The organism is Amycolatopsis sp. NPDC104819 (genome assembly GCF_055583145.1).
Genome location: NZ_JBVJON010000001.1, coordinates 1 through 55,947 on the forward strand (window position 1 = coordinate 1; position 55,947 = coordinate 55,947).

Genomic DNA, 55,947 nt, shown 5'->3' on the forward strand with positions numbered 1-55,947 from the left:
AAAAGTACGCTGGGTGGGGCAGAGGAACTGCGGGGTGGAAGGGGGGGGCCTGTCGTGGGGGGGGGCGGACAACCCCCCCCCCCCCCCCCCACCCCACCCCCCCCCCCCCCCGGCCGGGTCAGTGCGTGACGGCCTTCTCGGCGCCCGCGCCGGTCAGCGCGCGGACCTCCATCTCCGCGTACTTCTTCGGGTTCCGCTCCTTCGACAGGACCGTGCCGAGCCAGCCGAGCAGGAACGCCGCCGGGATCGAGACCAGGCCCGGGTTGTCGAGCGGGAACCAGTGGAAGTCGACACCCTGGATCATCGACGCGCTCTTGCCCGTCTTCGCGTCGATCGGCTTGCCCGAGACCGCCGGTGAGAAGACGATCAGCACGATCGTGACGACCAGGCCGCCGTAGATCGACCAGAGCGCGCCCTGGGTGTTGAACCGCTTCCAGAACAGCGAATACAGGATCGTCGGCAGGTTCGCCGACGCCGCGACCGCGAACGCCAGCGCGACCAGGAACGCCACGTTCTGGCTCTTCGCCAGGATGCCGCCCGCGATGGCCACCGCGCCGATCACCAGCGCCGTGACGCGGGCGACGCGGACTTCGCCGCCGGTGGAGACCTTGCCCTTCTTGATCACGTTGGCGTAGACGTCGTGCGCGAACGACGCCGACGCCGTGATCGTCAGGCCGGCCACCACCGCGAGGATCGTCGCGAACGCGACCGCCGAGATGAACCCGAGCAGCACCGGGCCGCCGAGCTCGAGCGCCAGCAGCGGGGCCGCCGAGTTCGTCGTGCCCGGCGCCTTCGCGATCTTGTCCGGCCCGACGATCGCGCCCGCGCCGTACCCGAGCACCAGCGTGAACAGGTAGAACACGCCGATCAGGACGATGGCCCAGACCACCGAGCGGCGCGCGTCCTTCGCCGTCGGGACCGTGTAGAAGCGCATCAGGACGTGCGGCAGGCCGGCCGTGCCGAGGACCAGCGCGACGCCCAGCGACAGGAAGTCGAGCTTCGTCGTGCCGGTCTTGCCGTACTGCTTGCCCGGGTCGAGCAGCGCCGCGCCGCCCTTGCCGCCCTTGTCGACGGCGGCCTGGAGCAGGTCGGACAGGTTGAAGCCGTACTTCCCCAGCACCCACAGCGTCATCGCGAACGCGCCGACGATCAGCAGCGCCGCCTTGATGATCTGCACCCAGGTGGTGCCCTTCATGCCGCCGATCAGCACGTACAGGATCATGATCACGCCGACCACGGCGATCACGACGTCCTGCCCCACCTCGCCTTCGATGCCGAGCAGCAGGTTGACCAGACCACCGGCGCCGGCCATCTGCGCCAGCAGGTAGAAGAACGAAACAGCCAGCGTCGAAACGGCGGCGGCCGCGCGCACCGGGCGCTGTTTCATCCGGAACGCCAGCACGTCGCCCATCGTGAACTTGCCGGTGTTGCGCAGCAGTTCCGCGACCAGCAGCAGCGCGACGAGCCACGCGACCAGGAACCCGATCGAATAGAGGAACCCGTCGTAACCGTTGACGGCGATGGCGCCCGCGATGCCGAGGAACGACGCCGCCGAGAGGTAGTCACCGGAAATCGCGATGCCGTTCTGCGGACCGGTGAACGCACGCCCGGCGGCGTAGTAGTCCGACGCCGTCTTCGTGTTGCGGCTGGCCCGGAACACGATCACCAGCGTGATCGCGACGAAGACCAGGAAGATGATGATGTTCAGGGCGGAGTTGCTGCCCTCCACCCCCGCGGCGAGGCTCATTTGCCGGACTCCCCTTCGATCCGGGCGCGGATCTCGTCGGCCACCGGGTCGAGCTTCCGGTTGGCGTAGCGCACGTACAGCCCGGTGATGACGAACGTCGAGACGAACTGCAGCAGCCCGAAGACCAGGCCGACGGTGATGTTCCCGAACAGCTTCGTGCTCATGAAGCCGTGCGCGTAGTCGGCGAGCAGGACGTACAGCAGGTACCAGAGCAGGAACAGCGCGGTCATCGGGAACACGAACGACCGCAACCGACGGCGGAGGTCCGCGAATTCGGGGCTCTCCTGGACCCTCTCCCAGTCGGTCTGCGGCTCCGCGCCACCGACGTCTTGTTCGGTGCTGCTCACGGCGGATCTCCACCTTCCCGTTGTTCGTGCTGGTAGAAACCAACGGAACTTATGGGTCGAAGGTGTAATTCGTAATCCCTCGATCGGGTATCACTTTCTTACGGACTGTCAGCGCATTACTTGCGGTGCCGACCCCGGCCGGCGATTCGCGTCTTTTCTTCGGCTTGTCCGAATCGCGCGACCGCCCTGTCTCGCATGAACCCGAGCGGATCGGGCGCGTGCAGCCGCAGCATGATGTCGTGCACGTGCTCCGGCCGGCCGTAGCCGGTCACGCGGCTGACCAAGTACGTCGTCACGAACGCGGCCGGCACGGTGATCAGCGCCGGCTGGTTGACGAACCAGGGCGCCCAGCCGCCGGTGTAGCCGCTCACGACGTTGACCACCAGCGCCGCCAGCACCAGCGCGCCGCCGACGAACATCCCCGCCAGCGCCCCCGGCCAGGACAGCTTCCGCCACCAGATGCCCAGCACCAGCAACGGGCTGAACGTCGACGCCGCGAGCGCGAACGTCATCCCGATCGACAGCGAGATGTCCTCCGGCCGCAGCACCACCGCCAACGCGATCGGGAACAGCGCGACCAGCCCGGTCGCCACGCGGAAGTCCCGCACCCGGCCGGGCAGCAGGTCGGTCGACACGACCCCGGCGACGCTCACCAGCAGCCCGGACGTGCTCGACAGGAACGCGGCGAACGCGCCCGCGGCGGTCACCGCGCCGAGCAGCTGCCCGCCGATCCCCGGCAGGATCGCCGAGGGCAGCCGCAGGATCGCCGCGTCCGTCTTGCCGGTGACCAGCAGCTCCGGGACGTACATCCGGGACAGCGCGCCCAGCAGCGTCGGGAAGAGGTAGAACAACCCCAGTAGCAGCAGGACGTGCACGGTGGTGCGGCGCGCGGCCTTGCCGTCGGGGTTGGTGTAGAAGCGGACCAGCACGTGCGGCAGGCCCATCGTTCCGAGGAACGTCGCGAACATCAGCGAGTACGTCTGGAGCAGGTCGGTGAGGCTGCCCGACCCCGGGTGCAGCCAGCTGTCGTTGTTCGCGATCGCGTCGCTGACCACCGGCACCGGCGTCCCCGCCGGGAACTTCAGCTTCGTGCCTTCGGAAACCGTGTGCGGCGCCAGCGGGGTCCAGTGCGTCGGCCCGGCCGCCGGGCCGTTGTCCGTGCGGCCGTAGGCGTACAGGAAGGTGTCCGAAGTGACGTGCAGGGTGACGTCGGTCTGGACGTCCACCGTGGTGTCGGTGGTGAACACCGGCGGCGCGGCCACGCCGAGCGGGCGGAAGCCGTCCGGGCCGCCGCCGGCGAAGAAGACCATGCACAGCGCGAAAGCGGGCACCGAGATCGCGAACAGCTTGAGCCAGTACTGGAAGGCCTGGACGACGGTGATCGCGCGCATGCCGCCGGCGATCACGTTGAACGCCACCACGACCATCACCGCGATCGCGCCGGCCCACACCGGCACCGGCAGGATCGTCGCCAGGGTCAGGCCGGCGCCCTGCAGCTGCGGGACCATGTAGAGGATCCCGATGAACACGACGAACGCCGTCGAGAACCGACGCAGGCCGATGGAGCCGAGCCGCATCTCCAGGAAGTCCGGGAGCGTGTACGCGCCGGAGCGGCGCAGCGGCGCGGCGACGAAGAGCATCAGCGCGAGGTAACCCGCGGTGAAGCCGATCGGGAACCACAGCGCGTCGGCGCCGTCCTTGAGCACGATCCCGGCGATGCCGAGGAACGACGCCGCGGACAGGTACTCACCGGAGATCGCGGCGGCGTTGCGCCGGGACCGGACCGTGCGCCGCGCGACCAGGAAGTCGTGGGTGCTCGTGGCCGAACGCGAGGAGCGGTGACCGAGGTAGAAGGTCACCACGGCGACCAGCACGATGCCGGTCAACGCCCACGGGTTCAGCTGCACGGGAGGAATCCTCGCACGAGTCGTGCGGAGCTAGTTTTCGATCATGTCCACGAACGCGCGTTCGTTGCGCTCGGCCAGCCGGTTGTACCAGATGCCGACGCCGAACAGGAACGGGAACGGCAGCACGCCGAGGATCAGCCACGCCACCGGGATGCCGGCCAGGCTCAGCGCGGAGAACCCGGGCACCAGGTAGAACAGCACCGGCAGCGAGCCGAACACGACGACGACGAGCAGCGACAGCAGCAACGCCGTCCGCAGCTGCACCTTCACCAGGTGGTCGCGCACCAGCAGTTTTCCCCAGCTGGTCTGCTCTTCCAGCTCGACGCGGGCGCGCAGGGTGCCGGCGCCGCGCCGCGGGTCGTTGAGGATCACTCGTTCCCGCTTGGGCCGGGCGTGGTGCTCCGGTTTCGGCGCCTCTTCGTCCGGCGCCGGCGGGAGCGACTCGACGACGGCCCGGTCGGCCGGCTGCGGCAGCCGTTCGCGGGCGCGCCTGCCGAGCGTGGGATCCGGTTCGCGCACGCCGTTCGCGCGGCGCTCGTAGAAGTCGTCGGTCATGACCGGGCCCGGCTCAGCCGTTCCGGCCCGAACCGACCAGCCGGTCCTTCAGCGCACGGGTGTGCCGCCGGCTCACCGGCAGCACCTTCTCCTCGTTGCCGATCACGACCTGGTAGCCGCCCTGGCCCATCCGCAGCTCGGTGATCAGCGGCAGCGCGACCAGGAACGACCGGTGGATCCGGACGAACCCGGCCTTCTCCCAGCGTTCCTCGAGCTGCGCCAGCGGGATCCGGACCAGGTGGCTGCCTTCGGTGGTGAACAGCCGTGCGTAGTCACCCTGCGCCTCGACCCAGCGGACCGACGAGCGCGGGATGAGCTTGGTGGTGCCGGCCAGCTCGACCGGGATGACCTCGTCGTCGTTCTTCACGCCCAGCTCGCCGCCCAGCGCGCCGGGCGGGGGTGCCGAGGCGGAGGCCAGCTTGTCGATCACGCGGGTGATCGCGCGGTCGAGGCGGTCCTGCTGGTACGGCTTGAGGACGTAGTCGAGCGCGCCGAGGTCGAAGGCGTTGACCGCCTCTTCGGCGTGCCCGGTGACGAACACCAGGGCGGGCGACGGGCGCAGCGCGGCGAAGACGCGGGACATCTCCATGCCGGACAGGCCGGGCATGTCGATGTCGGCGAAGACGGCGTCGACGATCGGCAGGCCGCGGTCCTTGCGCTCGCGCAGCCTCGGGTCGTCGGTCGAGAGGATGCGCAGCGCTTCCGACGCGTCGATCGCCGGGAACACCTTCGCCACGTGCGGGCTGTGTGTCAGGCAGTGGACGAGTTCGTCAAGCCCTTTCGGCTCGTCGTCCACAGCCAGGACCACGAGCTTCCGGGTGTCATCGTGAGCACTCACAGTGAAACGCATCCTGCCCATTGCCGAGTGCAATGTCCAGCCCCCGTCCGCCTGAAGTGGGGAGACCCGCGGCCGGGGGCCGCGGGTCCCTCGTCTCAATGCACGAAGGTGAACCAGTTGAGGTTCACGAAGTCGGCGGGCTGGCCGCTCGTGAAGGTCAGGTACACATTGTGCACGCCGGTGACGCCGCTGATGTTCGCGGGCACGGTCCGCCAGCTCTGCCAGCCACCGGTGTTCCCGACGGCAAAACTGCCGATCGGGGCGTTGGACAGGCTGTCGAGCCGCACTTCGACCAGCCCGCTGACCCCGCCGGCCGCGCCGGACGCCACGCGCGCCTGGAAGTTGGTCGCCGCGGAGCCGCCGAAGTCGACACCCGGGTAGAGCGCCCAGTCGCCGTTGCCCGCCGGCCCGATGTTCTGGCCGCCGCCGGTGTCGCTGGTCGTCTGCTTGGTCAGGCCGTTCTGCTGCGAGTACGACTCGGCCTGGATGGTGCTGTACGCGCTGCCGCCGCTCCCGGGCGGCGTGGTCGTCGTGGTCGGCGGCGGTGTGGTGGTGCCGCCACCGGAGCCGCGCGTGGACACCGTGACGTAGTCGACGACCATCGGGCGGCCCGGCACGATCCCCGGCCCCGGCGTGGTCGTGCCGGAGTTGTTGTTGGGGAACGCGCCGCCGATCGCGACGTTCAGCAGCACGAAGTAACCCTGGTGGCTGGTCATGTTCGCCCACGTGGTCGCATCGACCTGGTTCTGGCTCACCGAGTGGAACTGCTGGCCGTCGACGAACCAGCGGAACACCTGCGGGCTGACGCTCGCGTCCCATTCGAAGCGGTAGGTGTGGAAGGCCGACTGGCAGCTGCTGCCGGGGCAGGCGCGGTTGGCCACGATGCCGGTGGTCTCGTTGCACGGGCCGCCCGGGTTGACGCCGCAGTGCATGACGCCCCAGACGGAGTTGATCCCGTTGACGTTCTCCATGATGTCGAACTCGCCGATGGCGGGCCAGTTCCACCAGTTGCCGCGGTAGGGGCCGCCGAGCGCCCAGAACGCCGGCCAGTAGCCGAGCGCGGCGGCGCCGGTGACGTTCGGCATCTGGATCCGGCTTTCGATCCGCATGACCCCGCCCGCCGGCGGCTTGAAGTCGGTGCGCTGGGTTTCGACCCGCGCCGACGTCCAGTTGCCCGCGCCGTCGCGCAACGGCGTGATGCGGAGGTTGCCGGCGCCGTCCTGGGAGAGGTTCGACGTGCTCGACGTGTAGTTCTGGATCTCGCCGGTGCCCCAGTTGCCGGGGCCGCCGGGGTAGGCGTGGCCGGTGTCGATGATCCAGTTCGAGCCGGACGGCAGGCTGCCCGCGCCGCCGGTGAAGTCGTCGGCGAAGACCGTGGTCCAGCCCGAGTCGGGCGGCGGGATGGACGCGGCGGCGGGCAGGGTCAGCGGAACCGCGATGAGCGCGGCGCCGAGCACCGCGCCGATGGCGAATCTTCGGGAGTGGGGCATCGGGTACGACCTCCTCGTCGTCCGGATTTGTTGCCGATCGCAACAAAGCCCGTCGACAAGGGGACCTCCCGACCCGGGAAGATCGCCAGACCCGTTACCGGGGAAGAGTGATCCGGGTCACAAAACCTGCCCGGAACTACCCGAACCGGACAGACCGAGCAGGGCCGACCCGATGGCGAGCAGCGCGTCTTCGATGCCCGGCAGCGTACGCAGGTGCGGGGTCCGGGCGACGTCGTTGACCACCGTGAGGACGGCCTGGACACGCACCCGCGCCGGGCCCGCGTCGAGGTCCGGAAGCCGGCTGACCCACGCTTCGACGTACTCGCGCTGGGTGCGGCGCAGGGCGTGCCGCTCGGGTTCCGGCAGCAGCCCGACCTCGGTGATCAGCAGGTCGACCACGTGCCGATGGGCCAGCGAATACCTCGTGTACGACCGCAGCAGCCCGGGCAGCGACGCCGTCCGCAGGCCTTCGCCGAGCGCGTCGGCCCCGGCGCGCAGGGCCGTCATCAGCAGCTCGGACTTGCTCTCGAAGTGGTGGTAGACGCTCGGCCCCGCGATCCCGGCGGCCGCGCCCACCTCTTCGATGCCGACACTGTGGAAACCGCGCTCGGCGAACAGCCGGGTCGCGGTCGCCAGCAGCAGCTCCCGCCGGTTCGCGGGCTCGGCGACCGGTTCCGCGGTGCGCTCGCCCAGGTCCGGAAGGGCGACCGAGGCGACCGTGGCCGCCAGCGACGTCATCAGCTCGTCGTAGGCCGGGCGCGGCAGCCCGACCCGCTGGAACGAGACGCTGACCAGCACCGCGAGCACCGCCCAGGCCAGCAACCCGGCCTGGTCCGCGGTCAGCTCCGGACGCCGGTCCCGGAGCCGGCCGGCGAGCTGCCGCGCCAGCCGCCGCAGCGGTTCGCCGACGCGGTGGCGTTCGGCCGGGTCGAGGTGCCGGGACTCGCGCTGCCACAGGACCCCGGCGTCGCGCCGGTCGAGCACCCCGGTCGCCAGCTCGGCGAGGTCGCCGACGTCGAGCGCGCGCAAGGCGTCTCCGACGACCTCGGCGAGCAGCTCCTGCTTGCCGCGGAAGTGCCGGTACAGCGCGGACGGCCCGATCGCGACGGCCTCGGCGATGTCGCCCATCAGGACGTGCGGGTACCCGCGGCGGACGAACATCTCCGCGGCCGCGGCGACGATCAGCGCGCGGCGGTTGCGCGGCCGGGTGCCGCGGGCGGGTGCGGACAACTCAGTGGACCCCGCGGTCGCCGCCGGTCCAGTGCCGCTTCCGCAGCTCGCGCTTGAGGATCTTGCCCGCGCCGGACATCGGGAGCGCGTCGGTGAATTCGAAGGTGCGCGGCACCTTGTAGCCGGCGATCGCTTCGCGGCAGAAGTCGCGCAGCTCGTCTTCGGTCGCTTCGCGGTCTTCAAGCAGCACGACCACAGCGTGCACCCGCTCGCCCCAGTGCTCGTCCGGCACCCCGATCACCGCGCACGCGGCCACGGCCGGATGCTTCGCCAGGGCGTTCTCCACCTCGGCCGAATACACGTTCTCGCCGCCGGACACGATCATGTCCTTGATCCGGTCGACGACGAAGACGTACCCGCGCTCGTCCATGTACCCGCCGTCGCCGGTGTGCATCCAGCCGCCGCGCAACGCCGTCGCCGTCTCCTCCGGCCGGTTCCAGTAGCCGAGCATGACGTGGTCACCGCGGCAGACGATCTCGCCGACGGTCCCCCGTGGCACCTCGACGTCGTCCGGATCGACGATCCGGACCTCGGCGTGCGGCGCCGCGCGGCCGGCGGCCCGGCGCAGCGCGGGGTCGTCGTGGTCTTCCGACGAAAGCAGCGTCGCGACCGGCGAGAGCTCGGTCATGCCGTACGCCTGCACGAAACCCGCGCCGGGGAACACCTTCCGCGCGCGTTCCAGCACGGCCTCCGAGATCGGCGAGGCGCCGTAGACGACGTGGTTCATCGACGTCAGGTCGTGCTGCGGGACGTCCGGGTGGTCGACGAGCAGCTGGATCATGGTCGGCACCAGCAGCGTGTCGGTCGGCCGCCGGGTGCTGATCGCCTCGAGCACACCGGCCGGGGTGAACATCGGGACGATCACGTGCGTCGAGCCGACGAGCTGCCCGGCCGCCCACGCGGCACCGTCGGCCAGGTGGAACATCGGCGCGGCGTGCAGCAGCTTGCCGCGCGCGGTGAGGAAGCGGCCGGTGGCGAGGCTGCCCAGCGCCGACGTCAGCAGGTTGCGGTGGCTGAGCATGACGCCCTTGGGCGTGCCCGTGGTGCCGCCGGTGTAGTAGACGCCGAGCAGGTCGTCCCCACCGCGGCGCGCGTCCTCGACCGGATCGGCGCCGGCGACGAGGTCCTCGTACCCGAGCATGCTCGCCGGCGTCGGGGCCTCGCCGATGTGGATGACGGTGGTCAGGCCGTCGCCCAGCTTCGGGACCATCGGGACGAAGGCGTCGTCGACGAGCAGCACGCGCGTGCCGGACTCGGTGAGCGAGTAGGCGATCTCCGCCGGGCTCCAGCGGATGTTGATCGGGTTGAGCACGGCGTTCGCCCACGGCGTCGCGAGGAGGTACTCGTGGTAGCGGTCGGAGTTGAGGGCGAGGATCCCGACGCGGTCCCCGGTGCCGACGCCGAGCTCCTTGAGCGCCCCGGCGAACCGCGCGACGCGACCGGCGACCTCGCCGACGGTCCGGACGCGGTCGCCGAACTCGGTCATCGGGCGGTCGGGCCCCTGCTGCACGGCCTGGTGGAGGGTCTGCGTGAGGTGCATCCGCCGCTCCCTTGCCTAGCGCTGATTCACATAGCCTAGCGCCGGTTCACTTAGGAGGACAGACCTCGACGACGGTCACGTCGTCGAGGTCTTGGCTCAGAGGCCGAAGCGGGACCAGGCCGCCTTGTGCGTCACCGCGTCCAGCAGGGCCGATGCCGCCGCCGGGGCGCCGACGCCCAGACGGGCCAGCAGGGGGCGCTTCGGCTCGGCGACCGAGATCTCCACGTCCGGGTAGCGCTGGGTGATGATCTGCCGGAGGCTGCCGAGGCCGTCGATCAGGCCCAGCTCCTCGGCCTTCGCGCCGAGCCAGACGTCGCCGGTGAAGAGGTCCTCGGTGGCGGTCAGGCGGTCGCCGCGGCGGTCCTTCACCCAGCTCACGAACAGGTCGTGGAGCTGCGTGTGCATCTTCTTCAGCCACTCGACGTCTTCGGGCTTCTCCGGCGAGAACGGGTCGAGACGCGACTTGTTCGCGCCCGCCGTGTGGAGACGGCGCTCGATGCCGAAGCGCTCCAGCAGCCCCGTGAAGCCGAAGCCGCCGCTGATCACGCCGATCGAGCCGACCATCGACGTGCGGTGGGCGAAGATCTCGTCCGCCGCGCAGGCCAGCCAGTACCCGCCGGACGCGGCGACGTCCTCGCAGAACGCCAGGACCGGCACCTTCTTCTCGTCGGCCAGCTGCCGGATCCGCTCGGCGACCAGGCCGGACTGCGTCGGGGCGCCGCCCGGCGAGTTGATCAGCAGCGCGACCGCCTTGAGCCGATCGTGGGCGAACGCCCTGGTCAGCGCCGACTCCACCGCGGCCAGGTTGATCGCGCCCCTGGCCAGCGGGGACGGCGACGGCGTGATCACGCCGTGCAGCTTCACCACGGCGACGACGTCCTTGCGCTCGACCCGGTCGGCGAGCACCGGGATCCGCGAAGCCAGCTTGTCCGTAACGCTCATAACTCCAGGCTAGCCGGATTCAGCCCATGGGGAGGATGCCGGACCGGGTGCCGTTGACGCCGTTCACCTCGGCGCCGTTGAGCTGGGCCGGGCCGCCCTGCGACGGGACCTCGGCCTCGGCGTCCGAGCTGTAGTCCGGCATGTTCGGGCGGACGCCGGGGACGAACTTCGGCACCCGGAGCGTCACCTTCATGCCGGCGCCGGGCGCGGTCTCGACCATCACCGCGTAGTCGCCGCCGAACACCTGCTGCATGCGCTGGTTGATGTTGCCGAGCCCGACGTGCGCGCCGGTGCGGTGGGCGCTCTTGAGCTCGTTGAGCCGCCGCGGGTCCATGCCGATGCCGTCGTCCTCGACGCTGATCAGCGCCTCGGTGCCGTAGTCCTGCGCGATCACCGTGACGCAGCCGCCGCTGGGCTTGCTGGCCAGGCCGTGCTTGACCGCGTTCTCCACCAGCGGCTGGATGATCAGGAACGGCACGACGACGCTGAGCACCTCGGGCGCGATCTTCATCCGCACCTCGAGCCGGCCGCCGAAGCGGGCGTTCTCGATGGTCAGGTAGCGGTCGATGTTGCGCAGCTCCTCGGCGAGCGAGGTGAACATGCCCGACGTCCGGAACGAGTAGCGCGTGAAGTCCGCGAAGTCCTGAAGCAGCTCTCGCGCCTCTTCGGGGTCCGTGCGGATCAGCGCGGAGATCGTGTTCAGCGCGTTGTAGACGAAGTGCGGGGAGATCTGCGCGCGCAGCGCCTTGATCTCGGCCTGCTGCAGCTGCTGCTTCGACTCGTCGAGCCGGGACAGCTCGAACTGCGTGCAGACGAACTGCGCGACCGCGTCGGCCATCTGCACCAGGCGCCCGCGCGTGCGGCCGACGACGATCAGCGCCGCCTCGGTCTCGCCCTCCACCAGCAGCGGCACGATCACCGCCGTCTTCATCCGGCAGGTGCCGCGGTGGTTGCAGGGCATCCGGTCGTGCGCGACGACCTCACGCCGGTGCTTGCGGATCGAGGCGCCGATCGCGTCGACGAGGTCGACGTAGTGCTCGTTCGCCTCGCCGTCCCACGACAGCAGCGTGCCTTCGCTGTCGGTGATGCCGACCGCGACGCAGTCGAGCATCTGCAGCAGCTGCGTGGTGATCTTGTCGGCGGCGTCCTCGTCCAGGCCGGAGCGGAGGTTCGGCGCCGCCTTCGACATCCGGTGGACGGCCTGGAGCATGGCGTCCTCCACCACGCTGGCCGGCTTGCGCAGTTTGACCAGCAGCACGATCACCACGATGCCGAGCAGGACCGCGACCCCCCAGGGGACGACCTGCGCAAGCGGAAACCCGGACACGGCGTCCATGCTCTGCGCTCGATCAACCGGGTGCAAGGCCTGATCCCACTTTCTGTTCAAACGTGACGACCGAGGGTGGGAACGACCCTACTAAGCGTCGGGTGGCTGTCCGCATGGTCACCGTGCGCAACGCGCGGAAGGCTTGTGCTGTTCCACGGGCTCGGGGGAAAGGGGCAGGAAGAGTGCGGTTTCGGGGGTTCGCGGCCGGGGTGCTCGCGGTGCTGGTGACGACGGCGGGGGCGGCCGGCCCAGCACGTGCGGCCGAACGGGGGAATCCGGTGCGTGACGCCGTGACCACTCTCGTGTCCGAGGGGGGATACCCGGCCGCCGTCGCGTACCACCGCGACGGCGGCCGGGTGGCGCACTACGCGGCGGGGGTCGCGGACACGCGGACCGGGGAGCCCGCGGCGGCCGGGCAGCGGTGGCGGATCGCGAGCAACACGAAGGCGTTCACGGCGGTGGTCGTGCTGCAGCTGGCCGGGGAGGGCCGGCTGGACCTCGACGCGCCCGTCGGGCTGCCGGGCGTGCCGCCGGTGACGCCGCGGCAGCTGCTCGGCCACACGAGCGGGATCCACGACCCGGCCGACAGCACGCTGTTCGCGCCCTACTTCGCCGGTGACCGCGGGTACGTCTACACCCCCGGCGAGGTCATCCGGCTCGCCCTGCGGACGCCGCCGTCACCGCCCGGGAAGCACGAGTACTCGAACACCGGCTACCTCGTGCTGGGGCAGCTGGTTGAACGGGTCACCGGCCACGACGTCCGCGCCGAGATCGCCGCGCGGATCCTGCGGCCACTCGGGCTCGCGCACACGTCGTTCCCGCTGACCTCGCCCTACCTGACCGGCCCGCACCTGCACGGTTACGACCTCGACGGCGTCGACTGGACGACGCTGAGCCCGTCCTACGACTGGACGGCGGGCGCGATGGTCTCGACCGTCGACGACCTGGCCGCGTTCCACCGGGCGCTCTTCGCCGGCCGGCTGCTGCGGCCGGCCGAGCAGGCCGAGCTCGTCGGCCAGGAGCTGGGCGTCGAGAAGCTGACGCTGCCCTGCGGCCGGACGGTCTGGGGAAACACCGGCGCGGGCCCGGGGTACCTGAGCGTCTCGATGACCGACGGGCGGCGGCAGCTCACCCTGGTCGCCACCGCCTTCGACATCCGGGCCGAGGCCGAGGGCCGCGTGCCGGTGCCGTCGACGACCGAGCAGCCGCTGGTGGCGGTCTTCTGCTGACTACTTCAGCAGCCGCGACATCCGGCGGTCGGCCAGCGGCTTGCCGCCCGTCTGGCAGGTCGGGCAGTACTGGAACGACTTGTCGGCGAAGGAGATCTCGCGGATCGTGTCGCCGCAGACCGGGCACGGCAGGCCGGTGCGGGCGTGCACCCGCAGGCCCGAGCGCTTCTCCCCCTTCAGCCGCGCGGCTTTCTGGCCCACCGAGCGCTCGACGGCGTCGGACTCGATCTCGTGGATCGCCTCGGCGAGGGTTTCCAGCGCGCCGTCGTCGAGCTTGCCGATCGTGGCGTACGGCGAGAGCTTCGCGCGGTGCATGATCTCGTCGGAGTAGGCGTTGCCGATGCCGGCGATCAGGGATTGGTCGGTGAGCGCCCACTTCAGCCGCGTGTTCTTCCCGGCGAACAGCTCCCGCAGCTGCGCGGCGTCGACCGCCAGCGCGTCCGGGCCGAGCCGGGCCACGCTCGAGATCTCCTGCGGGTCCTTGACGATCCACACCGCGAGGCCCTTCTTCGTGCCCGCTTCGGTGAGGTCGAAGCCGGGCCCGGTGGCCGACTCGAGGTGGACGCGCAGCGAGATCGGGCCCTTGCCCGGCTTGAGCGGCGCCGGGGCCAGGCCGTCGGACCAGCGCAGCCAGCCCGCGCGGGCCAGGTGGACGACCAGGTGCAGGTCACCCGCGACGACGTCGAGGTGCTTGCCGTGCCGGGTCGCGCCGGTGATCTCGCGGCCGTGCAGGTCCGTCCACGGCGGGGTCGCCGTCTTCAGCACGCTCAGCGATGCGACATCGATGCGGAAGATCGTCTGGCCGACAGCGTTCTCACGCAGGTGGTGGGCCAGCGCTTCGACCTCGGGTAGCTCGGGCATGTCCCCAGTTTCACCCCTTCGGCCGAATTCCGGTACCGGCTACTCGACCGGGTGCAGGGGCCCGTCGAAGTCGGGCAGCGAGTGGCGCTGGATGGTCTTCGAGATCTTCTTGACCTCACCCTGCACGGTGAACATGCCGCGGATGGTGCCGACCCAGCGCTCGGACGGCCGGTCGCCGGTCACGTCACCCTCGGTCTCTGCGACCACCGTCCACGGCCGGCGCAGGATCCACCGCAACGGGAAGAACAGCATCACCAGCAACAGCGCCAGCAACACCCACGCCGGGACGTTGACCTGGTCCGGCGTCCACACCACGAGGATCACGGCCAGCAGCGCGGTGACCACGATCATCGCGATGCCGGGGCCGTAGCTGCCGGCGACGTCGTGCTCGAAGTCGTCGGCCGTGGCCGGGGCACGCCATTCCATCTGGGCACGGACCACCCAGTCGCGGCCGTCTTCGCCGCGCACCAGCCGGTTCATTCAGTAGCCTCCCGGGCCGCCCGCAGGGTGAGCAGCACAACGGTACCGTGCGCGGCCGCACCCGCGCGAGGGCGGAACCGGACATCCCACCCGGCGAAGTTGATCACCGCTGATCAGGAACCCGCGGAGCCGGACTCGGCAGAATCGGACGATTCGCTCGAACCAGTGACGGCCGACGTGCTGCTCGGGCAGGGTTTCCCCGACGTCGGCGTGACCGAGGTCGACGGCTCCGTGGTCGCGTCTTCGTCGTCCTTCGGCGCGGGTGTGCTGGTCAGGGTCGGCGTCCACTCCGGGCGGTCGCCCGGCGAGAGCTCCGGCGCGTCCGCGCTCTCCGGCGTGGGCGTGTCACCGGATTCGGTGATCGTCATGTCCGGGGTGGGCGTTTCGGAGTCCAGCCGCGGCGACGTCGAGGAGTGGCCGGGCGTGCTGAACGTCGAGGACGTGATGTCGTCGCGCGGGGTCAGCGCGTCGCCGCCGGCGCCGGGCTCCCCGGCCGGGACGTCACCACCGGGCACCCCCGGCACCTCGTTCGCCCCGAGCTGACGCTGCTCGCCACGCTGTCGGACCGGGAAAGCCCCGGTCCCGCGGCCGTTGAGCACGCCGATGCCGATCTGCGGGTCCGGCTGCGACTGGGGCGGCGGCTGGTGGTGCGTCTCGGTCGGCGGCACCACCACGAGCTCCGGAGCGCCGCCGGTCAGCCCGACGTCCTGCACGGGCGCCGAGCCGAACAGCACCGGACCGGCCGCGACGCCGACGGCGCCCACGGCGGCGGTCGACGCCAGCGCCAGCCCGATCTTGACCTTGGAGCCGACGAGGACACCCTTGAGCGCCGCACCCAGCCCGGTCAGCACACCGCTGCCGCCCGCCGCGGCCGGCACCAGCAGCACCAGCACCCCGGCGTGCGCGCGCAGCGACGAACAGACGTCACGCAGCTCGTCCTGGGTCGCCCGGCACGACGAGCAGCCGTGCAGGTGCGCCTTGATCCGCTCGGCCTCGGCCCCGGTGACGCTGCCCGCGGTGAACCCGCCGAGCTTTTCGACGACGGCGCGGCACGAGTCCGGCCCGCGGCTCACCGAGAGGTGGGCCTGCAGGTAGGCCGCGCGCAGCCCCTGGCGGGCGCGGCGGGCCAGCGCCGCGGTGGCGTTCGCGCTCAGCCCGAAGTGCGGGGCGACCATCGCGGGCTGCTCACCCTCGACCTCGGTCTGCCACAGCACGGACCGCCAGCGCTCGGGCAGGCTCGTGAACGCCGTGGTGATCAGCGTGTGCTCGGCCGTGCGGGCGTGCGTGTCGGCGCCCGCGCCGGCGCGGAAGGTCAGCTCGTCGTCCGACACGGGGACGTCGCGGCGGGCACCGTGCCACTCCCAGGAGACCCGGCGGGCGACGGTCAGCAGGTAGGCGCGGACGTAGTCCCGGGGGCCGGAGCCACGGCGAAGCGCCTGGAGCACGCGGAAGAACGTCTCCGCGGTGATGTCCTCGGCCTCGGACCGGTCGGAAGCCAGGCTCTGCGCCAGTCTCCGGACGGCGGCGGCGTGCAACTCGAACAGCTCCCCGAACGCGGCGTCCTCACCGTTTCGAAGTCGTTGCAGCAGTGCCTGCTCGTCGGATTCCGAGGCCGCTGGTGGCGGCACCGTGCCCAGCTCGGTCATCCGGCCCGGCACCTCCTCCCCGAAGGTCTCCCCGTTCGGTCGAATGGGGACACCATACGGAGGGAATCAGCCGTCGTCACCCCTTGTACGCCAGCTGTGACACCGAAGCACCGGGTCAGGGCACCGGGGGACCCGCTCATCGGAGCGGTTTCGGGAGGGTATAGAGTACGTCTCAACAGCAAGGCAGTGCGGATGTAGCGCAGCTGGTAGCGCATCACCTTGCCAAGGTGAGGGTCGCGGGTTCGAATCCCGTCATCCGCTCAAGATCAGGGCCGTACCACTGGTGCAAACCAGGGGTGCGGCCCTTGTTCGTGACTGCGGTCACAGGGGTCGCCGTTACCTTCTGGCGGGGTTTGTCGGGGTTCGGGAACTGTTTTCATCTGGTGTTCCGGCGGCGTTCGGCCGAAGCCACCTTTTCGGGTGATGCTCGGGCGTGATCGTGCTTCGCATGACCGAACTGACTCGTCGCCGTCTTCTCGGATCTGCCGCCGGGGTCGCCGCCACCGCGGCTGCGGCCACCCTCATGCCGCCGAACGTCCAGCGCGCGCTCGCCCAGGGCGCCCCGAAGCACGGCTCGCTGAAGGACATCGAGCACGTCGTGCTGCTGATGCAGGAGAACCGCTCGTTCGACCACTACTTCGGCACGCTGTCCGGTGTCCGCGGGTTCTCCGACCCACACGCGGCGCGGCTGCCGAACGGCAAGCCGGTGTTCTACCAGCCGGACGCCGAGAACCCGGCCGGGTACGCGCTGCCGTTCCACCTGGACACGCACGCCACCAACGCGCAGAAGATCCCCTCGACGTCGCACGCGTGGTCGGTCCAGCACGAGGCCTGGAACGGCGGCAAGATGGACAGCTGGCTGCCGGCGCACCGCAAGGCCGACGGCAAGAACGGCCCGTACGTGACGGGGTACCACACGCGCGCCGACCTGCCGTTCCAGTTCGCGCTCGCCGAGGCGTTCACCATCTGCGACGCCTACCACTGCTCGGTCTTCGGCCCGACCTGGCCGAACCGGATGATGTGGATGACCGGCACGGTCGACCCGGACGGCGAGAACGGCGGCCCGATCCTCGACAACAAGGCGCCCGCCGGCGGCTACACCTGGACGACGTACGCCGAGCGGCTGCAGGCGGCCGGCGTCAGCTGGAAGGTGTACGAGCAGAGCGACACCTACGGCTGCAACATGCTGGAGAACTTCGCGAACTTCAAGAACGCGCCCGCGGACTCGCCGCTCGCGGTCAACGGCCTTACGCACCGGCCCGAGGGCCAGTTCGAGTACGACGCGCGCAACGACAAGCTGCCGACGGTCTCCTGGATCATCTGCACCTCGACGGCGTCGGAGCACCCGCAGTACACGCCGGCCGAGGGCGCCGCGTTCGTCGCGTCGAAGATCGACGCGATCGCCGCCAACCCCGAGGTCTGGGCCAAGACGGTGTTCATCCTCAACTACGACGAGAACGACGGCCTGTTCGACCACGTCGTCCCGCCGACCCCGCCGGCCGGCACGCCGCACGAGTTCGTCACGAAGACGTCCCCGGGCGGCACCCCGAGCAACGGCCTCCCGGTCGGCGCGGGCTACCGCGTCCCGGCGATCGTCGTGTCGCCGTGGACCGCGGGCGGCTGGGTGTGCAGCGAGAACTTCGACCACACGTCGACGCTGCAGTTCCTCGAAAAGGTGACGGGTGTGGCCGAGCCGAACATCTCCGACTGGCGCCGCCGCACCTTCGGCGACCTGACGTCGGCGTTCCGCTTCGGCGACCACAAGGCGCAGCCGCCGGTCCTGCCGGACACGTCGGGCCCGCTGACGCTCTCGCGCTTCGAGCAGGCCAACCTGCCGGCGCCGACGTTCCCGGGCGCCGATCAGAAGCCGCCGCGCCAGGAGCCGGGCGGCCGCCCGCGGGTGCCGCGCCACCCGTGACGGTTCGCGGCCACCCCCGTTTTTCGCGGGGGTGGCCGTTTTTTCCTACACCGCGGAGGTTTTGAAGGGATCGTGCTCGGCGAGGAGCTTGTCGAGCCGGGCCTGGTCGACGCGGGAGACCACCGAGGTCTCGTCCTGTCTGTCCCGGACGCACTTGGCCAGGGTGAAGGTCGAGGTGACGAGGTAGAGCATGCCGAGGGCGAGGAAGCCCCGGATCCAGCCGTCGACCGGCAGGTAGGTGATCGCTCCGACGACCGCGGCCAGCGCCAGGCCGAAGGAGAGGGCCGCCTGGATGTAGAAGGCCGTCGTGGTGGGGGACGTGGTTCCGGATTTGGTCATGTGACCACGGTCTCGCCGAGGGGTGGCGGGTGTCTTGAGCAGAACTACTCAGCGCCGGTTGCGATGGGGCTACAGCTCGGGGCGGGGTGGCAGAGGCGTGAACGCGCGACTGCGATGGTGTGAATGACCCATTCATCTCGTCCGGTGTCATGAATGAGTCATTCAAGACGTCGGGGGCGCCCTCACTGCAGCCAGCGGCACAACCCCCGCGCGTAGGCAGCCCCCGCCCTCCCTGGGGGCCGGCCCCGCTTCCAGCGTATCGGCGGGTGCCGACGGAAAGCCGGGATGAGCCGGAGTCCGGCTTGGTTGTCCACATTCGCGGGAGGCTGTGGACAGGCGGGTGCGACGGAAGAAGCGAGAGCGCCGGCTACAGCTCGTAGACGTCCAGGACCGTCGGGGCCACCGGGGTCAGGTGGGGGTCTTCGCGCTCCGTCACCTGGCCGCGGGCCATGCGGTAGACGCGGAAGTCGTTGTCGTGCTCGGTGTCCTGGTCGTCCCATGTGTACAGGAGCCCGTACGAGCCCGGGGCCAGCTCGCCGACCCTCGTGAAGAGGTCCAGGAGCTCCGGGCCGAGGCGGCCGCCGTGTTTGTCGAAGCCGCCGAAGTGGAGCATCGGCATGCCCGCGCTCCAGCGGAGGTCGACCAGGTCGAAGTCACCCGCGTCGCGGATCGCGCGGTGGACGCGGTCGACCAGGCGCTCCAGGAGCGCCGCGTCGTCGTCGCCGCTGGTCGTGGCCTGGATGGTCGCCCAACCGTGATACTCGAACACCCGCAGAACGGTAGCAAGAGATCAACGCCGGGCTCAGCGGGCCAGCGCGGACGGCTTCCCGTCGCGGCGCAGGACGTTGTTCAGCACACCCTCGCCGTGCCGCTCGAACGCCGGCACCAGCTTCTCGCCGAACACGCACAGCGTGCGCTCCCACGGGTGGCCGAGCGTGCCGAACGAGAAGTCCGAGGCCAGGAACAGGTGGTAGTCCGCGCGCGGGAACACCGGCACCGGCCAGCGGGCGCCGTCGGTCATCCGGTGCGGGCGGACGCGGTAGGACTGGTGCTGCCAGTGCAGCGCCCACAGCCAGTCGTCCGGGCCGCAGACCTCGCGGAACGCGGCCGCCGCGATGGCCGAGACCTGGTGCTCGTCGACGGCGTACGGGCCGAGGCGGAACTCTGCCGACGCGCGGTCCAGGTCGCCGGGCGAGAGGTCCCAGGTCCGCGACGGCGCCGGCTCGCGGAAGCCCGGCCAGGCGTGGGCGTAGGTGCTCGGCCAGAACGCCAGCTTGTCGTACACCCAGTACCAGGCGGGCTCGTCGGCGACGCGGGAGACGGCTTCCCAGGCAGCATTCACTTTTCGACCTCGAGGTTGGGCCAGGCACGGAAGAACACGCGAAAGCTTCGTGTTCGGCCTCCGGTTTGTCCAGTCCTCGTCCGCTCCGCGCGAACTGTGTCACTCGACCGGGTGGGTTCTGCCAAGTTGTCACCATGAGGATCGTCTTCGTACACGGAGCGTTCGTCCGGGACGGCGCGTGGTGGTGGCAGCCGACCGCCGACGTGCTGAGCGCGCACGGTCTTCGCAGCTCAGCGGCGGTGTTGCCGAGCTGCGAAGGCGACCCGAAGGGTGACCTCCACGACGACGCGGCGGCCGTCCGCGCGCTGCTCGACGCCTCCGACGAGCCCGCGGTGCTCGTGGGGCACTCGTACGGCGGAATGGTGATCTCCGAAGCCGGCGGCCACCCCGCGGTCCGCCGGCTCGTGTACGTGACGTCGTTCCTGCCGGACGCCGGCCAGGCGCTCGCCGGCTTCGGCACCGGCGAGCCGGCGCCCTGGCACGTCAGCCACGGCGACGGCACCGCGAGCGTCCGGGAGGAGCTGGTGCGGCCGCTGTTCGCCCAGGACTTCGACGACGCCACTTACGCGGGCGCCGCGGCCCGGCTCACCCCGCAGAACGAGGTCGTCTTCGGCCAGCCAACGACCACCGCGGCCTGGCGGAACGTGCCGTCGACCTACGTCGTCTGCGCCGACGACCGCGCCACCCCGCCGGAGACGCAGCGGGAGCAGGCGAAACGCGCGACCGACGTCGTCGAGCTGGCCGTCGCGCACCACCCGTTCGTCACCCGGCCGGAGCTGGTGGCCGACATCGTGCTTCAGACGACGACGTAGCCCATCAGGAACTCCTTGGTCTTGCCTTCGCAGCCGGCGTCGAGCGAGTCGAAGTGGCTCGCGCCCGCGTTGCAGCGGTAGATCGCCCGCGCGCTCGCCCAGGACGGCGGGTTGGCGTAGAGGTGACCGAGCAGGCCGAGTGACTGCTGGCCTTCGCACTTGCCGCTCTGGTCGGTCGAGCTGAACCAGTCCTTCTGGTCCTTCACCTTGCAGGCGAACAGCTTCCGCGTGCCCGGCTCGGCCGTCGCGACGAGCGAGCCGAACACGCCTTCCTTCGTGAAGCCGGCCGGCGGGCCGACCTTCTTCGTGCCGCTGAAGTGGCCGCCGTCGGGCTGGTGGTAGCGGGTCAGCGGCACCTCGGCCGGGTGCGGCTTGTCCCCCGCGCTCGACGGCGGCGGGGCCGCGGCCGAGCTCGCGCCGGGCAGCGCGGACGCGCTCGTGGCCGGCGGCGCCGAGGACTTCTTGGGGCCGGTCTTCGGATGCGACGGTGTCGCGGACGTCGTCGGGGTGGGTCCGGCCGAACCGCCGGGCGCGCTCGCGGCCGCCGGGGTCGTGCCGTCCGGCTTCAGCAGGAAGATCGCGCCGAGCGCGGCGACGACGGCGACCGCGACCCCGGTCAGCACCAGCGGAAGCCGCTTCTTGCGCGGCCGGTCCCAGTCCACTGTGGTCGGTGACGGCGTCGCGACCTTCGACGTCACGGGCTCGAAGACGATCGTCGGCAGTGAAGCCGGGTCGACGGCCTGGGTCGGCGAGTCGGTGATCGCGCTGCGGGCGGTGGAAAGCAGCCCCCGCAGGCCGGCCGCGCCCAGCCGGTCCGAAGTGGACTGCGTGAGCAGCCCGCGCACGGCGTCGGCGAGCGGGCCGCGGCAGTGCTCGAACACCGGCTGGTCGTACATGATCGCGTGCAGCGTCGCGGCCGTGGTGGTGCGCTGGAACGGCGCCCGGCCCTCGGCGGCGTGGAACAGCGTCGCGCCGAGCGACCAGAGGTCCGCCGCGGGCGACGGCCCGGCCCCGGCGAACAGCTCGGGCGCCATGTACCCGGGCGACCCCATGACGCCGCCGGTCTGCGTCAGCGACGGGTCGTCCATCGCCCGCGCGATGCCGAAGTCGGCGAGCTTCACGCGGTCGCCGGGCAGCACCATGATGTTGCTGGGCTTGACGTCCCGGTGCACGATGCCCGCCGCGTGCGCGCTCTCCAGCGCGCCGAGCACCTGCAGGCCGAGCGCGGCCACGCGGTCGTTCGCCAGCGGGCCTTCGCGGCCGACGACGTCGGCGAGCGTCGGCGCAACCACCAGCTCCATCACGATGAAGGTGGCGCCGTGCTCGCTGACGACGTCGTAGACCGTGACGACGCCGGGATCGTTGAGCCGCCCGGCCGTGCGCGCCTCGCGCATGACCCGCTCGAGGTTCGTCCCCGGCGGAGTGGCCAGCTCCTTCAGCGCGACCGGCCGGCCGAGCACCCTGTCCTCGGCGCGCCAGACGACGCCCATGCCGCCCCGGCCCAGCTCGGCCGAGATCGCGTACCGTCCCGCGACCAGTCTCATCGTCGCCCCCCTGAACGCTCGGGGGCGATGCTAGGGGAGGCGCCGGGCAAGCCCGGCGCCTCCCCTTCTCAGGCCGCGTCCCAGAGTGTCAGGAACGCCGAAGCCTCGCTGCGGGCCCAGGGGCGCAGCCGTTCACGATCACGGGCCGAGAGCTGGTACTCCTTCGCCCGGCGGACGTCGATCACCAGCGCTTCACCGCCCGGTAGGACGTCCGGCATCGCCTGCTCGAGCACCCACAGCGCGAGCTGCGCGGAGTCCTTCGTCAACGGCTCTTCCTTGAAGTAGAGCCAGGTCGCGTACCGGCGGCCGTTGCTCTTGCGGAGGCCGAGCTGCGGGCTGACGCCGATCTCGAGCTCGCCGATGCGGCAGCGCCCGCGGCCGACCTCGACCAGCCGCGGTGACTTCCGGCCGAGGTAGCGCAGCCAGCCGTCGGCTATCGCGGCGTAGTGCGGTTTCACCTTCTCGTCGGCGGCGTTGACCAGTGCGCGCAACGCTGTCGCGTCCTGGTTGGCCGCCCGGCCGGACCGCACGGCGTTGGCCGCCCGGCGGTAGTAGTTGAACGCGGCCCGCGCCGGGTCCTCGTACAGCCGGCGCTGCCGCCGGACGAACGACGACCGCGACGGACCGGAACTCGCGCTGTAGCCCACGAACGTGGGCAGGGTGATGTAGGCCATGGCCCTGCCTTCCTCCATCACGCCACCCGCGCGGTGCGGGCGGCATCTCCCCTGGACAACGCCCATTTTAGAACATATGTACGACAGTTTCGGGGGCCGAAGAGGTGACTAGCGCAGGGTGAAGGTGACCAGATCCGCCGACTCGGTGCGGGTGAGCGGCAGCCCGTCGAGCGGGCGGGTGAGCGCCTGCTCGTACGGCGTCCCGGCGGCGCCGACCTTCAGCACCAGCACCCGGGGGATGCCGTACTTGCGCAGCACGTCGACGCTGTGGACGTCCGGGAACGTCTTGAAGGCCTCGTTGATCTCGAGGTACTCCGGGGGCAGCAGCCCGTTGTGGCCGTTGGCGAGCTTCGGGAAGCCCTCGACGGACCAGAACTGGTAGACGAACTCGCTGAACGGCTTGTCCGGCTCCTGGACCATCGGCAGGATCACCGCCGGCCGCGGGTCGTCCCGGAAGGTCGCGGCCAGGTCCGGCGGGATGCCGGGCGGCGACGGGTGCCCCACGTCCGGGATGCCCTCCAGCAGCGCGAACAGCGCGGGCACCCCGAGCAGCAGCTGCAGCGCGCGGCCCCGGGCGTAGGTCGTGTCGCGGTCGCGCAGCCACTCGGACGCCTTGGTGAGCGCACCCGCCGCGAGCAGGATCAGCAGCAGGATCACCCAGAGCATCAGGCGCCCGGGCGTGCGCAGCGCGTCCCAGCCGGGCAGGTACTTCCACAGGATGTAGTAGGTGAAGTCGCCGCCGAAGAACTGCGAGCCCATCGCGAAGACGAACACCACGACCGAACCGGCGCCGAGCGCGGCCCGCACCCGGACCGACCAGGCGCTGGAGAACAGCCCCACCAGCGCCACGACGAGCAGCGCCAGCCCCGGGAAGAGGACCTTCTCGGACGCGCCGGGCTGCAGGAGCCAGTTCGAGTCGACCAGGATGCCGGTGTTCGGGTCCAGCGGGGTGCCCTGCCAGAGCCACGTCGAGCTGAGGGTGGTGAACAGGCCGTCCGCCGGGGGCGAGAAGACCTTCACCTCCTCCCAGGGCCGGTTGAACCCGTAGTCCGTGACGACCTGCCGGAACGGGATGGTCATCAGGTAGGTGACGACGAGGAACACCACGACCCCGGCGCCGTCCAAGACCGCCAGGCGGGTGCCGAACGTCTTCCGGTTCCGCAGCGCGACCACCAGGATCACGAGCCCGGCGACGCCCAGCAGGTAGACGAACGGGAGGCCGACCGCGAACCCGAGCGTCACCTGCCACGCCGCGACGACCCAGCCGACGAACGCCCACCACGGGCGGGCCAGCTCGGGACGGCGGCCGTGCCGCAGGGAGTAGCCGTGGCCGCGGGCCAGCGCGAAGAGCGCGAGGGCGATCGCGCCCGAGGAAAGGATGTTGAGGTGGCTGATGTGGGTCAGCCGCCAGGGCGCCCAGGCGAAGGCGACACCCGCCAGCGCCGCGGCCTGCCAGGTGCCGCCGAGCTGACGCACCAGCAGGTACGCGCCGGCGTAGGCCATCGCGAAGGCGATCAGGAAGACGATGTTGTAGCGGAAGATCGCGGCGTACTGGCCGTCGCCGAACAGCGTCAGCGGCAGGTAACCGAGCAGGGAGTCCGAAAAGGCGAAGCTGTCGACCGCCGGGAAGAGCGTGTTCCCCGTCCACAGTGGCCCGCCGCCGGTGGCGAAGTTGTGCTGCCACGCCAGCTGCCACGCCTGCAGCAGCGGGTCGCCGAGGTCGGCGGTGACCGACGACTTCGGGTGCAGCAGCACGGGGTAGTTGAACAGTGCCGACAGGACGCCGCCGACGATCAGGGCCAGCAGGCCTTCCCGGGCGCGGCCGGTCGGCCGGATGCGGCCGAGCGCGCGCTGCGGCCTGGGTGGTGCTTCGGTGGTCACGTGGGCTCCCCTCTGAAAGCCCAGCCGGCTCCCCGACCGCCGTGACCTGGGCAGCCGGACTGTACCGGAGGCACAAATCGGACGCGGGCGCGGCGAGGACTCCCGAAACCACGCCACTTGCGCTACGTTGCCGATCAACCTCAAACCGCAACCTCGCAGGTCGGCCGCACGTGCCAGACTGATGCCCCGAATGGTGGATGGGGGTCGAAGGATGAGCTGGCAGGAAGATCTGCGCCGACTCGACGCGGACCTGGCGGCCGGCCGGATCGAACCGGCTGCGCACCGGAAGCAGCGAGACGAGCTGCTCGCGCAGGCATCGGGTTCGACCGTGCCTTCACCCGTGCCGTCGCCCCTGCGGCGGCCCCCGTCTTCGTGGCACAGCGCGAACCCCGCCGCGCAGCCGGTCGACCCGCGGTCCGCGCCGCCGCAGCGGATGGACACGCCGAACACCGGCCCGCAGCCGTTCCAGCAACAGCCGCTCCAGCAGCAGCCACCGCCGCGCCCCGCGCCGCCGTGGCAGCGGACGGAGTCGTCGTCGCAGAAAACGCTCTCCCCCCGCGCCGTGCCGCCGGTGCCGGACCACCTCACGACCGCGCCCAGCCCGGCCGACATCGTGCCCACGCGGTACATGCGCGTCGAAGGGTCCGTGCCGGAGGCCGACCAGATCAGCCGGTTCCCGCCGCTCGGCCGCCCGGTGCACCACCGGCCGGAAGAAGCCGAGGAAGCGGCGGGCAAGCACCGCTCCGGCGGAGGCGGCCGGCCGACCTGGCTGTTCCTCGGCCTCGGCGTGCTGGTCGTGCTGGCGATGGTCGTCGGCGCGACCGCGTGGCTCGGCTCGGACGACGACAACCCGCCGCAGGGCGCGCCCGCGCCGACGACGTCGGCCGCGTCCGGGATCCGGCCCGAACCGCTGGAGGACCGGCTGCCGAAGCTGCCCGGCGAGGCCAACCCGAACAACTCGACGCTGGCGATCGGGAAAGCGCGGGACCTGAAGCTGATCCCCGGCCCGACGGCCGACCTGTTCACGTCGAACGGGGCGAAGGAGATGGTGTTCCGCGGCAGCTCCGACGGCGAGGTCAACTACCTCGCGCTGGTCATCCCGACCGGCAGCGCCCAGAACGCCCAGACCGTCGTCGAGACGCTCTACCAGCAGGCGCTGTCGTCCGGGATGCGCCAGGTCGGCGCCGACGTCCGGACCATCTCCGGCCGCTTCGAGAACCAGTTCCTCAACACCAGCTGGTACGGCTCGGGCAACAACGCCGTCGTCATCGGGGTCGGGCTCCCCTACAAGGGCCAGTCCGGCATGAGCGGCCAGCTGGACGGGATGCTGAAGCAGTTCGAAAGCGTCCTGCCCGCCGGCTGAGCGCCGAGGGTCACGAACCGACCCTCCGGGGCCCGGTGAGCAGGGCTGAGTGCACAATGATGCGTGAGCTGGCTCGGCTGGCAACCGCTGACGAGATAGGGGGCCGGGTTTGTCCTGGCAGGAGGAACTGCGCCGGTTGGACGAAGAGCTGGCCGCTGGTCAGATTTCGGCCGACGACTACCGGCTGCGCCGGGACAGTGTCCTGTCCGCGGCCGTCAACGCCGATCCCCAGGCCGCACCGGCGGCGGGCAATCAGGCCGAGTCCACCCAGATCATCGCCCCGGTCTCACCGCCGTCCGGCCCGACCCCGGCGCAGCAGCCCGGGGGCGCCACGGCGGCGGACCAGACCCAGATCGTGAACTCCGGCTTCGGTGACGGCGAACGCACCCAGGCCGTCAGCCAGGGCGGCGCGCCGCAGGGCTGGGCGCCGGGCGCGCAGGCCGGCGACGCCGACCGCACGCAGGTCGTGCCGGGCATGCCGCAGCAGCAGCCGGGCCCCGGCGGGTACCGGCCGCAGGGCCAGGGCTCCGGCGGGTTCCCCCAGCAGGCTCCCCAGTACCACCAGCAGGGTCAGCAGCAGGGCCAGCCGATGCCCTGGAACGTGCCGAGCCAGGACACGAGCACCCCGTGGGGCGGCTCGGAGTTCCCGGCCGACACCAACTGGGTCGCGCAGGGCCCGGAGCCCTCGTTCGAAGCGGCGCCGGCCAAGGGCGGCAAGAAGGTCATCGCGATCGTCATCGCCGTGGTCGTGCTCGCGGGCCTCGGGGTCGGCGGGTACTTCCTCTTCTCCGGCAACTCCAGCGAGACGCCGCCGGTCGCGCAGTCGTCGAGCGCGGCCCCGAAGCCGACGCAGAAGCCGAAGGACGACCTGGAGGTCGCCAAGCTCCCCGGCACGGTCCTGTCCACCACGGACTTCGCGAACTTCGACGACCTCAAGGCCAGCAAGTCGCTGACCGACGGCGAGTTCGAAGTGCTCGCCGACGCGAAGCCGTCGCGCGCCCGCCAGTCGGTGGCCAAGCTGCCGTCCGGGGCGACCGCCGTCGTGCTGACCGTGCTGGCTTCCGACGCCTCCGCCGCGTCGAACGCCGTCGAGGGGCTCACCGACCAGCAGGTCAAGTTCAAGCTCGTCAAGTACACCGGCACCACGCCGCCCGGCGTCGAGGTGATGCAGCTGGTCAAGGACGACGGCCTCGTCCTGATCCGCGCGCACTACGTGCACAAGAAGACGGTCGTCCGCGTGCACGTCGACGGGCCGGACATGGCCACCGTCTCGAAGGTGTTCGACGAAATCCTCGCGAAGCAGCTGACCGAGCTGCCCGCCAGCAGCTGACATGACGGGAAGCGGTCCCCGGATCACCGCCTGCACGGTCGTCACCGGGGACCGGCGCGCTGCCGCCGGCGTGCTCGCCGCGTCCTACCGCGCGCACCATCCCGGCCACGGCTTCACCGTGCTGGACGCCGACGAGGACACGGCGCCCGGCCGGCTCGGCCTCGACCCGGACGAGTACCACCGGCTCGCGACCTGCCACGCCGGCGCGGATCTGGTCGACGTCCTGCGGCCGCTGCTCGTGCGCACCTTGCTCGACGACTACGACGTCGTAGTGCTGCTCGACCCGGAAACCGAGGTGCACGCGCCGTTCGAGGACGTCAGCGTGCTCGCGGCCGAGCACGGGCTGGTCGTCACGGCCGCGCTGCTCGAACCGCTGCCACCCGACGGTCTCGAGCCGGCGCAGGTGCCCGGCGTCTTCGACGGCTTCCTCGCCGCCGGCCAGGAAGCCCGGCCGTTCCTCGGCCACTGGGCGGAGCAGGCACGCCGGCGCTCGCCGCACCGGACCGAGCCGACCTGGCGGTGGCCGGACCTCGCGGCCGGGGTGTTCGACCATCTCGTCGTCCGGGATCCGGGGCTCGCCGTCGGCTACTGGAACCTGCACGAGCGGTCCCTCACCGGGCTGAAGTCCCTGGTGTTCCGCGGGTACGACGCCGAGACGCCGTGGCTGCTGACCACCGACTGCGGGCACCGGCCGCGCGTGCGGCTGTCCGCCGACCCGGCGCTGCGCGAGCTCTGCGAGAGCTACGGCGAACGCGTCGGGACCACTGAGAACGGAGAGTCGCCATACGGCGAGCTTTCCGACGGTTCGCCGCTCACGACCCAGATGCGGCAGCTCTACCACGACACCTGGACCCGCGCGGAAACCTCGCGGCACACCCCGGACCCGCTCGGCCGCGTGGCCGAAAAGCTGCCACCGCACCCGTTCGGCGACGACGGCGGGCACGCGTTCCGGCAGTGGCTGGCCGAACCCGCGTCCCCGCTCGACGCCGCGACCGGGCTGACCCGGCTGGCCGCCGCGGTCTGGCTGGCCCGCGTCGACCTGCAGGCGGTGTTCCCGCACCCGCGTGGCGCGGACCGCGCCGGCTTCCGGCAGTGGTGCGCGACGCACGGCGCCGAGGAAGGCATCGTGCCGGAGTGGGCCGTGCCCGCGGAGCCCCCGGCGCCGACCCCGCCGGTGGCCGACTTCGGGGTCAACGTCGCCGGGTACCTGACCGCCGAGCTCGGGCTGGGCGAGATGGCCCGGGTGACCCAGCGGGCCATCGCCGCGGCCGGCGTGCCGATGGTGTCTGTGGTCGAGGAGCACTCGCTGTCCGGCTCGGTCCGCACCGGGCTGGCCGCCCCGGACGACGTCGGCGCGCCCCGGTTCGGGGTCAGCCTGCTGACCGTGAACTCGGACTTCACCCGGCTGATCCTCGACACCCACCCGGACACCGGGGCGGGCCGCTACCGGATCGGGCTGTGGGCGTGGGAGCTCGAGGACTTCCCGGCGGTGATGCACGACGGCTTCGCGCTGGTCGACGAGATCTGGACGCCGAGCGACTTCGCCACCCGGGCGATCGCGGCGCACTCGCCGGTGCCGGTCCGGACCATTCCGGTGGCCGTGCCGGACCCGGGTGAGCCGGTCCGCGAGCCGGGCCCGGTCACGCAGTTCCTCTTCATCTTCGACTTCAACTCCACCGGTGGCCGGAAGAACCCGTGGGGCGTCGTCGAGGCGTTCCACCGCGCGTTCCCCGCGCGGGACGACGTCCGGCTGGTGCTCAAGGCGACCAACGGGCACCTGAACACCCCGGCCGTGGAACGCCTGCGCCGCGCGGTCGGCGAAGACCTGCGTGTCGAGCTGCTGGAGCGTTATCTTACGGTGACCGAACTCGGCGCCCTGTATGCCGAGACCGACGCCTACGTTTCGCTGCACCGCAGCGAGGGGTTCGGACTCACGGTCGCGGAGGCGATGGTCAGGGGGATACCGGTGATCGCCACCGACTACTCGGGCACCACCGAGTTCTTCGGGCCCGAGCACGGCTGGCCGGTGCCGTTCACGATGACGGACGTCGGCCCGGGCTGGCCGCCCTACCAGCCGGAAGGCCGCTGGGCCGACCCCGACCTCGACGCCGCGGCCGAAGCGATGCGCGCCGTCGCGGACGACCGGGACGAGGCGCGGCGGCGCGGGCAGGCCGCCCGCGCGCACATCCTGCGCACCCGCTCGACGGACACCGCCGCGGCGTGGATGCGCGAGCGGCTGGCCGAAGCCCACCGGACGTGGCTGGCCGGACGGCCGCAGCCGGCGCCGAAACGGCATCCGCTGGTCGCGGGGGCCCGCCGGGTGCTCCGGCCGGTCCGCGCCGCGGCCCGCCGGATGGGGGTGAGAGCGTGACGCGCACCGAGGGGCCCAAGCCCACGCTGCCGCCCGTCTACGAGGCGTTCCTCCCGCGTGAACATGCGCTGTACCGGCCGCGTCACGGCCGCAAGCAGCTCGCGGCGCTGCTGTGCGCGACGGTCTTCTTCGCCACCCCGGCGTTGTCGGCGATCCTCGGCGCGCGGCCGTCGGAGTTCGAGAACCGCAAGCTGACGCCGTTCCCGAGCATCGGCCAGGGCTGGTCGTTCTTCACGCAGCTGGGCCAGTGGACCACCGACCACCTGGTGTTCCGCGAGCAGGCCGTGCACGCCGCCGACGGCATCAGCCGCGGCGTGTTCGGCGAGCCGCCGCCGCTGCACCAGGAGAACCAGCAGGGACCGCTGCAGGTGCCCGCCGACACCGCGCCCACCAAGCTGGACCCGCGCCAGTTCCCCGACGTCATCGAGGGCAAGGACGGCTGGCTCTACCTCGGCGACGAAGCCACCAGCCACTGCGTGCAGGCGGTCGACCTCAACACCACGTTCGCGCGGTTGCGCTCCTTCCGTGACACCGTCGAGGCGTCCGGGCGGCAGTTCGTGGTCGTCGTCGCGCCGGACAAGATCGGCATGGTCCCGCAGCACCTGCCCGACGACTACCTCGGCAAGGACTGCCGCCAGAAGGTGGCCGACGACTTCTGGCGCCGGGTCGACGGCGAGAACTTCATGCTCGACGTCCGCGGCGGCATGCAGGAGTGGGCGAACCGCAAGGGCACGCCGCTCTACGGACCCCAGGACGCGCACTGGGACGACGAAGGCGCCATCACGGCGGTCCGCTCGGTCGCCGAGAAGCTGCGGCCCGGGATCAGCAAGACCTGGCGCCTGCAGCCGAAGGCCGACTGGCAGCTGCCGGCCGACCTGCCCCCGCTGATCGGCAAGACCGGCGTCACCGAAGGCACCCACTACGCGCTGATGCCGGACGGCAAGACCGACCGGACCCGGACCATGCCCGGCGACTACGTCACCCCGGTGCACACCGACACCACGAGCGGGGCCGGCACGTACGGCCTGCGCACGGCCTGGATCGGCGACTCGTTCACCATCCGGGCGCTGCCGTACCTCGCCGCGTCGTTCGGCGACCTGACCGCGCTCCACACCAGCACGGCCGACCACGACAGCGGTGAGGCCATCGCGGAGCTGCTGCAGCGCAGTGACGTCGTGGTGCTCGAGCTGACCGAGCGCGGGTTCACCTCCGGCTCGGTGTCGCTGCTGTCGCCGGCGGTGCAGAAGAACATCTCGCGCAAGCTCAACCCATGAGATCGAACCGGGGAACCCGAAATGCCTGCTGACCGCGTGGCCGACGCACTGGCCCGCCTCGACGAACACCGCGAGCTGCACCTGCCGCTGCGCAAGACCGACCTGCTGGGCCGGCTGGCCCTGCGGTTCCTGTGGAAGCGCCAGGTGAAGTGGCAGGTCGAGACCAACCTGGCGATCCGGGACGCGCTCGACGCCGTGCACCAGCAGACCCAGGGCGGCGACGGCCGGCTCGTCCGGCACTCCGAGCTCGTCCACGAAATCGAGCAGCTCCGCCGGCACGACCAGACGATGACCGCGGGCCTCAACCAGCGGCTGTACTCGGGGCTGGGCCGGGTCGAGTCGCAACTGAGCGAGCTGCGGCTGCGCCAGGCCGAAAGCGGCGAGACCGGCGACGACGTCGAGCAGCGGCTGAAGGCGCTCGAAACCCAGGTCGCCTCGCTGACGTCGGCGGCCACCGACGTCCGGCTCCGGCACGCGCAGCTGGACATCGCGCTCGACCGCGTCCGCGCCGGTCAGGAGCCGGCCGACGTCGAGGCCGCCGACCGCGAGTCGTTCCTCGAGCTCGCGCTGTCCGAGCTGCTGGACGGGCCCGCCGACCACGTCCGCGAAGCCCGCCGCGCGTACCTGCCGCTCGTCACCGGCCCGGTCTTCGACGTTGCGCCCGCTCGGGGCGAGTGGCTGGAAGTCCTGCGGTCGGCCGGCCTGCCGTTCGTCGCGGCGTCGGACAACACGCTGGTCCGGAAGCACTGCGCCGGGCTGGGTCTCGACGTCGAGGCCCGCGAGCCGCTGGCCGCGCTCGCCGCCCGGCCGCCGCGCTCGCTGGGCGCGGTGACGGCGTTCCGGTACGCCGAGCGCCTGGCGCCGGACGTTCTCGCGCGCTTCTTCGACCTCGCCGCGACGGCGTTGCAGCCCGGCGGAGTCCTGCTCGTCGAGACTCCGGCTTCGGAAGCCGACCTGCGGCTGGATCCGTTCGCCCGCAAGGTTTTGCCCGCCATCTACCTGCGGTTCCTCGCCGAAGCGTCGGGCTTCGCGGACGTCGAAGTCGTTTCGGTCGAGGCCTCGCACGGGCTCGGCGAGCGGCTGCGCCTGGTCGCCCGCCGATGAGCCGAACGCGCGCCACGGTGTGGACCCCGTTGCCGCCGCAGACGAGCGGCATCGCGGACTACAGCTACCGGCTGCTCGACGCGCTTTCCGAACTCGTCGACGTCACAGCGGTGCACGACTCGCCCTCGGCGCGTGTGCCGGACGGCGTCGAGCTGCGCTCCCCGGGCGATCCCGGTGCCGGCGTGCCGATCTACCACATGGGCAACCACGCGGGGGTGCACGGCGAGATCTACCGCGAGGCGGTCGAGAACCCCGGCATCGTCGTGCTGCACGACCCCGCCTTGCTCGACTTCCACGCCGGGTACCTCGGCGGGTACACCAGCGACGCGTTCCGGGCGGAGGTGCGGTACGCGCACGGGCCGATCTGGGGCCACGCCACCGATCCGGCGCTGCTGCACGGCATGCCGGCGATCGAGGTCGACGGCGTCAAGACGCTCGACTACGCGACGTTGAGCATGGAACGCCGGCTCGTCACGAGCAGCCGTGGGGTGATCGTGCACGACCCGCACTCCGCGCGGCTCCTCCAGGCGCGCTACCCGCAGGTGCCGGTGCACGCCGTGCCGCTCGGCGCGACGCTGCTCGACGGCTCCCGGCGCGATGCCATCCGCGCCGACCTCGGCTGGACCGACGACCAGGTCGTGTTCGGCGTGTTCGGCAGCCTGGTCCGGTACAAGCGCGTCGCCGCCGCCGTGCTGGCGTTCGCCGAGCTGCGCCGCCGCTGGCCGAACGCACGGCTCGTCGTCGCCGGGCACGCGGGTGAGCCCGAGCTGCTGGCCGAACTGCGCGAGACGATCGCGCAGAGCGGCGCGGGCGGGTCCGTCCACTTCGAACTGTCGCCGGACGAAAGCCGGTTCGACGAGCTGATCCTGGCCACCGACGCCGTGATCAGCCTCCGCTGGCCGACCGCGGGTGAGACCAGCGCCGTGATGATGCAGGCCTTGGGCGCCGGGCGCGCGGTGATCACCAGCGACCTGCCGCAGCACCGGCACTTCGACCCGGAGTTCGTCTGGACCGTGCCGACCGACCCGGCGGGCGAGGCGGCCGGGCTCTACCGGCTGCTGGAACGCGGGATGTGCTGGCCGGAGGAGCTGCGCGCGGCCGGGGAGCTCGCGCGGAAGTGGGTCGGCGAGAACGCGTGCTGGCCGGTCGCCGCCCAGGGGTACGCCGCGGCGATCGAAGCGGCGTTGCCCGAGCCGGCACCCGAAGTGCGGCGGCCCGGTGTCAACACCTTCGCCGACGTCCGCGCCAGCACCGGGTTGTCGGAGTCGGCGCGGCGGCACATCCAGGCGCTCGCCGCGACGGACACGAACGTCACCTTCACGGAGTTCAACAGCCAGGCGCCCTACCGCGCGGTGCCGGTGCCCCCGGACATCGCGGAACTGCGGCGGGGCAAGGAGTTCGACGTCGACCTCTGGATCGTCAACGTCAACGAGTGGCAGCTGATCCCCGAGCACGCGCTCGACCGCTACACGATCGCGCTGTGGGCGTGGGAGCTGCCGGAACCGCCGCCGCACGCGCTGCCGCACCTGCCGGGCATCAACGAGCTGTGGGTGCTGTCGTCGTTCGTCTCGGACGCGTTCCGCACGGTCACCGACATCCCGATCACGGTGGTGCCGAGCGTGGTGCCGCACGCGCCGGGCATCCGGCCCGACCGCGCGCGGCTCGGCCTGCCGGAAGACGGCCTGATCGTGCTGTACACCTTCAGCGCGTCGTCCAGCGACGCGCGGAAGAACCCGTGGGCGCTGATCGAGGCGTTCCGCCGCGCGTTCCCGCCCGAAGAGCGCGGCACGAAGGCCCACCTGGTGCTCAAGGTGAACAACCTCGAACGCTTCCCGGAGCTGGACACCGCGTTGAGCGCCGCGATGGCGTCGGTCGGCGGCACGCTGCTGCGGCGCGAGATGTCCCGCGACGACATGGACACGCTGCTCGCGAGCTGCGACATCTACGCGTCCCTGCACCGGTCCGAGGGGTTCGGCATGGGCATGGCCGAGGCGATGGCCATGGGCAAACCGGTGGTGGCCACGGGGTTCAGCGCCAACCTCGACTTCATGCCGCCGGGCTCGGCCGCGGTTGTCGGGTACGACGTCCGCCCGATCTCGAAGCACGACCACCGGTTCGGCGCCGAGTTCGGCGACTGGTACTCGGTCGGCCAGCTGTGGGCGGAGCCGGACGTCGAGCAGGCCGCGCAGTGGCTGCGCCGGCTCGCCGACAGCCCCCGGCTGCGCGCGTCGATGGGTGAGCGGGCGATCCAGGCGATCCAGGACTGGTCCAGCCCGGCCGCCGTCGGCAAGGTGATGACCGAACGGCTGGCGCAGCTGGCCCGCGAGCGTCAGTAGCGGCGGACGCCGGGCTGGGCTTCCAGCTCGGCGACGCGGTGTTCGAGGGCGGCGGCCCGACGGCGGTGCTCCTCGGCCGTCCGGCGGGCAAGCGCGAGCTCCTGCCGAGCCGCGTCCAGCTGCCCGCCGAGCTCGCCGCGCGCCTGCTGCGCCGCTTCGACTGTCTCTTCGAGCCGCCGAATGTAGGCGACTTCGGACGGCCGCGCCTGACGCAGCTGGTCGCGCTCTTCGCGGATCTCGAAAGCCGCGTAGCGCTCGAAGTCGTCGAAGACGTTGGCGGGCGCGGCAAGCGCGGCCAAGGCGTCGGTGTCGGTGGCCTGGGCGTAGAAGCGGTTGAGGCCGTCGAAGAGCCCGCAGCGGTAGCCCGCTTCGAGCAGCATCGGCTCCCACTCGTCGTGCGCGGGCTTCGGCGAGCCGGGCTCGGTCGCCTCGACGACGAGCACCCGCGGCCGGTGACGGCTCCAGTCGGCGCCCTCGATCACCGCGCGTTCGGCGCCCTCGACGTCGACCTTGAGGAAGTCGACGTCCCCGGGGTGGTCGTCGAGGAGCTGGGCGAGCGTGACGACGTCGACCTCGACGTCGCGCAGGCGCCAGTCTTCCTTGTACTGCGCGGCGAGCGAGTCGTCGACCGTCGCGCGGCCCCACTGGCCGTCGACGACGTGCAGCACGGTCTTGCCGGGCTCGGCCCCGACGGCGACCCGCAGGTTGACGTCCCCGGGGCGTGCCTCGTCGAGCTCGTCGGCCAGCGCCGGCTCCGGCTCGACGTTGATCCCGCGCCAGCCGAGTTCGTAGAAGTGCTTGGTGACCGAGTCCCGGGTCGGGTAACCGGCCCCGAGGTCGACATAACGACCGGTGGCCTGGCCCGCGAAGACCCGGGCCAGGACGACGTCCTCCGCGTTCTGCGCGTAGGAGATCACGGGAGCGAGATCCCGGCCTTCGCGGCTTCGACCCGCAGGTCGTGGTCGACCATCATCGCGACCAGGTCTTCGAACCCGACCTCCGGCTTCCAGCCGAGCTCGGTGTGGGCCTTGGTGGCGTCGCCGACCAGGAGGTCGACTTCGGACGGCCGGAAGAACCGCGGGTCCTGCTCGACGAACCGCTCCCAGTCGTCGAGGCCGGCGTGCTTGAACGCGAGGTCGACGAAGTTCCGGACGCTGTGCGTGCGCCCGGTCGCGACGACGTAGTCCCCCGGCTCGTCCTGCTGCAGCATCTGCCACATCGCGCGGACGTAGTCACCGGCGAAGCCCCAGTCGCGGCGCGGGTCGAGGTTGCCCAGCACCAGCTTTTCCTGCAGGCCCAGCTTGATCCGCGCGACGGCGTTGGTCACCTTGCGGGTGACGAACTCGATGCCGCGGCGCGGGCTCTCGTGGTTGAAGAGGATGCCCGAGCAGGCGAAGAGGCCATAGCTGTCGCGGTAGTTGACGGTGATGTCGTGCCCGAACACCTTCGCGACGCCGTAGGGCGAGCGCGGGTAGAACGGCGTGGCCTCGGTCTGCGGCGACTCGCGGACCTTGCCGAACATTTCGGAGCTCGACGCCTGGTAGAAGCGGATCGGGTTGTTCTGGCTGCCGCCGACCATCCGGACGGCGTCGAGCAGCCGCAGCACCCCCAGCCCGGTGACGTTCGCGGTGAGCTCGGCCTGCTTGAAGCTCAGGGCGACGAAGGAGATCGCGCCGAGGTTGTAGACCTCGTCCGGCTGCACCTGCTCCAGGACCCCGACCAGGCTGGAGAGGTCCTGCAGGTCACCCTCGACGATCTCGACGTACGGGTAGCCGGCGCGGATCATGTCGATCCGGGGGTTGTTCTGCCCCTTGACCAGGCCGAAGACCTCGTACTGCTGCTCGTGGAGCAGCTCGGCAAGGTACTGGCCATCTTGACCGGTGATACCGGTGATCAACGCACGACGCACGGGCTGAGCTTAGCCGGGTAGTCACCCACGCTTAGCCCGAAGGTGTGACTTCGGCCGTGTCAGTGAACGCCGTCCCCCGCTCGGACGCCTCTTGAGCAGAGCATCGGCCGGGAGAGGAGGCACCATGGTCTGGATCTGCCTGGTCGCGGTCCTCGCGCTCGTGTTCCTGGTCCGCGCCGTGCGCGTCGTCCGCCGCGTCAGGCGGGGCGACGGGGTCTGACCAGACCCGACTCGTAGGCCAGCACGACCAGCTGTGCCCGGTCGCGCGCGCCGATCTTCGTCATGATGCGGCTCACGTGCGTGCGGGCCGTCGCCGTCGAGATCACCAGGTGGGCGGCGATTTCGTCGTTCGACATACCGCCCGCCACCAGCCCGAGCACCTCGCGTTCGCGGTCGGTGATCTCCCGGACGGCGCTCGTGTTGATGCTCCGGTTCTCCGGGCGGCCGACGAACTCCTGGATCAGCCGGCGCGTCACGGTCGGCGCCAGCAGCGCCTCGCCGCTCATGACGACGCGCAGCGCGTGCAGCAGCTCGACCGGCTCGGTGTCCTTCAGCAGGAACCCGCTGGCGCCCGCGCGCAGGGCTTCGTAGACGTACTCGTCGACGTCGAAGGTGGTCAGGACCAGCACCTTCGTCCCGGCGAGGTCGGGGTTCGCGGTGATCCGGCGGGTCGCCTCGAGGCCGTCGACGCCCGGCATCCGGATGTCCATCACCACGATGTCCGGCCGGTGCTCGATCGCGCCGGCCACGGCCTGCTCGCCGTCGCCCGCCTCGCCGCAGACCTCGAAGCCGTCTTCGGTCTCCAGCAGCACGCGGAACCCGGCGCGGACCAGGACCTGGTCGTCGGCCAGCAGGACGCGGATCATGCTTCCCCCTCGATCGGTAGCTCGACACGCACTTCGAACCCGCCGTCGACCGGCCCGGCGGTGCACCGGCCGCCGAGCGCGGCGGCGCGTTCGCTCATGCCCCGCAGGCCGTGGCCCGGTGTCGGCTGCGCGGTGCCGCGGCCGTCGTCACGCACCCGGAGCGTGAAGGCGCCCGGCTTGCGCTCGAACCGGACGTCGACGTGTTTCGGCTGGTCGGCGTGCCGGACGACGTTGGTCAGCGACTCCTGCAGGATCCGGTAGCCCGCGGCGTCGACCGGTGCGGGGAGGTCGCCGGGCTCGCCGTGGACGTCGACGACGAGCCCGGCGTCACGCGCATGGGCCAGCAGCTCGGCGGCTTGGGCGAGGCTCGGTGCGGGCGCCTTGTCCTCACCGGAGCGCAGCACGGCCAGGGTCGCGCGCAGGTCCTTGAGCGCGGACGCGCTGGCCTCCTTGATGTTGAGCAGCGCCTCTTTCGCCTGCTCGGGCCGCCGGTCGGCGACGTGCGCGGCGACCCCCGCCTGGACGTTGATCATGGCGAGGCTGTGCGCGACGACGTCGTGCACCTCCCGCGCGATCCGCAGCCGTTCCTGCTCGGCGAGCCGGTGCCGGTGCTCGTCGGCCTGCTCGCGGCGGGCGGCGAGCGCGTCGAGCTGGTACCGGACGGCGGTGCCGATCCCGATGACGGCCACCAGCCACACGACGACGAACCCGGCGCCGACCGCCAGCGTGAACGACCCCGACGTCACCACGTGCGCCAGGTAGGCCACGGTCAGCGCGGCGGCCCCGGCGATCCCGGCGGTGACCGGGCCGCGCTGCCGGGTGAGCAGGAACAGGGCGATGGTCGGCACGATGATCACCGGCCCGCCGGGCAACCCCGAGGCGTAGTAACCGAACGCGGACGCGGCCGTCGCCAGAAAGAGCGTCAGCGGGAAGCGGTGGACGACCAGCAGCGTCAGCGTGGTGGCGAGCAGCCACAGGAGGGCGCCGGTCGTCATCGGCGGCGCGGCGGGATCCCACCGCGACGCCCCACTGGTCGCCCCGAGCACGAACCCCGTGACGACGATGGTGCGCACCACGCGCCCCACCCACGGGGACCAGCCCGGCTGCCATCTCATGCCGCGAAAACTACCGGTCGTGGCGGGTCGGCGCGTCCGTCACGGAGCGACAGTCCGCGTACGTCGTCAGTCGAACATGAGCGGGAGCTTCGCCGCCGTCTCCTCGTCGGCCGGGGTGTACGTCGAGACCGTGATCTCCGAGCGGCGGCCGTAGTAGAGGTAGGTGAAGTTGAACTGCAGCAGCCCGACGTCCGGGTGCAGGTACCGCTTGGTGCGGATCGGCTCGGAGTTGACGTCGTGGTGCGGCCAGAGCTCGGCGAACAGCGGCGACTCCGCCTTGAGCCGCTTGACCAGCTGCTTCCACGCCGGCTCGGCGACGTGCTCGGCCATCGCCGCGCGGAAGGACGCGATCACGCGCGGGATGTTCGTCTCCCAGTCGAGCATGCGCTCGCGCCACTGCGGGTTGAGCAGGCACTGGACCAGGGTGTTGCGATCCTCGAACGGGATCGCGTCGACGTCGCCCATCAGCCAGCTGTAGCCGCGGTTGTAGCCGAGCAGGTCGCAGCGGGCGTTGCGCACCGCGACCGGGTACGGCTCCAGCTTCTTCAGCATCAGCTCCAGCTGCGGCGAGATGACCTGGCAGTCCTTCTCGCTCTCCGGCTCGGGTGCGCCGGCCAGGCGGAAGAGGTGGGTGTGCTCGTGCGGGTCGAGCCGCAGCGTGCGGGCGATCGCCTGCAGCACCTGCTCGGACGCGTTGATGTCGCGGCCCTGCTCGAGCCACGTGTACCAGGTGACCCCGACCCCGGCGAGCTGCGCGACCTCTTCGCGGCGCAGCCCCGGCGTCCGGCGGCGGCCCATGATCGGGAGGCCGACCTGCTCGGGCGTGATCCGCTCACGCCGGCTGCGCAGGAACCTCGCGAGTTCCTGGCGGCGAAGCTCGGATTCGACGGCGGTGGTCATAGTGCCAGGATCGCACGCCCCCGAAACTGGTACCAGGTAGTGACGGTACCTGGATAAACAGCAACTGGTACTAGTTTGGAATCAGGTCGATCGTAGTAGTCATGACCACGACTCAACTCGCGCCGAGCACCCTCGGCGCCCCGGCCCGGCCGGGACTGACCCCCGCCGGCCTGGTCACTGTGCTGCTGGGGGCGGCACTGCCGATCATCGACTTCTTCATCGTCAACGTCGCGCTGCCGACGATCGATGCCGACCTCCACGCGTCCACCGCGACCCTGGAACTGGTGGTGGCTGCGTACGGAATCGCGTACGCGGTGCTGCTGGTGGTCGGCGGCCGCCTCGGCGACTCGTTCGGCCGCCGGCGGCTGTTCTTCGCGGGCCTGTGGCTGTTCACGCTGACGTCCCTGGCCTGCGGAATCGCCCCGACGGCGACCACGCTGGTGATCGCCCGCGCCGCGCAGGGGGCGGCGTCGGCGTTGCTGCTGCCGCAGGTGCTCTCGATCATCCAGGCGACGACGTCCGGCGAAGAGCGTTCCCGGGCCCTGGGCTTGTACGGCGCCACGGGCGGCCTCTCGACGGTCGTCGGCCAGCTGGCCGGCGGCGCCTTGGTGGCGGCGAACCTGTTCGGCACCGGCTGGCGACCGATCTTCTTGGTGAACGTGCCGATCGGCCTGGTGGTCCTGGTGCTGGCCCGGCGGCTGCCGGAAAGCCGCGCGCACAACCCGCTGGGCGTCGACCGCCTCGGCACGGCGTTGCTGGCGACGACCCTGCTGTCGCTGCTGGTCCCGCTGATGGAGGGGCGAGCACTGGGCTGGCCGGTGTGGTCGATCGTGCTGCTGGCGCTGTCACCGGTGTCGGCCGCGGCGTTTGTCCACGTGGAGCGGCGGCTGGAGCGGAACGGCGGAACGCCGCTGCTGCCGCCGTCGGTGATGCGGCTGCCGAGTGTGCGCAGCGGGCTGATGGTGGCGATCCCGTTCTTCGGCGCGTTCGGCTCGTTCATGTTCGTGTTCGCGATGACGCTCCAGGAGGGCCTGCACTTCGGGCCGCTGGGCGCGGGCGCCGCGCTGACGCCGCTGGCGGTCGCGTACTTCACGGTGTCGATGCTCAGCAGCAGGCTGGTGGCGCGGTACGGCCAGAAGGTGGTCCCGATCGGCGGCGCGATCACGGCGGTGGGCATGGTGGCGCTGCTGTGCACGACGCTGTCGACGTGGCCGCACGTGACGGTGTTGGACCTGGCGCCGTCGATGGTGGCGATCGGTGTGGGGAACGCGCTGGCGATGACGACGCTGTTCCGGATCGTGCTTTCGCACGTGCCCACGGATCTGGCCGGGGTCGGGTCCGGGGTGATGACGACCAATCAGCAGACGTCGCTGGCGCTGGGTGTGGCGACGTTGGGGAGTTTGTACGCGGCGCTGTCGGGTTCGATGGGGACCCGGGACGCGTTTGCCCTGGTGATCGGGCTGGTGGCGGCGCTGGCGGTGATCGTGGCTGTCACCGCGCGGCGGTTGCCGGACCCCCGGGTGTGACGGCGGCGGAGCCGGGTTCAGCCCGGCTCCGCGCCGACCGCGAGCCGCTTCAGGAACTCGATCGAGGCGGCCTCGTCGAGGGCGACCTTGGTCAGGTGCTTGAACTGCATACGAGCCTCGGCGATGTCCTTGGGCCGCTCCAGGTGGATCGCTCCGAAGCCGCCTGCCAGGTACACCAGCCCAGGCTCCTCGGGATCGGGAAAGTCGAGAATCGTGTAGCCACCCTCCAGCCCGACGTGCGGTCCGGCCGCGAGGGGCACGACCTGGACCGCGACGTTCGGCAACACAGTCTGCTCGATGATCTTTTCCAGCTGCGGCCGATCGCACCATGGAACGCGCAAAGCGGACTCGCCGATGATCAGCTGCACCCGGAAGTCCGGATCGTCGACCAGCCGCCGCTGACGCTGCATCCGCACACCGACCAGTTCGGCAATCTGCGCATCGGTCCACGGAACAGCCGATCCCGCAAACACTCGGCGCGCGTATGCCTCGGTCTGCAGTAGCCCGGGCACGAGCCCCGCTTCGACCTCCCGCTTGCGGCAGGCACTGGCTTCGGCGCTCACGTAACCAAAGTCGCGAGGCAGCTTTCCGGAACGCATGCTCGCTTCTTTGGCTTCATCGAACGCTTCGACGTAGTCGTCGTACTCGGAGGCGAGCACGCCGTAGCGATCGAGCAGCGCAAGGAAGTCGTTGTAACCGGGTAGGTGGCCCTGCTCGATGCGGCTGAGCTTCGACTTCGAGATTCGGATCGGACGGCCCGCTTCCTCTTGGGTCAGGCCCGCTCGCTCCCGTAACCTCCGCAGCGAGCGGCCGACCTGCCGTCGCGGGAAGGGTGGCCTGCTGGGTCGCGGCACTCGATCACCTCCACGGCGATCGTAGGAGCGCAACCACTCCCGTGGGATTCCCACTTTCGGGCGTCCGCACCTGGGGTCGGAACGCGAACCTGCAGGTCATGGACAGGTACGGCTACCCCCACGAGCTCGAGTACCGGCGCGATGCCGAGGACGGGCGGGTGCACGAATACACCGAACTCGTCGATGACATGGGGTTCGTGCTGGAGCACCGCAGTGATCGGTACCAGGGGTGGACCGTCCGGTACGGGACGGCCTGCGCGCACGACTACCTGTCGCGGAAGCGGGCTCGGCCGGGGACCTTCGTCGTCAGCGTCTACCGGCTCTTTCCCGGGCGGCGTGACCACGTTGTCACCATCCGGGTGAACTGGCCGCCGAAAAAGACGCGGGTTCACCCGTCGGAAAAGGTGCCCGCCAAGCGACGATGAGGGTGTGACGGAACCTCGGGTACGACCGGACCCGGCTTTCGCGCTGCTCGGGCTCTACGAGACCGCGCTGCCGGAGGTCTACGGGTACCTGCTGTCCCGGTGCGGTGACCGCACGCTCGCCGAGGAGCTCACGTCCGAGACGTTCCTCGGGGCGGTCGCCGCCTGTCGCAAGGAGTACGCACCTCCAGTGAGCACCGGGTGGCTGATCGGCGTCGCCCGGCACAAGCTCGCCGACCACTGGCGGCGCAAAGAACGTGAGGAACGCGGGCTGCGGCTGGTGCACGACAGCGAGCCGGACGTCGAGGACCCGTGGGACGAGCAGCTCGACGCCCTGCGCGCGAGACAGGTGCTCGAATCGCTCGGGCCGCACCACCAGGCGGCGTTGACCCTGCGCTACGTCGACGGCCTCGGGGTGCCCGAGGTCGCCGGCCACCTGGGCCGCAGCGTGCACGCCACCGAGGCGTTGCTCGTGCGGGCCCGTGCCGCGTTCCGGCGTGCTTACGAAGAGAAGGAGGGTCGCGATGCCTGAGCCTTTCGACGCGCTTCGCCGCCCCTCCGCGCGGGTCGCGGCCGACCCGGACTTCGCCGCCGAACTGCGTGACAACCTGCGTCGCGCCATCTTGAACGGAGCCGACATGACCACCACCGAAGCCCCCGCGACCGCGGCCGAACTGCGCTCGCTGACGCCCTACCTCGCCGTGTCCGATGCCCGGGCCGCGCTCGACTTCTACGTCGACGTCTTCGGCGCGACCCGCCGCGGCGACCCGATCGTCATGCCGGACGGCAAGGTCGGGCACGCCGAGCTGGCCATCGGCGACGCCGTCCTGATGCTCGCCGAGGAGCACCCGGAGATCGGGCACGTCGCACCCCGCGAAGGAGGTGCGTCGGTACGGGTCGAGGTGCCGAACGCGGACGTCAGCGTCTCCCGGGCCCTGGAGCTGGGCGCGACGCTGATCCGCGCGGTGAGCGACTCGCCATACGGCCGGGGCGGCGCGTTCCGCGACCCGTTCGGCCAGCGCTGGCTCGTTTCGCAGGCCGCGCCCGCCGCCGCTGCTTCGCCGAAGCAGGGCGAGGCCATGTACTTCACGTTCCAGGTCCCGCAGGACGAGCCGGCGAAGACGTTCTACGGCGCGGTGCTCGGCTGGGAGTTCACCGCGGGCTCGCAGCCGACGGCCTGGAGCATCCAGGGCCACGGCCTGGAGGGCGGCCTCTGGGGCGGCCCGGACCGGCAGGTCGGCTGGAAGCTGATGTTCGCGGTGGACAACCTGGAAGCCGCCCTGACGCGGGTCCGCGAGCAGGGCGGCCAGGCGGGTGCGGTCGAGAACCACCCCTACGGCTTCACGGCCGACTGCACGGACAACCAGGGCATCGAGTTCTGGCTCTGGGAGCAGCCGAGCTAGCGACCCGCGGCGTAGCCCTGCATTCCGCGGGCGTTGGCCGCCGCGTGCAGGAGGCCGTCGGTGCGGGAAACCGCTGACAGGCGGCCCAGCGCCCAGTCTCCGGCGTCGACCACCGAGTGGCCGCGCTCGCGCAGGGCGTCCAAAGTGGACGCTCCCAGCCGGGACTCCACCACCAGCTCCCGCGGGTTCCACGAGCGCGGGTAGAACGAGCTCGGGAACGCCATTGTGTGCCACGCGGGCGCGTCGATCGACTCCTGGAGGTTCAGGCCGCCGTACACGTGGGCCAGCCAGAAACACAGCTGCCACTGGTCCTGCTGGTCGCCTCCCGGGGTGCCGAACGCCAGCGTCGGGACTCCATCGCGCAGGGCCAGGGACGGCGACAGCGTGATGCGCGGGCGCTTGCGCGGGGCCAGGGAGTTCGGCAGGCCCTGCTCCAGCCAGAACATCTGGCCGCGCGAATCCAGGCAGAAGCCCAGCGACGGGATCGTCGGGCTCGACTGCAGCCAGCCGCCCGACGGGGTCAGCGAGACCAGGTTGCCCGCCGCGTCGACGACGTCGAGGTGGACCGTGTCGCCGCGGGTCTGGCCCTGGGGGCCGATCGTCGGCTCGCCCGTCGCGCCGCCTTCGGCCTTCACGCCCTGCAGAGAATCCAGGATCGCCGGGAGCCGGGCCGGGCCACGAGCATCTCCGGGGCGAAGCGAGTCAGACGCCGTATCGGTGATCAGCGCCCGCCGGGAATCCGTGTAAGAAGCAGAGAGCAGCACGTCCAGCGGCACGTCCGTGTCGCCGTACCACGCCTCGCGGTCCGCGAAGGCGAGCTTCGCCGCTTCGGTCGCCAAGTGGACCGTGCGCTCCGACGCCACGCCGTCCACAAAGGACAGCTCGTCGCGGAAGCCGTGCATCAGCAGCGCCTGCTGCAGCAGGGCCGGCCCCTGCGTCCAGCCGCCCATCTTGACCAGGCGCCAGTCGTCGACGTCCACGAACGCCGGGTCCTCGTACGACGCCGACCACGACGCCAGGTCGTCGCCGGTCAGCAGGCCCGCGTGGTCGCGGCCGGAGTCGTCGCGGAACGCGGTGCGGCTGAACTCCTCGATCGCTTCCGCGACAAAACCCTGTGACCAGGCACGACGTCCCGCGTCGAGCTGCGCCTCACGGCCCGAGACGGACTCCGCCTCGCTCAGGAGCCGTTCCCAGGTGTCCGCCAAGGTCGGGTTCCGGTGCAGGCCCGACGCGGGTTTGCCGTCCGGCATCCAGAGCGCCGCCGACGTCGGCCAGTGCTCGGTGAACAGCCGCGAGACGGCGCTGATCGTGTCCCCCACCCGCGACACCAGCGGGACGCCGTCGCGCGCGTAGCCGATCGCGTACGACAGCACCGAGCGAAGCGACTTCGTGCCGTAGTCGCGAAGCAGCAGAAGCCAGCCGTCCCAGGCGCCGGGGACGGTCGCCGGGAGCAGGCCGCTGCCGGGGATCAGGTCGAGCCCCAGCGACGCGAAATGCGCGGCGGTGGCCCCCGCGGGCGACGGGCCTTGACCGGCCAGTGCCCGCGGGGTCGGGTCGTCCGCCGTCACGAAGAGGCCGGGCACCTGGCCCGCCGGGCCGCACAGGTGCGGCTCGGCGACCTGCAGGACGAACCCGGCGGCGACCGCCGCGTCGAACGCGTTGCCGCCGTCTTCCAGCACCGCCATCCCGGTGGCCGAGGCCAGCCAGTGCGTTGATGCCACCATCCCGAAGGTGCCGGCCAGCTCCGGCCTCGTCGTGAACATGCCCCGATGGTAACTACCAGGACGCCGGGCGACGCCGTTCCGGCTCGTACGGCTGCGTGATGATTTCGATCCCGTTGCCGCCGGGATCGAGGAAGTAAACCCCACGGCCGCCGTGGTTGTGGTTGATTTCGCCGACCTGCTTCCCCTGCGGATCGGCGTGGTAGGTCACGCCGGTTTCGACGAGCCGCGCGAAGACGGCGTCGAAGTCGTCTTCCGGGACCAGGAAGCAGTAGTGCTGCAGGCGAAGGTCGCCTTCGGGGATGCTCGCGAAGTCCAGCCGGACGCCGTTGCGCGTCTCGACGGGAATGAACGGACCCCATTCTTCCCCGATTTCGAGGCCGAGCAGGTTCGCGAAGAATTCGGCGGATTCCCGGTTGTTCCGGGACGGGACGATCAGATGGTTGAGTTCGACGGATACGGATACTGGCACGAACGGTGAGCCTAGCCAGCCCGGCGCCGTCAGGAAACCTTGATTCGCGCCGCCGCCCGCGGCCGCCCGACACCCTGCCAGGACAGCCCGGCGTCGACGACCGTGCGCGGGTCGAGCAGGTTCCGCGTGTCGACGACGTCGATGCCGTCCATCAGCTCGGCCATCGCGCGCCAGTCGAGGTGCTTGAACTCGGCCCACTCGGTCAGCACCACGACCACGTCCGCGTCCTTCGCGACCTGGTAGGCGTCGTCGACCACGGTCATCCCGTCGATCTCGCTGTCGACCGCCGGGTCGTAGGCGACCAGCTCGGCGCCGAGCGCGCACAGCACCGACGCGACGGCGAGCGCGGGCGAGTCGCGCAGGTCGTTGGTGCCCGCCTTGAAGGCGAGGCCCAGCACGCCGATCCGGGCCCCGGCCAGTGTGCCGCCGACCGCGCCGGCGATCTTCGCGACGATCCGGTCGCGCTGGGCGATGTTCTCCTCGATGGCCGAGGTCAGCATCTTGAAGTCGTACTGCACCGACTCGGCGACCTTGACCAGCGCGCTCGTGTCCTTGGGCAGGCAGGAGCCGCCCCAGCCCGGGCCCGGCTTGAGGAACGTCCGACCGATCCGGCGGTCGTACCCCATGCCCTCGGTGACGAGGTTGATGTCGGCGCCCAGCCGCTCGCACAGCTCGGCGATCGAGTTGACGTAGGACAGCTTCAGCGCGAGGTAGCAGTTCGCGGCGTACTTCACGAGCTCCGCGCTCGCCGCGTCGGCGACGACGACCGGCGCGTCCAGCTCGGCGTACAGCTCGCCGACCCACTGCGCGGCGGCGTGGTCGTCGGAGCCGACGACGATCCGGTCCGGGCCCAGGAAGTCCGCGACCGCGGTGCCCTCGCGGAGGAACTCGGGGTTCGACACCACCGGGACGTCGGTGCGGCCGAGCATCTCCTGGATCCGCTTCGACGTGCCGACCGGCACGGTCGACTTGGTGACCAGGGCGCAGCCGGCGGGCAGGACGTCGCCGATCTCGGCGGCCACCGCCTCGACCGCGCGCAGGTCGGCGGAACCGCCCGCGCCCATCGGCGTCGGCACGCACAGGAACACCGCCTGCGCGTCACGGACCGCGTCCCGCGCGCCCACGACGAACTGCAGGCGCCCGGCCGCGATGCCGCGGGCGACCAGGTCGGCCAGCCCCGGTTCGAGGATGTCGACCCGGCCCGCGCCGAGCCGGGAAACCTTCGCGCGGTCGACGTCCACGCACGTGACGTAATGACCCAGACTGGCCAGGGAGGCCCCTGTGGTCAAGCCGACGTAACCGGTTCCTACCACCACGATCCGAGCTGGCGTCATGGTGCTGAAGGTGACAGCCGGAGTTGACCACCGCGCTAACGGAACCGGACACGGGTGAGTACTCCACGCGACACCGCGGCGGTGCGTTAACAGCAGTTTGCGGGCGGTGAGAGAGCACACAAATGAGCGGTGCGAACGAGCGTTAACCTGTGTCGGGAGCCCGCGCAGGAGAGGAACGCACAGATGCAGATCACCGACACGGCCGCGCTCGTCACGGGGGGCGCGTCCGGCCTCGGCGGGGCGACGGCCCAGGCCCTCGCGGCCAAGGGCGCGAAGGTGTTCGCGCTGGACCTGGCGCCGTCGATCGAGCAGGCGGAGCAGGTCGAGGGCATCACCTACGTCGAAGCCGACGTGACCGACGTCGACCAGGTCGAGGCCGCCGTCGCGACCGCGGCCGGCTCGGGCGTGCCGCTGCGGACCGTGGTGAACTGCGCCGGCATCGGGCCGTCCGCGCGGATCCTGTCGAAGAAGGGCCGCCACGACCTCGCGCTGTACGCGAAGGTCGTCCAGATCAACCTGGTCGGCTCGTTCAACGTCCTGACGATCGCCGCCGAGGCCATCGCCAAGACCGAGCCGCTGGCCGACGACGCCCGCGGTGTCATCATCAACACCGCGTCGATCGCCGCCTACGACGGCCAGATCGGGCAGGTCGCGTACTCCTCGTCCAAGGGCGGGATCGTCGGGCTGACCCTGCCGGCCGCGCGTGACCTGGCCTCGCACGGCATCCGGGTGCTGACCATCGCGCCGGGCATCGTCGACACCCCGATGCTCGCGACGGTCAGCGACGAGTTCCGCGCGGCGCTCGCCGCCGGCATCCCGTTCCCGAAGCGCCTCGCGCGGCCGGACGAGTACGCGCAGCTCGCGCTGTCGCTCATCGACCACGACTACCTGAACGGCGAGGTCGTCCGCATGGACGGCTCGCTCCGGATGGCCCCGCGCTGACGGCCGCGGTCAGCGGGTCAGCCGAACCTCCAGGCCGACGCCGTCGGCGGTGACCGAGCAGCCGCCGAAAGCGCTTTCGGCGGCCAGCTCCCGGAACTGCGCCGGCGTGAACGCGCGCCGCCGCAGCCAGCCGAGCGTCTGGCGGACCGTGAACCCGCTGACCGCGCCGACGTTCATCCCGTCGACCTCACGCCGGATGTCCGCGCCGGTGGCTTCGTGGTTCAGGTCGTGGATCACGGCGAACCCGCCCGGCCGCAGCAGCCGGTGCATCTCGTTCAGCGCCGCCACCGGCTGCCGGAAGTTCTTGAACGCGGCCTGGCAGACCAGGAAGTCGAACGACTCGTCGTCGAACGGCGCGGTGGTCACGTCTCCCTGCCGGAAGGCGACGTCCACACCGGACTTGCGGGCTTCGTCGAGCGCGATCTCGACCATCGTGTGGCTGATGTCGAGCCCGGTGACGCGGAAGCCGAGCTTCGCCAGCTCGAGGGCGAAGAACCCGGGACCGGGCGCCACTTCCAGGATCTCGGCGCCGGCCGGCAGCCCGGCCGTCACCTCGGCGGCCTGCTTGCGGTACTGCTTCAGCTGGGCCTCGGTGCCGCGGTTCTTGGCGTACCAGCGGGCCTGGAAGCCCTCCATCTCGGGCACCTTGTGCTTGCGGGTCGTCTCCATCGGTTCCTACCTCTCCCCGAACTCCCCCAGGTCGTCCGGGAGTTCGCCGGTTTCGTGGTAGCGCCGCCAGGCATCGATGCCCTGCTCGAGCTGCGCGCACTGCGCCTCGGCGCGTTCGCCGAGCCGTTCAAGCACCGATGCGAACTCGTACTTGACGGAGACCTTCAGAAAAGCCGACTGTACCGACATGTCTCTCGACAGACAAGTGTCTTAGTTGGCGAACTACTCAGAGATCGAACATGTACGGGACTTCGGTCTGCGCCCGGGCGTCGATCCACTCGCGCAGGGCACGGGTCGCGAGGACGTCGTCCTCGTTGTAGCGCAGCAGGCGCACGCGCTGGCCGTCGTCCGGGATTTCGCCGTCCATGCCGACCGCGTCGCGGTACCAGCGCATCGACGCCTCGCCGCCCGCTTCGGGGTCACGCCACGAGAACCCGGCGACCGGGGCGATCACCTTCAGGCCCTTGCCGTGGGAGCAGAGGAACTGGTCGGTGACACTGCGGAAGAGGTCGACCCACTCCTCGGAGTCCACAAAGGACTGGATGGCCTTCTTCGTGGGCACCCCGGGGTGGTCGCCGAAACGCTCGACCGAACCGAAGAGCCAGCGGTTCTCGGCGAGCGCGTTGTAGCAGTACGCGCGGAAGGTCAGGCCCGCCGCTTCGGTGCGCTCGCGGACGTCCGTGAGCCACGCCCAGAACTCCGCGAAGGACCGCGCCTCGTCGCCGGTGGGCAGCGGGTCCCACGTCGCGAAGGCGCGGTAGCCCGGCTCCAGCCCGATGTCGGCGCCACTCAGCAGGCAGCCCCAGAGGTACGCGCCCGCGTCGCCGAAGCTCTCCATGTCGACGTCGACCTCGACGTCGGCGCGCGGGACCTCGACCCGGTCGACGCGGCGGACCAGCGTCAGGTCGGCCAGCCAGGCGCGGGCGAGCACGACGGCGTCCGGGAACGTGACGCCCGTCCAGTTCACCGCCGGCGGCTCGCCCGCCGGGTCGAGCGCCGCCAGCTCGTCCACAGTGGACACGCCGGCGCGGCGCAGCTCCATCGCGTCCTCCCCGCGGACCACCAGGCTGACGTCGCGGGTTTCGGTGAGCAGCGCTTCGCACGTCGGCCACCACGGGCAGCGGCGGCACTCCAGCACGCGCGACGGCTCGGCCAGCGGCTCCTCGCCGTTCGCGGCCGCGGTGGCGATGGCGAGCCGGTCGGCGAACCGGACCTGGTACTCGGTGAGCGCGCTGCGCCCGCCCGGCCAGGTGCCCGCCGTGAGGTCGTGCCAGACGACGACGTCGGCGTCGAGGCCGATCACGCCGCCGACGACGAGGCTTTCGTCGGCCTGCCCGAGCGTCTGCAGCATGCGGCGGATGTGCACCAGCCGCAGCTGGTCACGCGGCTGCGACCGGACCTTGCGGCCCTCGTCGGAGCCGCGGTTCGCCGGGTCGAGGTCGGTCGGCCCGGTGACGATCGCGCCGGCGCCGCGGTCGGTGATGCGGTGGCGCACGACGAGCACCGGGACGTACCCGCGGCCGGTGCGGACGAGCAGGTCGATGCCGCCGCGCCGGTGCCCGGCCGGGTCGACCGGCAGCAGCGCGCCCCAGATGTAGGGCGCCTCCGCGGCAAAAGCGCGTTCGGTCTGCTCGACGCGCTCGTGAGCCGGGAGGTCACGGCCGATCTTCACCCAGGCGCCGGGGTTGGCGGCCATCAGCCGGGTGACGATGTCCTCGCGGTGCGCGGTGGCGTCGGCGATCCGCTGCTGCGCCGTGGGGTCCGGCGGGGACAGCGGCACCTCGCGCATCGTCGGGTCGTGCTCGAGGTGCACCCGTCGCCGGCAGCGGCTGACCGCTCCCGCGTCGAGTACCACCTCGCCCTTCATGGAGATCACTCTAGATTCCCCCGGCCGAGCCGACATGCCCGCCACCCTGGCGCACAGTAAGTTCGACCTCGACACGTCGCAGGAGGGTGCCATGGCGCGCAAGGCCAAGGTCGAGGGTGAAGGCCGATTCACCCCCAAGAAGGCGAAGAACGCGGTCGCGGTGGCCAAGGTGCTCGGCCCGGCCGTGATCCCGGTCGTCGCGCCGTACGCGGTGCGCGCGGCGGGCGCCGCGCGGGAGATGTACGACCGCTACCAGGCACGCAAGCTCGGGGTCGCGGTCGACAAGCTGGGCGAGTACACCGGGCGCGGAGCGGCGCTGCACGCGCGGATCGCCGGCCTCGCCGAAGGCTGCCGTGACCTGCAGAAGTCCGACAAGGCGTCGAAGGCCGACCAGGACTTCGCGAAGGACTCGCTCGGAACGCTGGAGCAGCTGTCGGCGACGGTCCGCGCGGCCGAGCGCATGCCGGCGGCCCGGCGCAAGTCGGCCCACCGGGCGGTGGCCGGCGAGCTGGAACGGCTGGAGGGCCAGCTGCTGCACCGGCTGGGCATCTGAGCCGGAGACGACGAACGGCCCCGGCGCGCGCCGGGGCCGTTCGTCGTCTGGCTGTTACTTCACGAAGCCCTTCTTGACCATCCAGTCGTGGGCGACCTTGCCCGCGTCCTGGCCGTCGACGTCGACCTGCTTGCAGAGCTGGACCATCTGCTCGTTGTCGAGCGCCGCGCCGACCGTCTCGAGCGGACCGCGGATGTCCGGGTGCGCGTCGAGGAAGTCCTTGCGCAGCGTCGGGACCGCGTTGTACTGCGGGAACGCCTTCTTGTCGTCCTCGAGCACCCGCAGGTTCAGCCCGGAGATCCGGCCGTCGGTGGTGAACACCTCGCCGACCGGGCAGGTGCCGCCCGCGACCGCCGAGTAGATCGTGCCGATGCCGAAGTTCTCGATCTTCGGGTTCTGGAAGCCGTAGGCCTTCACCGCGGCCGGGAAGCCGTCCTGGCGGCTGGTGAACTCGGTCTCCAGGCAGAACCGGTTCTGGTCCGGGTTCTGCTTGAGGAACGCCGCGAGGTCCGACGTCGTCTTCAGGTTGTTCTTCGCGCCGTACGCCTCGGTGACGGCGAAGGCGTACTGGTCGTTGAGCGGCGAGTAGTTCAGCCAGCTGACGCCGAACTTCTCCTCGTCGGCCTTGGCCGTCGCGTCGTACTGCGCCTTCTCGCCGCCGGGCACCGGGAGCTCGTTGCCCTGGTAGTTGATCCAGCCGGTGCCGGTGTACTCCCAGGTGACGTCGGTCTGCCCGGACAGCAGCGCCTGCCGCGACGAGTTGGACCCCTTGATGTCCGACAGGTCGACGACGTCCGCGCCCGCCGCGGTCAGCGCCATCTCCGACAGGTACGCCAGGATGATGTTCTCGGTGAAGTCCTTGGACCCCACCGTCACCTTCAGGCCCTGCAGCGACGGGATCGGCTGGATCGTGCCGGGCTGGATGTCGTAGGGCACCCCCTGGTTGACCGTGAGCCCGCACGCCGAGAGCGTCGTGCCGAGCACCGCCACCCCGAGGGCCGCCGTCAAACGCCGGAGTTTCATCGCAGCCCCTTCGGTCCGAAGAACTGTTCCGCGACCGCGCCCAGCCAGTCCACCAGCAGCGCCAGCGCGACGGCCAGCACCGAGCCGGTGACGAGGACCGAGGTCAGGTTCAGCTTGTACCCGGTGTCGATGAGCAGCCCGAACCCGCCGGCGTTGACGAACATGCCGAACGTCGCGGTGCCGACCGCCAACACGAGCGAGGTGCGCAGACCGGCCAGGATCAGCGGGACGGCCAGCGGCAGCTCGACGCGCCACAGCACCGCGCTCGCCGACATCCCGATGCCGCGGCCCGCGTCGATCAGCGCCGGGTCGACCTGCTGGATGCCGACCATCGTGTTCCGCAGCACCGGCAGCAGCGAGTAGAAGGCCAGCGGCAGCGCCGCCACCCACAGCCCGCCGACCGCGCCGGTGACGATGAACCACAGCACCAGCACACCGAGCGCGGGCGCGGCCTGGCCGATGTTCGCGATCGCGAGGAAGACCGGCGCGAGGAACCGCGCCCACGGCCGGGTCACGATCACCCCGAGCGGCACCGCGACCACCACGACGATCGCGGTCACCACGAGCGTCATCAGCACGTGGTCCCACAACGCCGTGAGCAGCGACGACGCGTTGAGCGTCTCCTTCTCGGTCGCGGTGAGGCCGCTGGAGAACACCCAGATCAGCGTGACCGCGACGATCAGCAGGACCACGCCGGGCTGCGCGAACAGCCGGACGCGTTCCGCGCGTTTGGAGCCGGACTCGGTGCTGAAACCGGTATCGACGGCAGCCGTCATGCGGACACCTCCTCACCGTTCGTGTGCTCGTCGCGCAGCTGCTGGATCGTCGAGATGACGGTGTCGAGCTGGATGGTGCCCGCGTACTCGCCGCGCGCGCCGGTCACCGGCACCGAACCGCCCTCGGCGAGCATCGCCTCGAGCGCGTCCTGCAGCGTCGACTGGAGGCTGACGATGTCGCGCAGCGGCTTGCCGGCGTTGGCCAGCGACGCCCCGGCCCGCAGGTCGCGGGCGTGCACCCAGCGCGTCGGACGGCGACGCGCGTCGAGGACGAGCGCGAAGTGCTTGCGCTGCTCTTCGAGCTTCTTGCGCAGCTCCTCCGGGTCCTCGTCGACGCCGGCCGTCAGCGCGTCCTGCGCCAGCTCGACGTCACGCACCCGCAGCAGCGTCAGCTGCTTGAGCGACGCGCCCGCGCCGACGAAGCCCGCGACCGTGTCGTTGGCCGGGTTCGCCAGGATCGCCTCGGGTGTGTCGTACTGCATGATCGACGACTGGTTGCCCAGCACGGCGATCTTGTCGCCGAGCTTCACGGCCTCGTCGAAGTCGTGCGTGACGAAGACGATCGTCTTCTTCAGCTCCGACTGCAGCCGCAGCAGCTCGTCCTGCAGGTTGCCGCGGGTGATCGGGTCGACCGCGCCGAACGGCTCGTCCATCAGCAGCACCGGCGGGTCGGCCGCCAGCGCGCGGGCTACGCCGACGCGCTGCTGCTGGCCACCGGAGAGCTGGCGCGGGAAGCGGTCGCGGAAGTCGGCCGGGTCGAGCCCGACCAGGTCCATCATCTCCTCGACCCGGTCGTTGACCTTCTTCTTGTCCCAGCCCAGCAGGCCTGGGACCACCGCGATGTTCTGCGACACGGTGAAGTGCGGGAACAGCCCGGCCTGCTGGATCGCGTAGCCGGTCCGGCGGCGCAGGGTGTCGACGTCCAGCTTCAGCGCGTCGTCGCCGCCGATGGTGATCCGGCCGGACGTCGGCTGGACCAGCCGGTTGATCATCCGCATCGTGGTGGTCTTGCCGCAGCCCGACGGGCCGACGAAGACCACGATCTTGCCGGCCGGCACGACCATCGAGAAGTCGTCGACCGCCGCCTCACGCGTGCCGGGGTACCGCTTGGTCACGTGCTCCAGTTCGATTTCGACGCCGGAGACTTCCTCGTTCTCAGCCACGGACACCCCTAGAGATGGTGAAGCGCTTGATCAGGACGTAGACGCCGTCGAGGATCAGGGCGAGGATGACCACCCCGACCGTCCCGGTGACGGCTTGGTTCAGGGAGTTCGTGCTCCCCGCGTTCGTGAGCCCGGAGAAGACCTCGGCGCCGAAGCCGGGGCCCTTCGCGTAGGCGGCGATCACCGCGATGCCCATCAGCATCTGGGTGGCGACCCGCATCCCGGTGAGGATCGCGGGCCAGGCCAGCCGCAGCTCGACCCGCGTGAGCACGCCGAAGCGGCTCATCCCGATGCCGCGCGCGGCATCGGTGATCGCCGGATCGACGCCGTCGAGCCCCACGATGGTGTTCCGGACGATCGGCAGGAGGCCGTACAGCACCAGCGCGATCACGGCCGTCGTCGGGCCGAGCCCGGAGAGCGGGATCAGCAGGCCCAGGAGGGCGAACGACGGAACCGTCAGGATCGTGCTGGCCAGCGCGGTGGCCACGGCCGACCCGATCGGGCTGCGGTAGACCGCGACCCCGATCAGCACGCCGAGGACGGCCGCCAGGATCGTGCACTGCACCACCATGCTGGTGTGGAGGTAGGCCTCCAGCCACAACTTGCTCGCCCGGTCCGAGATGTACTCGAAGAGATTCATCCGTGTCCGCACTCCCGCCCGCGTCCGTGAGGCTTCACCCGAACGGGCTAGCTCCTGACCGACGGCTCAATACCCACCGTGCGCCGAAGCCAAACCCCCGTTCCCGGCCTCGTTGATTCCGACACCGTTCCTTATCCGGGCGTGATCGGCAACAACAACGCTGAACCGATCCGGCCTGGCAGCCGTGAACTCCATGTGTGCTCACTTGCCGGGATCGCGCGATCACCCGGTGGCGCGTCACCTAGGCTGCTCCTCATGAACGGTCCGGCACGGCGTCCCGCCGTGCTCGGAGCTACCCGCGGTGTGTTGCTGGCCGTGTGCGCCGCGGTGCTGTCCGTCACCGCGCACCGGATCGCCGACGGCGGCCTGCCCGACCCGGCGATGACCGTGCTGCTCACCGGCCTGTTCGGCTGGACGGCGACGGCGCTCGCCCGCAAGGCACGCGGGACCGTCGCGACGATCACCCTGCTGGGCGCCGCCCAGCTCGTGATGCACCTGCTGCTCACGACGCTGTCCGGCCACCACGACATGTACACGATGCCGGGCCGCACCGGCCTCGGCATGCTCACCGCGCACGCCGTCGCGACCGTGCTGACGGCGTTGCTGCTCGCCAGCGCGGACGCGACGCTGCTCACGGTGCTGGCCGTGCTGCGCGCGATCCTGCCGCGGCTGCTCACCCCGTTGCCGGTGCTTTCGGCCGCTCCTTCGCCGATCCCGGCCCGCACCGCGGCCCCGGACCACCTCGTCGGCGTCGACCTGCGCCGGATCCGCGGGCGGCGCGGCCCGCCCGTCCACTCCTGAACCCCAGCTCGTCCCCCTTGCCCGGCCGGTCCCCGAACCGCGCCGGTCCCCTTTCTTGAGTTCATCAGGAGTGAACCCATGTCCCAGCACGTCTTCAAGCGCGCCGGTTTCCTCGCCGCGACCATCGGTGTCGCCGGTCTCCTCGGCACGGGCGTCGCGTCCGCGCACGTCACCGCCAACGTCTACGGCGCGCAGCCCACGAAGGGCGGCTACGCGGCGATCGTGTTCCGCGTGCCGAGCGAGGAGAAGGACCCCGTCAAGACCACCAAGGTCGTCGTCGACTTCAAGGGCGACTACGGCATCGGGTCGGTCCGGACCAAGCCGGTTCCCGGCTGGACCGCCGACGTGACGAAGTCCAAGCTGCCGACCCCGGTCAAGAAGGACAACGGCACGGAGATCACCGAAGCCGTCACGGCGGTGACGTGGACCGCACAGCCGGGCAGCGAGCTGTCCGCCACGAACTACCAGGAGTTCGAGGCCAGCTTCGGCCCGCTGCCCACCAACGTCGACGAGGTCGAGTTCCCGGCGCACCAGACCTACAGCGACGGCAAGGTCGTCGACTGG

General features: G+C 71.1%; 52 protein-coding genes and 1 tRNA gene (1 of these 53 only partly in view). 18 read left to right on the forward strand and 35 right to left on the reverse strand.

Annotated elements, in window-relative coordinates:
- Window positions 1-118 precede the first annotated feature (118 nt).
- The 10 genes from ACZ63E_RS00005 to ACZ63E_RS00050 all read right to left on the reverse strand — a co-directional run bounded on the left by ACZ63E_RS00005 (window position 119) and on the right by ACZ63E_RS00050 (window position 11,932).
- The gene (locus ACZ63E_RS00005) at window positions 119-1,747 is read right to left on the reverse strand and encodes a solute symporter family protein (protein ID WP_465333081.1); all 1,629 of its coding nucleotides are present in this window, start codon (window positions 1,745-1,747) and stop codon (window positions 119-121) included.
- The gene (locus ACZ63E_RS00010; RefSeq protein ID WP_465333083.1) at window positions 1,744-2,094 is read right to left on the reverse strand and encodes a DUF485 domain-containing protein; all 351 of its coding nucleotides are present in this window, start codon (window positions 2,092-2,094) and stop codon (window positions 1,744-1,746) included. The genes ACZ63E_RS00005 and ACZ63E_RS00010 overlap by 4 nt, the downstream gene beginning before the upstream one ends.
- A gap of 116 nt (window positions 2,095-2,210) precedes the next feature.
- A complete protein-coding gene (locus ACZ63E_RS00015) occupies window positions 2,211-4,001 on the reverse strand; it encodes a sodium/solute symporter (RefSeq protein WP_465333084.1) in 1,791 nt (596 codons plus the stop codon).
- 30 nt (window positions 4,002-4,031) lie between these two features.
- Complete coding sequence (locus tag ACZ63E_RS00020) at window positions 4,032-4,556, reverse strand: hypothetical protein (RefSeq protein WP_465333086.1); 525 nt, start codon at window positions 4,554-4,556, stop codon at window positions 4,032-4,034.
- Between the two features lie 13 nt (window positions 4,557-4,569).
- On the reverse strand, window positions 4,570-5,406 hold the full coding sequence (locus ACZ63E_RS00025; protein ID WP_465333087.1) for a LytR/AlgR family response regulator transcription factor: 837 nt from the start codon (window positions 5,404-5,406) through the stop codon (window positions 4,570-4,572).
- A gap of 83 nt (window positions 5,407-5,489) precedes the next feature.
- On the reverse strand, window positions 5,490-6,884 hold the full coding sequence (locus ACZ63E_RS00030; RefSeq protein ID WP_465333089.1) for a carbohydrate-binding protein: 1,395 nt from the start codon (window positions 6,882-6,884) through the stop codon (window positions 5,490-5,492).
- 117 nt (window positions 6,885-7,001) lie between these two features.
- Complete coding sequence (locus tag ACZ63E_RS00035) at window positions 7,002-8,114, reverse strand: TetR/AcrR family transcriptional regulator (RefSeq protein WP_465333090.1); 1,113 nt, start codon at window positions 8,112-8,114, stop codon at window positions 7,002-7,004.
- Window position 8,115: 1 nt separating this feature from the next.
- Window positions 8,116-9,654 (reverse strand): long-chain-fatty-acid--CoA ligase, encoded by a 1,539-nt coding sequence (locus ACZ63E_RS00040; protein WP_465333092.1) that lies wholly within the window; start codon window positions 9,652-9,654, stop codon window positions 8,116-8,118.
- 96 nt (window positions 9,655-9,750) lie between these two features.
- Window positions 9,751-10,596, reverse strand: coding sequence for a S49 family peptidase (locus ACZ63E_RS00045; protein WP_465333093.1), 846 nt, complete (start codon window positions 10,594-10,596; stop codon window positions 9,751-9,753).
- 19 nt (window positions 10,597-10,615) lie between these two features.
- Window positions 10,616-11,932, reverse strand: coding sequence for a sensor histidine kinase (locus ACZ63E_RS00050; protein ID WP_465333095.1), 1,317 nt, complete (start codon window positions 11,930-11,932; stop codon window positions 10,616-10,618).
- Between the two features lie 173 nt (window positions 11,933-12,105).
- Between ACZ63E_RS00050 and ACZ63E_RS00055 the strand changes: the two genes are divergently transcribed.
- Window positions 12,106-13,152, forward strand: coding sequence for a serine hydrolase domain-containing protein (locus ACZ63E_RS00055; protein WP_465333097.1), 1,047 nt, complete (start codon window positions 12,106-12,108; stop codon window positions 13,150-13,152).
- On the opposite strand, the gene ACZ63E_RS00060 is transcribed toward ACZ63E_RS00055, so the two are convergent.
- From ACZ63E_RS00060 to ACZ63E_RS00070, 3 genes are all read right to left on the reverse strand, one after another.
- The gene (locus ACZ63E_RS00060; RefSeq protein ID WP_465306237.1) at window positions 13,153-14,013 is read right to left on the reverse strand and encodes an Fpg/Nei family DNA glycosylase; all 861 of its coding nucleotides are present in this window, start codon (window positions 14,011-14,013) and stop codon (window positions 13,153-13,155) included.
- A 39-nt stretch (window positions 14,014-14,052) separates the two neighbouring features.
- A complete protein-coding gene (locus ACZ63E_RS00065) occupies window positions 14,053-14,493 on the reverse strand; it encodes a DUF983 domain-containing protein (RefSeq protein ID WP_465306239.1) in 441 nt (146 codons plus the stop codon).
- 113 nt (window positions 14,494-14,606) lie between these two features.
- Window positions 14,607-16,139: a sigma-70 family RNA polymerase sigma factor gene (locus tag ACZ63E_RS00070; RefSeq protein ID WP_465333098.1), complete on the reverse strand. Its 1,533-nt coding sequence runs from the start codon at window positions 16,137-16,139 to the stop codon at window positions 14,607-14,609.
- Between the two features lie 188 nt (window positions 16,140-16,327).
- Between ACZ63E_RS00070 and ACZ63E_RS00075 the strand changes: the two genes are divergently transcribed.
- Window positions 16,328-16,400, forward strand: a tRNA-Gly gene (locus tag ACZ63E_RS00075).
- Window positions 16,401-16,587: 187 nt separating this feature from the next.
- Window positions 16,588-18,057, forward strand: a complete 1,470-nt coding sequence (locus ACZ63E_RS00080; protein WP_465333099.1) for an alkaline phosphatase family protein — start codon at window positions 16,588-16,590, stop codon at window positions 18,055-18,057.
- A gap of 45 nt (window positions 18,058-18,102) precedes the next feature.
- Here the strand turns inward: ACZ63E_RS00080 and ACZ63E_RS00085 are convergent, their stop codons facing one another.
- The 3 genes from ACZ63E_RS00085 to ACZ63E_RS00095 all read right to left on the reverse strand — a co-directional run bounded on the left by ACZ63E_RS00085 (window position 18,103) and on the right by ACZ63E_RS00095 (window position 19,738).
- Entirely contained in the window at window positions 18,103-18,396 is a 294-nt protein-coding gene (locus ACZ63E_RS00085; protein ID WP_465333100.1) for a YiaA/YiaB family inner membrane protein, read from the reverse strand.
- A gap of 367 nt (window positions 18,397-18,763) precedes the next feature.
- A complete protein-coding gene (locus ACZ63E_RS00090) occupies window positions 18,764-19,165 on the reverse strand; it encodes an immunity 7 family protein (RefSeq protein WP_465306247.1) in 402 nt (133 codons plus the stop codon).
- Window positions 19,166-19,198: 33 nt separating this feature from the next.
- Entirely contained in the window at window positions 19,199-19,738 is a 540-nt protein-coding gene (locus ACZ63E_RS00095; RefSeq protein WP_465306249.1) for a DUF2716 domain-containing protein, read from the reverse strand.
- A 134-nt stretch (window positions 19,739-19,872) separates the two neighbouring features.
- Between ACZ63E_RS00095 and ACZ63E_RS00100 the strand changes: the two genes are divergently transcribed.
- Window positions 19,873-20,550: an alpha/beta fold hydrolase gene (locus ACZ63E_RS00100; protein WP_465333101.1), complete on the forward strand. Its 678-nt coding sequence runs from the start codon at window positions 19,873-19,875 to the stop codon at window positions 20,548-20,550.
- Here ACZ63E_RS00100 and ACZ63E_RS00105 read toward each other — a convergent pair.
- The 3 genes from ACZ63E_RS00105 to ACZ63E_RS00115 form a co-directional block, all read right to left on the reverse strand.
- Complete coding sequence (locus tag ACZ63E_RS00105; protein ID WP_465333102.1) at window positions 20,535-22,094, reverse strand: serine/threonine-protein kinase; 1,560 nt, start codon at window positions 22,092-22,094, stop codon at window positions 20,535-20,537. The two genes, ACZ63E_RS00100 and ACZ63E_RS00105, sit on opposite strands and share 16 nt — an antisense overlap.
- A 68-nt stretch (window positions 22,095-22,162) precedes the next feature.
- Window positions 22,163-22,786 (reverse strand): hypothetical protein, encoded by a 624-nt coding sequence (locus ACZ63E_RS00110; RefSeq protein ID WP_465333103.1) that lies wholly within the window; start codon window positions 22,784-22,786, stop codon window positions 22,163-22,165.
- A 90-nt stretch (window positions 22,787-22,876) separates the two neighbouring features.
- Window positions 22,877-24,649 carry a hypothetical protein gene (locus tag ACZ63E_RS00115; RefSeq protein WP_465333104.1) on the reverse strand — a complete coding sequence of 591 codons (1,773 nt, stop codon included), beginning with the start codon at window positions 24,647-24,649 and terminating at the stop codon, window positions 22,877-22,879.
- 211 nt (window positions 24,650-24,860) lie between these two features.
- On the opposite strand from ACZ63E_RS00115, the gene ACZ63E_RS00120 reads away from it, so the two are divergent.
- The 6 genes from ACZ63E_RS00120 (at window position 24,861) to ACZ63E_RS00145 (ending at window position 34,427) form a co-directional block, all read left to right on the forward strand.
- Complete coding sequence (locus tag ACZ63E_RS00120; RefSeq protein ID WP_465333106.1) at window positions 24,861-26,012, forward strand: flagellar basal body-associated FliL family protein; 1,152 nt, start codon at window positions 24,861-24,863, stop codon at window positions 26,010-26,012.
- Between the two features lie 109 nt (window positions 26,013-26,121).
- Window positions 26,122-27,342, forward strand: a complete 1,221-nt coding sequence (locus tag ACZ63E_RS00125) for a hypothetical protein (RefSeq protein WP_465333108.1) — start codon at window positions 26,122-26,124, stop codon at window positions 27,340-27,342.
- Window position 27,343: 1 nt separating this feature from the next.
- Window positions 27,344-29,713: a glycosyltransferase gene (locus ACZ63E_RS00130; RefSeq protein WP_465333109.1), complete on the forward strand. Its 2,370-nt coding sequence runs from the start codon at window positions 27,344-27,346 to the stop codon at window positions 29,711-29,713.
- A complete protein-coding gene (locus tag ACZ63E_RS00135) occupies window positions 29,710-30,987 on the forward strand; it encodes an alginate O-acetyltransferase AlgX-related protein (RefSeq protein ID WP_465333111.1) in 1,278 nt (425 codons plus the stop codon). The genes ACZ63E_RS00130 and ACZ63E_RS00135 overlap by 4 nt, the downstream gene beginning before the upstream one ends.
- A gap of 21 nt (window positions 30,988-31,008) precedes the next feature.
- A complete protein-coding gene (locus tag ACZ63E_RS00140) occupies window positions 31,009-32,091 on the forward strand; it encodes a hypothetical protein (RefSeq protein ID WP_465333113.1) in 1,083 nt (360 codons plus the stop codon).
- Window positions 32,088-34,427, forward strand: coding sequence for a glycosyltransferase family 4 protein (locus ACZ63E_RS00145; RefSeq protein WP_465333114.1), 2,340 nt, complete (start codon window positions 32,088-32,090; stop codon window positions 34,425-34,427). The genes ACZ63E_RS00140 and ACZ63E_RS00145 overlap by 4 nt, the downstream gene beginning before the upstream one ends.
- On the opposite strand, the gene ACZ63E_RS00150 is transcribed toward ACZ63E_RS00145, so the two are convergent.
- From ACZ63E_RS00150 to ACZ63E_RS00170, 5 genes are all read right to left on the reverse strand, one after another.
- Entirely contained in the window at window positions 34,421-35,344 is a 924-nt protein-coding gene (locus ACZ63E_RS00150) for an FkbM family methyltransferase (RefSeq protein WP_465333116.1), read from the reverse strand. The genes ACZ63E_RS00145 and ACZ63E_RS00150 overlap by 7 nt on opposite strands.
- A complete protein-coding gene (gmd, locus tag ACZ63E_RS00155) occupies window positions 35,341-36,336 on the reverse strand; it encodes a GDP-mannose 4,6-dehydratase (protein ID WP_465306273.1) in 996 nt (331 codons plus the stop codon). The genes ACZ63E_RS00150 and gmd overlap by 4 nt, the downstream gene beginning before the upstream one ends.
- A 197-nt stretch (window positions 36,337-36,533) precedes the next feature.
- A complete protein-coding gene (locus ACZ63E_RS00160; RefSeq protein WP_465333117.1) occupies window positions 36,534-37,202 on the reverse strand; it encodes a response regulator transcription factor in 669 nt (222 codons plus the stop codon).
- Window positions 37,199-38,317, reverse strand: coding sequence for a sensor histidine kinase (locus ACZ63E_RS00165; RefSeq protein ID WP_465333118.1), 1,119 nt, complete (start codon window positions 38,315-38,317; stop codon window positions 37,199-37,201). Before ACZ63E_RS00165 ends, ACZ63E_RS00160 begins: the two co-directional genes overlap by 4 nt.
- Window positions 38,318-38,383: 66 nt before the next feature.
- Complete coding sequence (locus ACZ63E_RS00170; protein ID WP_465333120.1) at window positions 38,384-39,217, reverse strand: helix-turn-helix transcriptional regulator; 834 nt, start codon at window positions 39,215-39,217, stop codon at window positions 38,384-38,386.
- 101 nt (window positions 39,218-39,318) lie between these two features.
- Here ACZ63E_RS00170 and ACZ63E_RS00175 point away from each other — a divergent pair, with 101 nt between their 5' ends.
- A complete protein-coding gene (locus ACZ63E_RS00175) occupies window positions 39,319-40,743 on the forward strand; it encodes an MFS transporter (protein WP_465333121.1) in 1,425 nt (474 codons plus the stop codon).
- Window positions 40,744-40,760: 17 nt separating this feature from the next.
- Here ACZ63E_RS00175 and ACZ63E_RS00180 read toward each other — a convergent pair whose 3' ends face one another.
- The gene (locus tag ACZ63E_RS00180) at window positions 40,761-41,597 is read right to left on the reverse strand and encodes a helix-turn-helix domain-containing protein (protein ID WP_465333122.1); all 837 of its coding nucleotides are present in this window, start codon (window positions 41,595-41,597) and stop codon (window positions 40,761-40,763) included.
- A gap of 98 nt (window positions 41,598-41,695) precedes the next feature.
- On the opposite strand from ACZ63E_RS00180, the gene ACZ63E_RS00185 reads away from it, so the two are divergent.
- The 3 genes from ACZ63E_RS00185 to ACZ63E_RS00195 are packed head-to-tail and all read left to right on the forward strand — an operon-like array spanning window position 41,696 to window position 43,422.
- Window positions 41,696-42,022 (forward strand): hypothetical protein, encoded by a 327-nt coding sequence (locus tag ACZ63E_RS00185; protein WP_465333124.1) that lies wholly within the window; start codon window positions 41,696-41,698, stop codon window positions 42,020-42,022.
- A gap of 4 nt (window positions 42,023-42,026) precedes the next feature.
- Window positions 42,027-42,551 carry an RNA polymerase sigma factor gene (locus ACZ63E_RS00190; protein WP_465333125.1) on the forward strand — a complete coding sequence of 175 codons (525 nt, stop codon included), beginning with the start codon at window positions 42,027-42,029 and terminating at the stop codon, window positions 42,549-42,551.
- A complete protein-coding gene (locus ACZ63E_RS00195; protein WP_465333126.1) occupies window positions 42,544-43,422 on the forward strand; it encodes a VOC family protein in 879 nt (292 codons plus the stop codon). The genes ACZ63E_RS00190 and ACZ63E_RS00195 overlap by 8 nt, the downstream gene beginning before the upstream one ends.
- Here the strand turns inward: ACZ63E_RS00195 and ACZ63E_RS00200 are convergent.
- From ACZ63E_RS00200 to ACZ63E_RS00210, 3 genes are read right to left on the reverse strand one after another with little or no spacing between them, the layout of a single operon-like run.
- A complete protein-coding gene (locus ACZ63E_RS00200) occupies window positions 43,419-45,185 on the reverse strand; it encodes a gamma-glutamyltransferase family protein (protein ID WP_465333128.1) in 1,767 nt (588 codons plus the stop codon). The genes ACZ63E_RS00195 and ACZ63E_RS00200 overlap by 4 nt on opposite strands.
- A 13-nt stretch (window positions 45,186-45,198) precedes the next feature.
- Window positions 45,199-45,615 carry a VOC family protein gene (locus ACZ63E_RS00205; protein WP_465333129.1) on the reverse strand — a complete coding sequence of 139 codons (417 nt, stop codon included), beginning with the start codon at window positions 45,613-45,615 and terminating at the stop codon, window positions 45,199-45,201.
- 29 nt (window positions 45,616-45,644) lie between these two features.
- On the reverse strand, window positions 45,645-46,949 hold the full coding sequence (locus ACZ63E_RS00210) for a UDP-glucose dehydrogenase family protein (RefSeq protein ID WP_465333130.1): 1,305 nt from the start codon (window positions 46,947-46,949) through the stop codon (window positions 45,645-45,647).
- Window positions 46,950-47,132: 183 nt separating this feature from the next.
- Between ACZ63E_RS00210 and ACZ63E_RS00215 the strand changes: the two genes are divergently transcribed.
- Window positions 47,133-47,891, forward strand: coding sequence for an SDR family NAD(P)-dependent oxidoreductase (locus tag ACZ63E_RS00215; protein WP_465333131.1), 759 nt, complete (start codon window positions 47,133-47,135; stop codon window positions 47,889-47,891).
- A 9-nt stretch (window positions 47,892-47,900) separates the two neighbouring features.
- Here ACZ63E_RS00215 and ACZ63E_RS00220 read toward each other — a convergent pair whose 3' ends face one another.
- The 3 genes from ACZ63E_RS00220 to ACZ63E_RS00230 are packed head-to-tail and all read right to left on the reverse strand — an operon-like array spanning window position 47,901 to window position 50,427.
- Window positions 47,901-48,560 carry a class I SAM-dependent methyltransferase gene (locus ACZ63E_RS00220; RefSeq protein WP_465333132.1) on the reverse strand — a complete coding sequence of 220 codons (660 nt, stop codon included), beginning with the start codon at window positions 48,558-48,560 and terminating at the stop codon, window positions 47,901-47,903.
- Window positions 48,561-48,566: 6 nt separating this feature from the next.
- Window positions 48,567-48,749, reverse strand: coding sequence for a hypothetical protein (locus ACZ63E_RS00225; RefSeq protein WP_465333133.1), 183 nt, complete (start codon window positions 48,747-48,749; stop codon window positions 48,567-48,569).
- Between the two features lie 37 nt (window positions 48,750-48,786).
- Window positions 48,787-50,427: a TM0106 family RecB-like putative nuclease gene (locus ACZ63E_RS00230; protein WP_465333134.1), complete on the reverse strand. Its 1,641-nt coding sequence runs from the start codon at window positions 50,425-50,427 to the stop codon at window positions 48,787-48,789.
- 91 nt (window positions 50,428-50,518) lie between these two features.
- Between ACZ63E_RS00230 and ACZ63E_RS00235 the strand changes: the two genes are divergently transcribed.
- Window positions 50,519-50,980 carry a DUF6474 family protein gene (locus tag ACZ63E_RS00235; RefSeq protein WP_465334319.1) on the forward strand — a complete coding sequence of 154 codons (462 nt, stop codon included), beginning with the start codon at window positions 50,519-50,521 and terminating at the stop codon, window positions 50,978-50,980.
- A gap of 54 nt (window positions 50,981-51,034) precedes the next feature.
- Here the strand turns inward: ACZ63E_RS00235 and ACZ63E_RS00240 are convergent, their stop codons facing one another.
- From ACZ63E_RS00240 to ACZ63E_RS00255, 4 genes are read right to left on the reverse strand one after another with little or no spacing between them, the layout of a single operon-like run.
- Entirely contained in the window at window positions 51,035-52,003 is a 969-nt protein-coding gene (locus ACZ63E_RS00240; RefSeq protein ID WP_465333136.1) for a glycine betaine ABC transporter substrate-binding protein, read from the reverse strand.
- Entirely contained in the window at window positions 52,000-52,779 is a 780-nt protein-coding gene (locus tag ACZ63E_RS00245; RefSeq protein WP_465333137.1) for an ABC transporter permease, read from the reverse strand. The genes ACZ63E_RS00240 and ACZ63E_RS00245 overlap by 4 nt, the downstream gene beginning before the upstream one ends.
- Entirely contained in the window at window positions 52,776-53,942 is a 1,167-nt protein-coding gene (locus ACZ63E_RS00250; RefSeq protein WP_465333139.1) for an ABC transporter ATP-binding protein, read from the reverse strand. Before ACZ63E_RS00250 ends, ACZ63E_RS00245 begins: the two co-directional genes overlap by 4 nt.
- On the reverse strand, window positions 53,935-54,582 hold the full coding sequence (locus tag ACZ63E_RS00255; RefSeq protein ID WP_465333140.1) for an ABC transporter permease: 648 nt from the start codon (window positions 54,580-54,582) through the stop codon (window positions 53,935-53,937). The genes ACZ63E_RS00250 and ACZ63E_RS00255 overlap by 8 nt, the downstream gene beginning before the upstream one ends.
- A gap of 306 nt (window positions 54,583-54,888) precedes the next feature.
- Between ACZ63E_RS00255 and ACZ63E_RS00260 the strand changes: the two genes are divergently transcribed.
- Window positions 54,889-55,383 carry a hypothetical protein gene (locus ACZ63E_RS00260; protein ID WP_465334320.1) on the forward strand — a complete coding sequence of 165 codons (495 nt, stop codon included), beginning with the start codon at window positions 54,889-54,891 and terminating at the stop codon, window positions 55,381-55,383.
- 78 nt (window positions 55,384-55,461) lie between these two features.
- Window positions 55,462-55,947 carry the 5' portion of a YcnI family copper-binding membrane protein gene (locus tag ACZ63E_RS00265; RefSeq protein WP_465333141.1) on the forward strand. It continues 279 nt past the right edge of the window, so the window shows 486 of its 765 coding nt (coding positions 1-486); its start codon is at window positions 55,462-55,464; its stop codon lies beyond the right edge, outside the window.

Bases quoted from the DNA above. Each gene is read 5' to 3' on its own strand.
- ACZ63E_RS00005 (WP_465333081.1), bottom strand. From the start codon at position 1,747: ATGAGCCTCGCCGCGGGGGTGGAGGGCAGCAACTCCGCCCTGAACATC.
- ACZ63E_RS00020 (WP_465333086.1), bottom strand. From the start codon at position 4,556: ATGACCGACGACTTCTACGAGCGCCGCGCGAACGGCGTGCGCGAACCG.
- ACZ63E_RS00025 (WP_465333087.1), bottom strand. From the start codon at position 5,406: ATGCGTTTCACTGTGAGTGCTCACGATGACACCCGGAAGCTCGTGGTC.
- ACZ63E_RS00030 (WP_465333089.1), bottom strand. From the start codon at position 6,884: ATGCCCCACTCCCGAAGATTCGCCATCGGCGCGGTGCTCGGCGCCGCG.
- ACZ63E_RS00040 (WP_465333092.1), bottom strand. From the start codon at position 9,654: ATGCACCTCACGCAGACCCTCCACCAGGCCGTGCAGCAGGGGCCCGAC.
- ACZ63E_RS00045 (WP_465333093.1), bottom strand. From the start codon at position 10,596: ATGAGCGTTACGGACAAGCTGGCTTCGCGGATCCCGGTGCTCGCCGAC.
- ACZ63E_RS00050 (WP_465333095.1), bottom strand. From the start codon at position 11,932: ATGGACGCCGTGTCCGGGTTTCCGCTTGCGCAGGTCGTCCCCTGGGGG.
- ACZ63E_RS00060 (WP_465306237.1), bottom strand. From the start codon at position 14,013: ATGCCCGAGCTACCCGAGGTCGAAGCGCTGGCCCACCACCTGCGTGAG.
- ACZ63E_RS00065 (WP_465306239.1), bottom strand. From the start codon at position 14,493: ATGAACCGGCTGGTGCGCGGCGAAGACGGCCGCGACTGGGTGGTCCGT.
- ACZ63E_RS00070 (WP_465333098.1), bottom strand. From the start codon at position 16,139: ATGACCGAGCTGGGCACGGTGCCGCCACCAGCGGCCTCGGAATCCGAC.
- ACZ63E_RS00080 (WP_465333099.1), top strand. From the start codon at position 16,588: ATGACCGAACTGACTCGTCGCCGTCTTCTCGGATCTGCCGCCGGGGTC.
- ACZ63E_RS00085 (WP_465333100.1), bottom strand. From the start codon at position 18,396: ATGACCAAATCCGGAACCACGTCCCCCACCACGACGGCCTTCTACATC.
- ACZ63E_RS00100 (WP_465333101.1), top strand. From the start codon at position 19,873: ATGAGGATCGTCTTCGTACACGGAGCGTTCGTCCGGGACGGCGCGTGG.
- ACZ63E_RS00105 (WP_465333102.1), bottom strand. From the start codon at position 22,094: ATGAGACTGGTCGCGGGACGGTACGCGATCTCGGCCGAGCTGGGCCGG.
- ACZ63E_RS00110 (WP_465333103.1), bottom strand. From the start codon at position 22,786: ATGGAGGAAGGCAGGGCCATGGCCTACATCACCCTGCCCACGTTCGTG.
- ACZ63E_RS00120 (WP_465333106.1), top strand. From the start codon at position 24,861: ATGAGCTGGCAGGAAGATCTGCGCCGACTCGACGCGGACCTGGCGGCC.
- ACZ63E_RS00130 (WP_465333109.1), top strand. From the start codon at position 27,344: ATGACGGGAAGCGGTCCCCGGATCACCGCCTGCACGGTCGTCACCGGG.
- ACZ63E_RS00140 (WP_465333113.1), top strand. From the start codon at position 31,009: ATGCCTGCTGACCGCGTGGCCGACGCACTGGCCCGCCTCGACGAACAC.
- ACZ63E_RS00145 (WP_465333114.1), top strand. From the start codon at position 32,088: ATGAGCCGAACGCGCGCCACGGTGTGGACCCCGTTGCCGCCGCAGACG.
- ACZ63E_RS00160 (WP_465333117.1), bottom strand. From the start codon at position 37,202: ATGATCCGCGTCCTGCTGGCCGACGACCAGGTCCTGGTCCGCGCCGGG.
- ACZ63E_RS00165 (WP_465333118.1), bottom strand. From the start codon at position 38,317: ATGAGATGGCAGCCGGGCTGGTCCCCGTGGGTGGGGCGCGTGGTGCGC.
- ACZ63E_RS00170 (WP_465333120.1), bottom strand. From the start codon at position 39,217: ATGACCACCGCCGTCGAATCCGAGCTTCGCCGCCAGGAACTCGCGAGG.
- ACZ63E_RS00175 (WP_465333121.1), top strand. From the start codon at position 39,319: ATGACCACGACTCAACTCGCGCCGAGCACCCTCGGCGCCCCGGCCCGG.
- ACZ63E_RS00185 (WP_465333124.1), top strand. From the start codon at position 41,696: ATGGACAGGTACGGCTACCCCCACGAGCTCGAGTACCGGCGCGATGCC.
- ACZ63E_RS00195 (WP_465333126.1), top strand. From the start codon at position 42,544: ATGCCTGAGCCTTTCGACGCGCTTCGCCGCCCCTCCGCGCGGGTCGCG.
- ACZ63E_RS00200 (WP_465333128.1), bottom strand. From the start codon at position 45,185: ATGTTCACGACGAGGCCGGAGCTGGCCGGCACCTTCGGGATGGTGGCA.
- ACZ63E_RS00210 (WP_465333130.1), bottom strand. From the start codon at position 46,949: ATGACGCCAGCTCGGATCGTGGTGGTAGGAACCGGTTACGTCGGCTTG.
- ACZ63E_RS00215 (WP_465333131.1), top strand. From the start codon at position 47,133: ATGCAGATCACCGACACGGCCGCGCTCGTCACGGGGGGCGCGTCCGGC.
- ACZ63E_RS00220 (WP_465333132.1), bottom strand. From the start codon at position 48,560: ATGGAGACGACCCGCAAGCACAAGGTGCCCGAGATGGAGGGCTTCCAG.
- ACZ63E_RS00225 (WP_465333133.1), bottom strand. From the start codon at position 48,749: ATGTCGGTACAGTCGGCTTTTCTGAAGGTCTCCGTCAAGTACGAGTTC.
- ACZ63E_RS00230 (WP_465333134.1), bottom strand. From the start codon at position 50,427: ATGAAGGGCGAGGTGGTACTCGACGCGGGAGCGGTCAGCCGCTGCCGG.
- ACZ63E_RS00235 (WP_465334319.1), top strand. From the start codon at position 50,519: ATGGCGCGCAAGGCCAAGGTCGAGGGTGAAGGCCGATTCACCCCCAAG.
- ACZ63E_RS00240 (WP_465333136.1), bottom strand. From the start codon at position 52,003: ATGAAACTCCGGCGTTTGACGGCGGCCCTCGGGGTGGCGGTGCTCGGC.
- ACZ63E_RS00245 (WP_465333137.1), bottom strand. From the start codon at position 52,779: ATGACGGCTGCCGTCGATACCGGTTTCAGCACCGAGTCCGGCTCCAAA.
- ACZ63E_RS00255 (WP_465333140.1), bottom strand. From the start codon at position 54,582: ATGAATCTCTTCGAGTACATCTCGGACCGGGCGAGCAAGTTGTGGCTG.